The organism is Nonomuraea sp. NPDC050556, from assembly GCF_044457355.1.
Classification (GTDB): domain Bacteria; phylum Actinomycetota; class Actinomycetes; order Streptosporangiales; family Streptosporangiaceae; genus Nonomuraea.
Map to the genome: position 1 here is coordinate 56,056 of NZ_JBITGU010000004.1, position 54,507 is coordinate 110,562.

General features: G+C 69.7%; 57 protein-coding genes (1 of these 57 only partly in view). 38 read left to right on the forward strand and 19 right to left on the reverse strand.

Translation table 11 applies throughout. The annotated features are described in order from the left end of the window. Nucleotides 1-334 carry the 5' end (the start) of an aldehyde dehydrogenase family protein gene (locus ACIBG8_RS37270; protein WP_397347894.1) on the reverse strand. 1,070 nt of this gene lie to the left of the window's left edge, so 334 of the gene's 1,404 nt are visible here — the first part of the coding sequence; its start codon is at nt 332-334; the stop codon falls past the left edge of the window. A 221-nt stretch (nt 335-555) separates the two neighbouring features. After that, complete coding sequence (locus ACIBG8_RS37275) at nt 556-1,176, reverse strand: DsbA family protein (protein ID WP_397347895.1); 621 nt, start codon at nt 1,174-1,176, stop codon at nt 556-558. A gap of 57 nt (nt 1,177-1,233) precedes the next feature. Between ACIBG8_RS37275 and pepN the strand changes: the two genes are divergently transcribed. The 6 genes from pepN (at nt 1,234) to ACIBG8_RS37305 (ending at nt 7,534) form a co-directional block, all read left to right on the forward strand. Continuing rightward, the gene (pepN, locus tag ACIBG8_RS37280; protein ID WP_397347896.1) at nt 1,234-3,780 is read left to right on the forward strand and encodes an aminopeptidase N; all 2,547 of its coding nucleotides are present in this window, start codon (nt 1,234-1,236) and stop codon (nt 3,778-3,780) included. A 143-nt stretch (nt 3,781-3,923) separates the two neighbouring features. Continuing rightward, nucleotides 3,924-4,196, forward strand: a complete 273-nt coding sequence (locus ACIBG8_RS37285) for a hypothetical protein (protein ID WP_397347897.1) — start codon at nt 3,924-3,926, stop codon at nt 4,194-4,196. Continuing rightward, nucleotides 4,193-5,617: a C2 family cysteine protease gene (locus ACIBG8_RS37290; RefSeq protein ID WP_397347898.1), complete on the forward strand. Its 1,425-nt coding sequence runs from the start codon at nt 4,193-4,195 to the stop codon at nt 5,615-5,617. Before ACIBG8_RS37285 ends, ACIBG8_RS37290 begins: the two co-directional genes overlap by 4 nt. Nucleotides 5,618-5,622: 5 nt before the next feature. Then, nucleotides 5,623-5,853, forward strand: a complete 231-nt coding sequence (locus tag ACIBG8_RS37295; RefSeq protein WP_397347899.1) for a DUF6406 domain-containing protein — start codon at nt 5,623-5,625, stop codon at nt 5,851-5,853. Then, nucleotides 5,850-6,194 carry a DUF6406 domain-containing protein gene (locus ACIBG8_RS37300; protein WP_397347900.1) on the forward strand — a complete coding sequence of 115 codons (345 nt, stop codon included), beginning with the start codon at nt 5,850-5,852 and terminating at the stop codon, nt 6,192-6,194. Before ACIBG8_RS37295 ends, ACIBG8_RS37300 begins: the two co-directional genes overlap by 4 nt. A 44-nt stretch (nt 6,195-6,238) precedes the next feature. Then, on the forward strand, nt 6,239-7,534 hold the full coding sequence (locus tag ACIBG8_RS37305) for a serine/threonine-protein kinase (protein ID WP_397347901.1): 1,296 nt from the start codon (nt 6,239-6,241) through the stop codon (nt 7,532-7,534). Here the strand turns inward: ACIBG8_RS37305 and ACIBG8_RS37310 are convergent. Next, nucleotides 7,531-8,085, reverse strand: coding sequence for a DNRLRE domain-containing protein (locus ACIBG8_RS37310; protein WP_397347903.1), 555 nt, complete (start codon nt 8,083-8,085; stop codon nt 7,531-7,533). The two genes, ACIBG8_RS37305 and ACIBG8_RS37310, sit on opposite strands and share 4 nt — an antisense overlap. A gap of 67 nt (nt 8,086-8,152) precedes the next feature. Between ACIBG8_RS37310 and ACIBG8_RS37315 the strand changes: the two genes are divergently transcribed. Continuing rightward, nucleotides 8,153-9,100, forward strand: coding sequence for a hypothetical protein (locus tag ACIBG8_RS37315; protein WP_397347904.1), 948 nt, complete (start codon nt 8,153-8,155; stop codon nt 9,098-9,100). Here ACIBG8_RS37315 and ACIBG8_RS37320 read toward each other — a convergent pair. Further along, nucleotides 9,086-9,799, reverse strand: coding sequence for a winged helix-turn-helix domain-containing protein (locus ACIBG8_RS37320; protein ID WP_397347906.1), 714 nt, complete (start codon nt 9,797-9,799; stop codon nt 9,086-9,088). The genes ACIBG8_RS37315 and ACIBG8_RS37320 overlap by 15 nt on opposite strands. Before the next feature lie 151 nt (nt 9,800-9,950). Here ACIBG8_RS37320 and ACIBG8_RS37325 point away from each other — a divergent pair, with 151 nt between their 5' ends. The 10 genes from ACIBG8_RS37325 to ACIBG8_RS37370 all read left to right on the forward strand — a co-directional run bounded on the left by ACIBG8_RS37325 (nt 9,951) and on the right by ACIBG8_RS37370 (nt 20,079). Continuing rightward, a complete protein-coding gene (locus ACIBG8_RS37325; protein WP_397347907.1) occupies nt 9,951-11,102 on the forward strand; it encodes a tetratricopeptide repeat protein in 1,152 nt (383 codons plus the stop codon). After that, the gene (locus tag ACIBG8_RS37330; RefSeq protein WP_397347908.1) at nt 11,103-12,596 is read left to right on the forward strand and encodes an Hsp70 family protein; all 1,494 of its coding nucleotides are present in this window, start codon (nt 11,103-11,105) and stop codon (nt 12,594-12,596) included. Continuing rightward, a complete protein-coding gene (grpE, locus tag ACIBG8_RS37335) occupies nt 12,593-13,021 on the forward strand; it encodes a nucleotide exchange factor GrpE (RefSeq protein WP_397347909.1) in 429 nt (142 codons plus the stop codon). The genes ACIBG8_RS37330 and grpE overlap by 4 nt, the downstream gene beginning before the upstream one ends. A 67-nt stretch (nt 13,022-13,088) precedes the next feature. Continuing rightward, nucleotides 13,089-15,761: an FtsK/SpoIIIE domain-containing protein gene (locus ACIBG8_RS37340; protein ID WP_397347910.1), complete on the forward strand. Its 2,673-nt coding sequence runs from the start codon at nt 13,089-13,091 to the stop codon at nt 15,759-15,761. After that, nucleotides 15,761-16,261, forward strand: a complete 501-nt coding sequence (locus ACIBG8_RS37345; RefSeq protein ID WP_397347911.1) for a hypothetical protein — start codon at nt 15,761-15,763, stop codon at nt 16,259-16,261. Before ACIBG8_RS37340 ends, ACIBG8_RS37345 begins: the two co-directional genes overlap by 1 nt. After that, on the forward strand, nt 16,262-16,522 hold the full coding sequence (locus tag ACIBG8_RS37350; RefSeq protein WP_397347912.1) for a hypothetical protein: 261 nt from the start codon (nt 16,262-16,264) through the stop codon (nt 16,520-16,522). A 1-nt stretch (nt 16,523) separates the two neighbouring features. Further along, nucleotides 16,524-16,838, forward strand: a complete 315-nt coding sequence (locus tag ACIBG8_RS37355) for a hypothetical protein (RefSeq protein WP_397347913.1) — start codon at nt 16,524-16,526, stop codon at nt 16,836-16,838. A gap of 1 nt (nt 16,839) precedes the next feature. After that, nucleotides 16,840-18,339, forward strand: a complete 1,500-nt coding sequence (locus ACIBG8_RS37360; protein WP_397347914.1) for a serine/threonine protein kinase — start codon at nt 16,840-16,842, stop codon at nt 18,337-18,339. Beyond that, nucleotides 18,329-19,024 carry a protein phosphatase 2C domain-containing protein gene (locus tag ACIBG8_RS37365; protein WP_397347915.1) on the forward strand — a complete coding sequence of 232 codons (696 nt, stop codon included), beginning with the start codon at nt 18,329-18,331 and terminating at the stop codon, nt 19,022-19,024. The genes ACIBG8_RS37360 and ACIBG8_RS37365 overlap by 11 nt, the downstream gene beginning before the upstream one ends. A gap of 101 nt (nt 19,025-19,125) precedes the next feature. Next, complete coding sequence (locus tag ACIBG8_RS37370) at nt 19,126-20,079, forward strand: LuxR C-terminal-related transcriptional regulator (protein ID WP_397347916.1); 954 nt, start codon at nt 19,126-19,128, stop codon at nt 20,077-20,079. Here the strand turns inward: ACIBG8_RS37370 and ACIBG8_RS37375 are convergent. Then, a complete protein-coding gene (locus ACIBG8_RS37375; RefSeq protein WP_397347917.1) occupies nt 20,076-20,438 on the reverse strand; it encodes a DUF5130 family protein in 363 nt (120 codons plus the stop codon). The genes ACIBG8_RS37370 and ACIBG8_RS37375 overlap by 4 nt on opposite strands. Nucleotides 20,439-20,445: 7 nt before the next feature. Next, nucleotides 20,446-20,736: a hypothetical protein gene (locus tag ACIBG8_RS37380; RefSeq protein ID WP_397347918.1), complete on the reverse strand. Its 291-nt coding sequence runs from the start codon at nt 20,734-20,736 to the stop codon at nt 20,446-20,448. Between the two features lie 59 nt (nt 20,737-20,795). Between ACIBG8_RS37380 and ACIBG8_RS37385 the strand changes: the two genes are divergently transcribed. Continuing rightward, nucleotides 20,796-22,265 (forward strand): serine/threonine-protein kinase, encoded by a 1,470-nt coding sequence (locus ACIBG8_RS37385; protein WP_397347919.1) that lies wholly within the window; start codon nt 20,796-20,798, stop codon nt 22,263-22,265. Here ACIBG8_RS37385 and ACIBG8_RS37390 read toward each other — a convergent pair. After that, nucleotides 22,262-22,975 (reverse strand): winged helix-turn-helix domain-containing protein, encoded by a 714-nt coding sequence (locus ACIBG8_RS37390; RefSeq protein ID WP_397347920.1) that lies wholly within the window; start codon nt 22,973-22,975, stop codon nt 22,262-22,264. The genes ACIBG8_RS37385 and ACIBG8_RS37390 overlap by 4 nt on opposite strands. 54 nt (nt 22,976-23,029) lie before the next feature. Next, nucleotides 23,030-24,436, reverse strand: coding sequence for an amidase (locus tag ACIBG8_RS37395; protein ID WP_397347921.1), 1,407 nt, complete (start codon nt 24,434-24,436; stop codon nt 23,030-23,032). 279 nt (nt 24,437-24,715) lie between these two features. On the opposite strand from ACIBG8_RS37395, the gene ACIBG8_RS37400 reads away from it, so the two are divergent. From ACIBG8_RS37400 to ACIBG8_RS37420, 5 genes are all read left to right on the forward strand, one after another. Beyond that, nucleotides 24,716-25,405 (forward strand): nuclease-related domain-containing protein, encoded by a 690-nt coding sequence (locus ACIBG8_RS37400; RefSeq protein WP_397347922.1) that lies wholly within the window; start codon nt 24,716-24,718, stop codon nt 25,403-25,405. A 33-nt stretch (nt 25,406-25,438) separates the two neighbouring features. Next, complete coding sequence (locus ACIBG8_RS37405; protein WP_397347923.1) at nt 25,439-25,789, forward strand: hypothetical protein; 351 nt, start codon at nt 25,439-25,441, stop codon at nt 25,787-25,789. A gap of 40 nt (nt 25,790-25,829) precedes the next feature. Beyond that, the gene (gene ilvD, locus ACIBG8_RS37410; protein ID WP_397347924.1) at nt 25,830-27,665 is read left to right on the forward strand and encodes a dihydroxy-acid dehydratase; all 1,836 of its coding nucleotides are present in this window, start codon (nt 25,830-25,832) and stop codon (nt 27,663-27,665) included. Nucleotides 27,666-27,835: 170 nt separating this feature from the next. Next, nucleotides 27,836-28,318, forward strand: a complete 483-nt coding sequence (locus tag ACIBG8_RS37415) for a WYL domain-containing protein (protein ID WP_397347925.1) — start codon at nt 27,836-27,838, stop codon at nt 28,316-28,318. Between the two features lie 864 nt (nt 28,319-29,182). Further along, a complete protein-coding gene (locus tag ACIBG8_RS37420) occupies nt 29,183-29,887 on the forward strand; it encodes a serine hydrolase (RefSeq protein ID WP_397347926.1) in 705 nt (234 codons plus the stop codon). A 204-nt stretch (nt 29,888-30,091) separates the two neighbouring features. On the opposite strand, the gene ACIBG8_RS37425 is transcribed toward ACIBG8_RS37420, so the two are convergent. From ACIBG8_RS37425 to ACIBG8_RS37435, 3 genes are read right to left on the reverse strand one after another with little or no spacing between them, the layout of a single operon-like run. Then, a complete protein-coding gene (locus ACIBG8_RS37425) occupies nt 30,092-30,301 on the reverse strand; it encodes a zinc ribbon domain-containing protein (protein ID WP_397347927.1) in 210 nt (69 codons plus the stop codon). Nucleotides 30,302-30,314: 13 nt separating this feature from the next. Then, a complete protein-coding gene (locus ACIBG8_RS37430; protein ID WP_397347928.1) occupies nt 30,315-31,118 on the reverse strand; it encodes a GNAT family N-acetyltransferase in 804 nt (267 codons plus the stop codon). 50 nt (nt 31,119-31,168) lie between these two features. Continuing rightward, nucleotides 31,169-31,675, reverse strand: a complete 507-nt coding sequence (locus ACIBG8_RS37435) for an HNH endonuclease (RefSeq protein WP_397347929.1) — start codon at nt 31,673-31,675, stop codon at nt 31,169-31,171. Between the two features lie 305 nt (nt 31,676-31,980). Between ACIBG8_RS37435 and ACIBG8_RS37440 the strand changes: the two genes are divergently transcribed. The 4 genes from ACIBG8_RS37440 (at nt 31,981) to ACIBG8_RS37455 (ending at nt 36,341) form a co-directional block, all read left to right on the forward strand. Beyond that, nucleotides 31,981-32,727 carry a hypothetical protein gene (locus tag ACIBG8_RS37440; RefSeq protein WP_397347930.1) on the forward strand — a complete coding sequence of 249 codons (747 nt, stop codon included), beginning with the start codon at nt 31,981-31,983 and terminating at the stop codon, nt 32,725-32,727. A 10-nt stretch (nt 32,728-32,737) separates the two neighbouring features. Beyond that, nucleotides 32,738-34,786 carry a prolyl oligopeptidase family protein gene (locus ACIBG8_RS37445; RefSeq protein WP_397347931.1) on the forward strand — a complete coding sequence of 683 codons (2,049 nt, stop codon included), beginning with the start codon at nt 32,738-32,740 and terminating at the stop codon, nt 34,784-34,786. Between the two features lie 410 nt (nt 34,787-35,196). Next, nucleotides 35,197-35,994 (forward strand): helix-turn-helix domain-containing protein, encoded by a 798-nt coding sequence (locus tag ACIBG8_RS37450; protein WP_397347932.1) that lies wholly within the window; start codon nt 35,197-35,199, stop codon nt 35,992-35,994. Further along, the gene (locus ACIBG8_RS37455; protein WP_397347933.1) at nt 35,991-36,341 is read left to right on the forward strand and encodes a VOC family protein; all 351 of its coding nucleotides are present in this window, start codon (nt 35,991-35,993) and stop codon (nt 36,339-36,341) included. The genes ACIBG8_RS37450 and ACIBG8_RS37455 overlap by 4 nt, the downstream gene beginning before the upstream one ends. On the opposite strand, the gene ACIBG8_RS37460 is transcribed toward ACIBG8_RS37455, so the two are convergent. Next, on the reverse strand, nt 36,329-37,246 hold the full coding sequence (locus tag ACIBG8_RS37460) for a hypothetical protein (protein ID WP_397347934.1): 918 nt from the start codon (nt 37,244-37,246) through the stop codon (nt 36,329-36,331). The genes ACIBG8_RS37455 and ACIBG8_RS37460 overlap by 13 nt on opposite strands. Before the next feature lie 110 nt (nt 37,247-37,356). Here ACIBG8_RS37460 and ACIBG8_RS37465 point away from each other — a divergent pair, with 110 nt between their 5' ends. From ACIBG8_RS37465 to efeB, 5 genes are all read left to right on the forward strand, one after another. Next, nucleotides 37,357-37,881 (forward strand): winged helix-turn-helix domain-containing protein, encoded by a 525-nt coding sequence (locus tag ACIBG8_RS37465; RefSeq protein WP_397347935.1) that lies wholly within the window; start codon nt 37,357-37,359, stop codon nt 37,879-37,881. After that, entirely contained in the window at nt 37,878-39,062 is a 1,185-nt protein-coding gene (locus ACIBG8_RS37470; protein ID WP_397347936.1) for an MFS transporter, read from the forward strand. The genes ACIBG8_RS37465 and ACIBG8_RS37470 overlap by 4 nt, the downstream gene beginning before the upstream one ends. A 92-nt stretch (nt 39,063-39,154) precedes the next feature. Beyond that, a complete protein-coding gene (gene efeU, locus ACIBG8_RS37475; RefSeq protein ID WP_397347937.1) occupies nt 39,155-39,985 on the forward strand; it encodes an iron uptake transporter permease EfeU in 831 nt (276 codons plus the stop codon). 12 nt (nt 39,986-39,997) lie between these two features. Beyond that, nucleotides 39,998-41,137: an iron uptake system protein EfeO gene (gene efeO / locus ACIBG8_RS37480; RefSeq protein ID WP_397347938.1), complete on the forward strand. Its 1,140-nt coding sequence runs from the start codon at nt 39,998-40,000 to the stop codon at nt 41,135-41,137. A 7-nt stretch (nt 41,138-41,144) separates the two neighbouring features. Then, a complete protein-coding gene (gene efeB / locus ACIBG8_RS37485; protein WP_397347939.1) occupies nt 41,145-42,368 on the forward strand; it encodes an iron uptake transporter deferrochelatase/peroxidase subunit in 1,224 nt (407 codons plus the stop codon). A gap of 293 nt (nt 42,369-42,661) precedes the next feature. On the opposite strand, the gene purU is transcribed toward efeB, so the two are convergent. The 4 genes from purU to ACIBG8_RS37505 are packed head-to-tail and all read right to left on the reverse strand — an operon-like array spanning nt 42,662 to nt 47,890. Beyond that, nucleotides 42,662-43,492, reverse strand: coding sequence for a formyltetrahydrofolate deformylase (gene purU / locus ACIBG8_RS37490; RefSeq protein ID WP_397347940.1), 831 nt, complete (start codon nt 43,490-43,492; stop codon nt 42,662-42,664). Then, nucleotides 43,489-45,846, reverse strand: a complete 2,358-nt coding sequence (locus tag ACIBG8_RS37495; protein WP_397347941.1) for an FAD-dependent oxidoreductase — start codon at nt 45,844-45,846, stop codon at nt 43,489-43,491. Before ACIBG8_RS37495 ends, purU begins: the two co-directional genes overlap by 4 nt. Continuing rightward, nucleotides 45,843-46,787: a LysR family transcriptional regulator gene (locus ACIBG8_RS37500; RefSeq protein WP_397347942.1), complete on the reverse strand. Its 945-nt coding sequence runs from the start codon at nt 46,785-46,787 to the stop codon at nt 45,843-45,845. Before ACIBG8_RS37500 ends, ACIBG8_RS37495 begins: the two co-directional genes overlap by 4 nt. A gap of 5 nt (nt 46,788-46,792) precedes the next feature. After that, complete coding sequence (locus ACIBG8_RS37505; RefSeq protein ID WP_397347943.1) at nt 46,793-47,890, reverse strand: pyridoxal-phosphate-dependent aminotransferase family protein; 1,098 nt, start codon at nt 47,888-47,890, stop codon at nt 46,793-46,795. A gap of 199 nt (nt 47,891-48,089) precedes the next feature. On the opposite strand from ACIBG8_RS37505, the gene ACIBG8_RS37510 reads away from it, so the two are divergent. Together ACIBG8_RS37510 and ACIBG8_RS37515 are read left to right on the forward strand one after the other, a co-directional pair. Further along, nucleotides 48,090-49,031, forward strand: coding sequence for an anion permease (locus tag ACIBG8_RS37510; protein WP_397347944.1), 942 nt, complete (start codon nt 48,090-48,092; stop codon nt 49,029-49,031). Further along, the gene (locus ACIBG8_RS37515; protein ID WP_397347945.1) at nt 49,028-49,663 is read left to right on the forward strand and encodes a DUF47 domain-containing protein; all 636 of its coding nucleotides are present in this window, start codon (nt 49,028-49,030) and stop codon (nt 49,661-49,663) included. Before ACIBG8_RS37510 ends, ACIBG8_RS37515 begins: the two co-directional genes overlap by 4 nt. Here ACIBG8_RS37515 and ACIBG8_RS37520 read toward each other — a convergent pair. Continuing rightward, a complete protein-coding gene (locus ACIBG8_RS37520; RefSeq protein WP_397347946.1) occupies nt 49,660-50,544 on the reverse strand; it encodes an LLM class F420-dependent oxidoreductase in 885 nt (294 codons plus the stop codon). The genes ACIBG8_RS37515 and ACIBG8_RS37520 overlap by 4 nt on opposite strands. 87 nt (nt 50,545-50,631) lie before the next feature. Here ACIBG8_RS37520 and ACIBG8_RS37525 point away from each other — a divergent pair, with 87 nt between their 5' ends. Next, nucleotides 50,632-50,910 (forward strand): ArsR/SmtB family transcription factor, encoded by a 279-nt coding sequence (locus ACIBG8_RS37525; protein WP_397347947.1) that lies wholly within the window; start codon nt 50,632-50,634, stop codon nt 50,908-50,910. Here the strand turns inward: ACIBG8_RS37525 and ACIBG8_RS37530 are convergent. Beyond that, nucleotides 50,900-52,375: an alkaline phosphatase family protein gene (locus ACIBG8_RS37530; RefSeq protein ID WP_397347948.1), complete on the reverse strand. Its 1,476-nt coding sequence runs from the start codon at nt 52,373-52,375 to the stop codon at nt 50,900-50,902. The two genes, ACIBG8_RS37525 and ACIBG8_RS37530, sit on opposite strands and share 11 nt — an antisense overlap. Nucleotides 52,376-52,487: 112 nt before the next feature. On the opposite strand from ACIBG8_RS37530, the gene ACIBG8_RS37535 reads away from it, so the two are divergent. Next, entirely contained in the window at nt 52,488-52,919 is a 432-nt protein-coding gene (locus tag ACIBG8_RS37535; RefSeq protein WP_397347949.1) for an NUDIX hydrolase, read from the forward strand. On the opposite strand, the gene ACIBG8_RS37540 is transcribed toward ACIBG8_RS37535, so the two are convergent. After that, the gene (locus ACIBG8_RS37540) at nt 52,835-53,185 is read right to left on the reverse strand and encodes a hypothetical protein (protein ID WP_397347950.1); all 351 of its coding nucleotides are present in this window, start codon (nt 53,183-53,185) and stop codon (nt 52,835-52,837) included. The genes ACIBG8_RS37535 and ACIBG8_RS37540 overlap by 85 nt on opposite strands. 163 nt (nt 53,186-53,348) lie before the next feature. Between ACIBG8_RS37540 and ACIBG8_RS37545 the strand changes: the two genes are divergently transcribed. After that, nucleotides 53,349-54,167 (forward strand): Scr1 family TA system antitoxin-like transcriptional regulator, encoded by an 819-nt coding sequence (locus ACIBG8_RS37545; RefSeq protein ID WP_397347951.1) that lies wholly within the window; start codon nt 53,349-53,351, stop codon nt 54,165-54,167. Continuing rightward, nucleotides 54,164-54,400 carry a DUF397 domain-containing protein gene (locus ACIBG8_RS37550; RefSeq protein WP_397347952.1) on the forward strand — a complete coding sequence of 79 codons (237 nt, stop codon included), beginning with the start codon at nt 54,164-54,166 and terminating at the stop codon, nt 54,398-54,400. The genes ACIBG8_RS37545 and ACIBG8_RS37550 overlap by 4 nt, the downstream gene beginning before the upstream one ends. Nucleotides 54,401-54,507: the final 107 nt, after the last annotated feature.

The following is a 54,507-nucleotide window of genomic DNA, read 5'->3' on the forward strand; positions in this document are numbered from 1 at the left end:
CGTAGGAGGACAGCACACCTGCGGGCATCAGCGTCTGGACCTTGAGCGCGAAGCCGTACGGTGACCCCATGTCGGTCGCGATCACCCGCGCGATGTCGGCGGACCGCTCCTGGATCAGGGCCGCTGCGGCGGCGAGGAGCTTGGCGCGTTCGGCCGGAGCCGTACGCGACCAGGAGGGGAATGCGGCGCGCGCCGCGCGGACGGCCACCTCGACATCGTCGGGGGCGCCTGCGGGCACCCTGTCGATCACCTCTTCCGTGGCCGGGTTGACGACCTCGATGGCCTCGCCTGAAGCCGAGGAGACCCACGCCCCGCCAATATAGAGTTGCCGCATAGCCCCCATCCTTGCGCGCCGGCCGTCACATTGCGAGGGCGCGGCGCATGACACGAAGGGCCTGTTCCACGGCCCGCACGTCGCTCACCGGTCTCCTTCTTCCAGCAGGGTACGGCGAAGCGCCCCGGTAAGTGGAAGATGTTCGAGATCCCGAAATACTGTGAGAATTCTGAGGAGAACGGCAGGGTTGTCGGTCGCTGACACCCCGGATCACGCCCCACTCAGGAGAAGTCAGGATCCTTGGTGCGCGAGCGCTTGAGCTCGAAGAAGGTGTCGACGGAGGTGACCAGGACGACGCCGTCCCAGAGCCTGCCCGCGTCCTCGCCCCGAGGGATGGAGGTGATGACCGGGCCGAAGAAGGCGTTCGCCCCGACGCGGATGACCGGGGTGCCGACCTCCTGCCCGACGAGCGAGATGCCCTCGTGGTGCGACTCGCGCACCGCGTCGTCGTACTCCTCCGACTCCATGGCGTCGGCCAGCGCCGGGTCGAGCCCGGCAGCCTCCAGCGCCTCGATCACGGTCTCGCGCAGCCTGCCGAGCCGCTTGATCATGCGGCCGTTGTGCAGCCGGGTGCCGAGCTCGGTGTAGAGCGGCCCGACCACGTCGTCGCCGTACTTCGCCTGGGCGGCGGCGACCACCCTGACCGGCTCGATCGCGCGGGTGATCTGCTCGCGGTACGCCTCGGAGACCTCCTTGCCCTCGTTGAGGACGTTGAGGCTCATGATGTGCCACCGGGGCTCGATGTCACGAACCTTCTCGACTTCGAGCAGCCATCGTGACGTCATCCATGCATAAGGGCAGAAAGGATCGAACCAGAGGTCCACAGGAGTCTTACTCGTCATGTGAGGCCATAACCTGATGATGTAGCAGGCCTATTCCAAGAACGACAGGAGCGGAAGTTGGCTGGCAACCTGACCCGGGATGAAGCGCGCGAGCGGGCCCGGCTGTTGAAGGTCTCCTCCTACGAGGTGGCGCTCGACCTGACGGAGGGCGCGGAGCGCTTCGAGAGCGTGACGACCGTCCGCTTCACCAGCGCGCAGCCGGGCGCCTCCACCTTCATCGACCTGCACGGCGCGCACCTTCGCCAGGTCACTCTCAACGGCACCGACCTCGACCTCGCGACGTACGACGCCGAGCAGGGGCGGTTCCCCCTCGACGGTCTCGCGGAGTCCAACGAGCTGCTGATCGACGCCGATCTCACCTACATGCGCACGGGTGAGGGCCTGCACCGGTTCGTCGACCCGGTGGACCAGAAGGTCTACCTGCACAGCCAGTTCGAGACCGCGGACGCGCACCGCATGTACGCCTGTTTCGACCAGCCCGACCTCAAGGCCACCTTCCAGCTCACGGTGCTGGCGCCGGCCGACTGGGAGGTCGTCTCCAACGCGGCGCCCAGCAATGTCCAGGACCTGGAGGAGCACCAGGGCCGCCACGGCGTGCTGCAGGCGGCCAAGCGCTGGGAGTTCCCGGCGACCGCGGTGATCTCGACGTACATCACCGCGCTGGTGGCCGGGCCGTACTTCAAGGTGACCTCCGAGCACGACGGCATCCCGCTCGGGATCTACTGCCGCGCCTCGCTGGGCGAGTTCCTCGACTCCGACAACATCTTCGAGGTCACCAGGCAGGGCTTCGACTTCTTCCACCGGGTGTTCGGGGTCCGCTACCCGTTCGGGAAGTACGACCAGCTCTTCGTGCCCGAGTTCAACGCGGGCGCGATGGAGAACGCCGGGTGCGTGACGTTCCTGGAGGACTACGTCTTCAGGTCCCGCGTCACCGACGCGGTGGTCGAGCGGCGCGCCGAGACGATCCTGCACGAGATGGCGCACATGTGGTTCGGTGACCTGGTCACCATGCGCTGGTGGGACGACCTGTGGCTGAACGAGTCGTTCGCCACCTACATGTCGGTGCTGTGCCAGGCCGAGGCGACCCGCTGGGGCCAGGGCGCGTGGACGACGTTCGCCAACGTCGAGAAGTCGTGGGCCTACCGCCAGGACCAGCTGCCCAGCACGCACCCGATCGCCGCCGACATCGTCGACATGCAGGCGGTCGAGGTCAACTTCGACGGCATCACCTACGCCAAGGGCGCCAGCGTCCTGAAGCAGCTGGTGGCCTACGTCGGCCTGGACAACTTCCTGGCCGGGGTGCGCGACTACTTCGGCGAGCACGCCTGGGGCAACACCGAGCTGAAGGACCTGCTCGGCGCCCTGGAGCGGACCAGCGGCCGCGACCTGTCGACCTGGTCGAAGGAGTGGCTGGAGACCTCCTGGGTCAACACGCTTCGTCCAGAAATTTCCGTAGAAGACGGCAAATTTACTGACTTCGCGGTCCTGCAGGAGGCCCCCGCCGACTACCCGACCCTGCGCTCGCACCGCATCGCGATCGGCCTCTACAAGGACGGCGTGCGGGTCAAGCGGGTCGAGCTCGACGTGGTCGGCCCGCGTACGTCGGTGCCCGAGCTGGTCGGCGCCGAGCAGCCCGACCTGGTGCTGCTCAACGACGACGACCTCACCTACGCCAAGGTCCGCCTCGACGAGCAGTCGCTGAAGTGGCTGGTCGGCGGCGGCATCTCCACCTTCGAGGGGTCGCTGCCGCGCGCCCTGTGCTGGTCGGCGGCCTGGGACATGACGCGCGACGGCGAGATGTCGACGCGCGACTACGTCAGGCTCGTGGTGTCGGGCATCGGCACGGTCAAGGACCTCACGGTCCTGCAGACCGTGCTGCGCCAGGCGCGCATGGCGGTGCAGCAGTTCGCCGACCCGGCGTGGCGGCCCGAGGGCACGGCCCTGCTGGCCTCGTCGCTGCGCGACCTGCTCGGTACGGCGGAAGCCGGTTCCGACCACCAGCTAGCCTACCTCAACGCGTTCGCGCCGGTGGCCACCTCTGCGGCGGACCTCGACGTCCTGGCGGGCATCCTGGACGGCACCGCCGTACCCGAGGGGCTGGCCGTGGACGCCGACCTGCGCTGGACGCTCATCCAGGCGCTGGTCTCGGGCGGCAGGCTGGGCGCCGACGACGTCGACGCCGAGCTTCGGCGCGACGCCACGGCGTCGGGCGAGCGGATGGCTGCGCTGTGCAAGGCGGCCGTCCCGACGGCCGAGGGCAAGGCGGCGGCCTGGGCGGCGATCACCGGCGGGCAGCTGGCCAACGCCGTCTTCCGCGCCACGATCGGCGGGTTCCAGGACCCGAACCACCCCGAGCTGCTCGTGCCGTACCGGGACAAGTTCCTGGCCGAGGTGGGTCGCGTCTACAAGGAGTGGACGTTCGACATGGCGCAGAGCTTCGCGGTGGGCTGCTACCCGGCGCTCGTCATCGAGCAGGCCACGGTCGACGCCACGACGGAGTTCCTGAAGGACGGCGAGGTGCCGCAGGCGCTGCGCAGGATGATCCTGGAGGGCGCCGACGGCGTCAGCCGGGCGCTGCGCAACCGGGCTAAGGACGCCTCCTAACACAGATGGCGCTTACGGGTCAAATGATCCGTAAGCGCCATCTTGCTCCGTTATGCTGCCCGACTGTGGCAGATCCGGACGAAATCGAAGCTCGCCGCAAAGCGGGTGAACTCAAGTCGCAAGAGCAGTCGGTTCGTGAGCGTGTGCGCACTCTGCGTGAGTGCTGCGTCGCCGCGACGAAGCTGTCGCAGAACCTGGCCGCCCTCATGGACCCGGCCGTGAAGACCGCGACCTCCAAGGACCTGTGGACCGGGCCCTTCGCGTCGCAGTCGACCAGGCAGCTCTTCACGGCGCACAAGGACCTCGGCCGCATGGCCGGCGACCTGCAGGCCGACAGGGACCGCTGGTCCAAGGAGGCCGACCGGCTCGAATCGGAGGCCGACGGCCTGCGCAAGGAACGAGGCAAGTACGAATGAGCCCCGATCCCACCTACCGCGGCTTCGACATCCCGCGCCTGCGCCAGTTCACCAACGACCTCAAGGCCACGGGCACCGCGTCCCAGACCCTGCACAGGGCGCTCGGCGATCTCCTGGACACCGCGGGCAAGGCGTTGCAGAAGCCCGCCACCCAGAGCCCCGCCCTCGTCCAGGCCCTGATGCCCGACATGCCGTTCTTCGGCACCACGGGCCTTCCCGGCAGGCTCAACGACGAGCTCGGCGGCCTCGGCGACTCGATCAAGCGCAGGTCCGACCACCTGGAGAAGATCATCCCGCTGGAGCTGGCCGGCTACCCGGTCAACGACAAGGTGATCTTCTCCGACGAGCGGCCGCCCGACCCCAAGAAGGTCGAGGAGGCGCTCAAGAAGCTCGCCGAGCTCAAGGACCTCGACGCGGGCATGAACGGCAACCGCGACGACCTGCGCAAGATCAAGGGCCTGCTGAACGGCCTCACCCAGGCCGAGCTGGACGCCTTCATGCGCAAGGTCCCCGCCGACGACCTCAAGAGGTACGGCGAGGCCATCAAGTGCCAGGACGACTCCGGCTGGACCCCGTTCGACCACAACGGCCTGCCTGACGAGGAGTGGGCCGACCACATCAACCTGCTGATGTCGCGGGTCAGCCCCGACCAGCTCAAGAAGTTCACCGACGCCTTCCCCGGCGCCCAGCCGCCCTTCGACGTGGCCGAGGACGACCAGCACCGCGGCGTGCCGCCGGGCGACATCACCTGGGGCGTGCCGAACCTGCCGCTGTTCAAGGACGGGGTGAGCGTCTCCGACGTCTCGCAGGGCGCGGTCGGCGACTGCTGGTTCATCGCCAACCTGGGCGCCATGGCCCAGAAGGACCCGGGCTTCCTGCAGTCGGGCATCAAGCAGAACCCCAACGGCACGATCTCGGTGCGCCTGTTCGACAAGAAGGGCAACGAGCACTGGGTCACCGTCACCCCGGACCTGCCGCTCGACCAGAACGGCAACCCGCGCGGCGCCAACGGCAACGGCGAGCTGTGGCCCGCCTACTACGAGAAGGCGTTCGCCCAGTTCTACAACGACGACGGCGACGGCAAACAGGGCAGCTACGCCGCGATCGTCGGCGACGACCCGGCCAAGGGCGCCAGGTTCCTCACCGGAGCCGACGCGGACTCCGACGACCCGGACTTCGACGACCTGAAGGACGACTTCAACTCCGGGAAGGTCGTGACCGTAACCACCCCGGACAAGGTCAAGATCCCCGACCACCTCAAGAAGGCGTTCGTCACCAACCACGTCTTCTTCGTGGAGCGGTTCGAGGGCGACAAGGTGGTGCTGCGGAACCCGTGGGGCGACGGCACCGACCGCCTCGTGGTGACCAAGGACGAGTTCGAGGACCTCTTCGACGGCCAGACCTCCTACTCCAAGAAGTGATGAGCATGAGACTGCGCAGGGGAATGCCCCACTGGCTGGACAACGCCACCCGCGAGCGCGGGCTGGCGGTCATGAGCTTCGAGGACGGCGGCAAGGCCGTCGTGGCCCAGCTGTCGCGCGACGGCAACACCGCCCACACGGTGGCCGTCGGCGACAGCTTCGAGGCGGACGGCGTGACGTGGCGGGTGACGGAGGTCGCCGACGGCGACTCCGTGACGCTGGAGGAGGTCCGATGAGGCGCCTGGCCGCCGCGCTGGCGCTCGCCCTGGCCCTCACGGCGGCGTGCGGCAGCTCGGGACCGGTGAAGAGCACGGTGGCCGCGCCTGCGGACGCCAAGCACATCAGCCTCGACCGGGGCCAGCCGCACTGGCTCGACAACGCCACCAGGAAACGCTCGCTGGCCATCATGAGCTTCGAGGAGAACCCGGTGAAGGTCGTCATCGGCTTCCTCGACCAGGGCAAGACCACCACCCACACGCTGGGCCTGGACGAGACGCTCGACGTGGACGGCGTCACCTACCGGGTGAGCGAGATCAACCCGGCGGAGGACGGGTACGTGGTCCTGACATCTAAATAAGTGTTCGCCATGTGACGCAGCGTCGCGATTGTTAACCTCCTGTGGTGATCAGCGCGGGGACCACGCTCAACGACCGCTACCTGCTGACGGCCCGGATCGGCGGGGGCGGGATGGGCGAGGTGTGGCGCGCCGACGACTCGGTCCTGGGCCGGGTCGTCGCGGTCAAGGTGCTGATGCCCGCGCTGACCGACCGGCCCACGTTCGCCAAGCGGTTCCAGAACGAGGCCAGGGCGATGGCGACGCTGCGCCACCCCGGGGTGGTCGACGTCTACGACTACGGCTCGTGCCAGGTGGGCGAGCGCCGGGTCAGCTTCCTGGTGATGGAGTACGTCGACGGCGAGTCGCTCGACCGGCTGCTCACCAGGGCCGCGCTGACCCCCGAGGCGACGATGCGGCTGGTCGCGGAGGTGGCGGACGCGCTGGCCGCCGCGCACGAGCAGGGGATCGTGCACCGCGACGTCAAGCCGGCCAACCTGATGATCAGGGCGGACGGGCGGGTGTCGCTGACCGACTTCGGCATCGCCCACTCGGTCTCGGCCGGCCAGCTCACCGCTACGGGCACGATGTTGTGCTCGGCCGGCTACTGCGCCCCTGAACAGGCCACGGCGAGCGACGTCACCCCGGCCGTGGACGTCTACGCGCTGGGCGTGGTGGCCTACGAGTGCCTGACCGGCCGCCTGCCGTACGACGGCGACACCCCGGTGCAGATCATCTTCAAGCACCTCAACGCCCCGCTGCCGCCGCTGCCGCGCGACGTGCCGCCGGCGCCGCGCCACGTGGTGGCCAGGGCGATGGAGAAGACCCCCGACCGGCGCTGGCCCTCGGCGTCCGCGATGGCGGCGGCGGCGCGCGAGGCGGCCGAGCGGCCGGGGGCCGAGCCGCGGCGCCGCCGGGGCATGACGGTCACGCTGGCGATCAGCGCAGCGCTGCTGGCGACGGTGGTGCTGTCCACGCCGATGCTCATGCAGCAGCGCGCCCAGCAGCTCCCGGTGCGCGACCGGGTGGTGCCCGTCGAGGTGCTGCTGCCGACCGGCCAGCCGTCGTCGGGGGCGCCGGAGCGGCAGCAGGGCAAGCCGCTGCCGGTCAGGGCCACGCCGACGCCGCGGGTGACGGTCAGCGGCGGCGTCACGGTCACGATCACGCCCACCGCGCCGCCGCCCAAACCCACGCCGACGGCCACCCCTACCGCGACCCCGACGCCGACCCCCACGGTCACGCGGACGCCCGATCCGGAGCCGACGTCAGAGCCGTCGGTGTCGGCGTCGCCTGAACCGACGGTGGAGCCGACCGTGGAGCCGTCGGGCACGGTGGAGCCGGTCAGGCAGCAGGAGTCCGGCTAGTCGTCCTCGAAGGCGACCTCGAGCACCGGGCCGTGCTCCTCGTCCTCCGACGAGGCGAACCGCTTCCAGCCCATCTTGTCCTCCTCGTCGCCCGCCTTCAGCGCGAGCGAGCCGAGCTTGGCCTTGGCGTCCGCCCACGACTGGGCCAGCTCGCTCACGTCCGCCTCCACCCAGCCGTCGGCGCAGTCGCCGTAGCCGAGCGTCTGCGTCGAGGCGGCGTAGAGGGTCGTCATGGCGGGCCCCGGCCAGCGCGTCTTGCTGGTGGCCGGTTCCGCGCCCCACACCTCCCAGGTGCGCGCCTCGCACGACCACGAGTGGTGGTTCCACAGCTTGAGTACGGCGGAGCCGATCTGCCTGCCGGACAGCTCGCTCGTGTCGAAGGTGAGGAACGACCTGGCCGCGTTGTCGCCGTTGAAGCCGAGCTTCAGCTCGTCGTCGGCCGACTGGTCGTCCTTGTAGTTTTCCTGGACGAAGACATCGAAGACCGGACTGAGCTCGACTTCGCTACCAAGCGGTGCCAGGAGCGACAAGGCGGTCAATATCATCAACATGCGCTGAGCGTATGCAGCTGGTCACCCTCGACATGCGTACTTTCCCTGGGCGTGAAAGAGTGATCACGTGGAAACGACTCGTGATCTGCTCATCGCGCTGGCCAGGCGATACGCCTTCGCCGACCTCGGGGCGCTCGCGGCCGACCAGGAGGTTGCCGACGTCTGCGAGTTCGGCCAGCGGCTGCTCTCGCTCGACGCCGAGGACTTCGCGGTGGAGGCGAAGGCCGTGCCGTCCGATCTGAAGCGCAGGGCGCGCGCGTGCCACATGCCGCAGACGCCGCGCGAGCAGCCGCGTGGGGCGCTGGAGTCGCTGCGGCCGGCCTACGCGTTGCTGCTGGAGGTCATCGCGATCAGGTGGTTCAGGCGCGAGCTGAGCCCGATGATCGCCGCGGTGCACATCGCCAGCGAGTACCTTCCGTTGCTGGCGTTCGAGCCGCAGCTCGGGCACGCGGGCGACCCGGCGCGGTGGCCGGACGGGCTGAGCGCGACGGGCAGCAGGTTCGGGGTGATCGGCGACCGGGAGTGCGACCACACCAAGTCGGAGCAGTCGGCGACCAACCGCACGCTGCGGGTGGCGCAGGAGCCGCCGGAGGGGTGGCGCGCGTATTTCGACCGGCAGCACAGCCAGCTCGCGGGGGCGATGGCGGTGTGCGTGGCGACCTGCCGCAACCCGTGCACGGCGATGGACTGGATCCCGGAGGAGCCGCGCGCCGACCTCGGCGTGCGGGCGAGGACGGCGCTGGCGTTCGCCGAGACCCCGCTGGTACGGCTCCGCCATGCTGCGCCGGTGGGGCACGGCTTCGGCGTCCCGTCCCCGGAGGAGGTCCTGGAGGCCTGGGAACGCAGCAGATCAGCCCTGGACAAGAACCCGATCGGAGCAGCGGCTTTGACGGAGGACGGCTTCCCCCTGCCAGGCCTCGCCGCCCTCTTCTCGGCAGTGGCGACCGTACCCCTGGAACCATCGACGTTGCTGGCCGACGTCAGCGCCCACGTGGCTGGCCTACTCGACAGGTAGCAAGGTGAGGTGGGCGTCGGTCACCAGGTTGAACTGGAGGGCGTGCTTGACGATGGAGCGCAACTTCCATTCGACGCCCGCGCCCTGGCCTGGGGGTTGGAGTTGGAATTTCACCGCCGCCAGGTAGTCCACGTGGTAGTTCACCGCCGTGCGGCTCAGGCCGAAGACGCCGAGACGCTGCTGCACCTCCGGCACCGTCGGGATGAGGTCGCACGACGGGTCGCGGAGCTGCGGCTCGCACAGCGCCACCAGCACCAGGAAATGCTTCGCCGCCGGGTCGAGCGGATACGGCAGCGTCGTGCTCCCCTGCGACAACGGGTGGTCGTCGTGCACCGTGCCCAACCTCCGCTTGAGCGGCGCAAGCACCAGAAAGGTGAGCTGGTCCTGTCTCCCCGGCACCCGAACTCTGGCGGTCTCGAAAGGGATGGGCGCGTCCATCGTCCCTGGCGACAGCCGTACGAAACCAGCCCCCTCCAGGTTCTCCACCACGTAGGCGTACTTCTTGCTCAGGTTGGAGATCTCCCAGTAGTCCCTGATCGCCCGTAACACCCCCGCCTTGCGCGAGACGGCCGGGTCGACTAGGGGAATGTCGACGGGAAGGTCGGGCGTGCCCCTGCCGAACGTGACGGACTCCCCCGGTCGCAGGTGCCTCGTCTCCACCTCGGTGCTTCCCTGGAAGTCCCGCTGAATCGTGATCACTTCCACTCCGACCCCCTCGTGACAGGAAAGGGATCATAGAGCGCCCTGCAGGGTTATAGAACGTCATGTTCCTGCCATTGGCCAGATCGGCACTGGTGCGCGTGTCCCGGGCTTCGGAGCATTGAGGCCCCCAGTCCTGGAGACACACGAAATGGACGATCTCTACGCGATCGTCGGCGTGAACCGGAACGACCCTCCGGACGCGATCGACAAGAAGATCAAGCAGGAGCTGCGCACCTGGCAGAAGCGCACCAACAGCCCCGACCTGACCAAGCGCCAGGAGGCGGAGAAGCGGGTCGAGCTGCTCACCCAGGCGCGCGAGATCCTCATGGATCCCGCCAAGCGGGCCGCATACACCCAGCGCCTCGACGCGTGGCTGGCCTCGGGCGCCGCCCAGCAGCAGCCGCAGATGACCGCCGCCGGCGGCAACTGGCTGGAGCAGGCGCGCACCTACCTGGGCCGCGGCGACTACAACTCCGTCGTCTACGCCGCCCGCGAGGCGCGCAACACCCTCGGCGCCTCAGCCGAGGTGTGGAGCCTGCTGGCCCGCGGCAACGCCGGGCTCGGCAACCTGCGCGACGCCCTGTACGAGGCGCAGCAGGCGGCCACGCTCGACCCTGGCAACCCCGAGCACCGCTTCGACCTGGCCTCGATCTACGAGGACCTGGAGCAGTGGGACCAGGCGCTGGCCACCTACCAGCAGGTCAGCCAGCTCACCGGCGGCTCGGAGGAGGCCGACCTGGGCATGGCCAGCGTCTACTCGGCCACCGGCCGCTTCGACCAGGCCATCCCGGTGCTGGAGCGCGTCCACCAGCACGGCTCGGACAAGCAGATGGCCGCCTACTACCTGTCCGACGTGCTGCTGGCGCACGCCGAGGCGATCCCGGCGGCGCAGAACGGCGACAGCTACTCGATCACCAGCTACGACGAGATCCTGCGGATCAACGAGATCATCGCGCGGGTCAAGACGCTGAGCGACCACCCGGACATCGTGCAGCAGGTGGTGAAGCTGGAGACCTATCTGGCCCAGATGGAGGTCAAGACGCTGTTCGGCACCACCGGCTGGCGCATGACCAAGATGGTGATCATCTGGTCGGTGATCGCGCTGGTGATCTTCGGGATCGGCTCCAGCGGCGGCGCGGCGATGGGGATGCTCTTCCTCCTCATCGGCGTGGGGGTCCTGATCGGCCGGATCGCCTTGGCGATGCGGAAGTACTACCTCCCGCAGTGGCAGATCAACGCCTACATCCACCACCGCGAGATGGCCCAGAACCAGTACAACTACACCAACTACGGACGATAGATGGCAGTCATCGGCATCGACCTCGGCACCACCTACTCGGCCGTGGCCGTCATGCGGGGCGCCGCCCCCGAGATCCTGGAGAACCGCGAGGGCGAACGGCTCACGCCGTCCGTCGTGGTCTTCGAGGACGGCTCCCCGCTGGTGGGCGTCGAGGCCAAGAACCTGGCGGCCGTGCTGCCCGACGACTACGTGGAGTTCGTCAAGCGCAAGATGGGCGACGCCAGCCCGGCGCACGTCGACGGCTCGGGCAAGGAGTACCGGCCGGAGGAGATCTCGGCGCTGATACTCAAGCGCCTGGCCGCCGACGCCTCGATGCAGCTCGGCGAGGAGGTGCGCGACGTCGTCATCACCGTGCCCGCCTACTTCGACGACGCCCGTCGTACCGCGACGAGGGACGCAGGCGAGATCGCCGGGCTGAACGTGATCAGGCTCATCAACGAGCCCACGGCCGCCGGGATCGCCTACGGGATGAACCGGGGGCAGAGCGGCACCTTCCTCGTCTTCGACCTGGGCGGCGGCACGTTCGACGTCACGGTGATGCGGGTGCGCGGCAGCGAGTTCGACATCGTGGCCACCGGCGGCGACCGCAACCTGGGCGGCTTCGACTTCGACAACAAGCTCATGGCGCACGTCGCGGCCAAGGTCGAGGAGCAGGGCGGGCCCGACCTGTACGACTCGGGCAAGGCGGAGGCCGACCTGCGCGCCCAGTGCGAGTCGGCCAAGCGCCGCCTGACCAGCGCGGCCAAGACGGTGGTCAGGGTGGGCACCCTCCAGGTGCCGGTCACCAGGGAGGAGTTCGAACAGCTCACGGCGGCGCTGCTCAGCCGTACCGAGGTGACGGTCGAGGAGGTCATGGAGGAGGCGGAGCTCACCTGGAATCAGATCGACCGCATCCTGCTCGTCGGCGGCTCGACCAGGATGCCGATGGTGAGCGGCATGGTGCAGCGCATGTCCGGCCGGATGCCCGACATCGGCATCAACCCGGACGAGGCGGTCGCCATGGGCGCGGCGATCTTCGCGGACTCCGAGAACGCCAAGGTCAACGGCGCCATCCCGGCCATCGCGGTGAGCGTGAGCGACGTGACGTCGCAGAGCCTGGGCACGACGGCGCACGAGATCGGCACGAACATCAAGCGCAACATCGTGATGATCTCGAAGAACAGCAAGATCCCGTGCAGCGCGGTCGACTACTTCGTCACCACGATCCCGGACCAGCGCCAGGTCGAGTTCGACGTCACCGAGGGCGACGACGAGGACCTGCAGTACGTCACCGTCCTGCACGAGACGCTGCTGAACCTGCCGCCCGGGCTGCCGGACAAGGCGGAGCTGCGGGTGGTGATGTCCTACGACATCGACGGCATGGTGCACGCGGAGATGTTCCTGGAGGCCACCGGCCAGTCGCTCGGCACCATCGAGCTGGAACGCCCCAACAACCTGGGCGCCAACGCGGTCGACGAGATGCGCAAGGCCATGCGTGACCTGGAGATCCTATGACGGACGAGGAGAAGCTGGACTACCTGATCAACCTGTTCACCCGGCGGCTGACCGACGACAAGGACAAGCGGCGGCTGATCGAGGAGCAGGAGGTACGGCTGCGCCAGGCGGAGGGCGGGCTCTTCCGCGACCTCCAGCTCCCGCTGGTGCGCGGGATCGCGGCGGTGATCGACAGGCTCGACAAGTACGAGGGCGCCGACCCTGGCTTCGTGCAGGGAGTGCGTGACGAGCTGCTCGAACTGCTGGAGCTCAACGGCATCAGGGAGGTGCCCACCGACCAGGGCTTCGACCGCGCCCAGCACGAGGCGGCAGCCGTACGGGCGGAGGAGGGGGCGGAGCCCGGCTCGATCGTCGAGGTGTGGAACCGCGGCTACGCCCGCGACACGTGGGTGTTCCGGCCCGCCAGAGTCGTGATCGCCCCATGAGAGAGCGCAGCGATCGAATCAATAAACACAGGTCTTTGACACTCATGCTGCCGACGAAGGAGGCCGCATGAGTGTCCAGCACTACGAGTCGGTGATGCGGGGGCTGGTGGCGGCCTACCGCGCGTTCTCCCCCACCGCGCGCAAGCTCGGCGCCGACGCGCAACTGGAGGCGGAGCGGGGCAGGGCGCGCGGCGCGCAGGAGGCGGCGCAGCGGCTCGAATCCGACCGGCACCGCATCCAGGCCGCGGTACGGCGGGCGATGGACGGCGCGCGGGAGGCGGCGACCAGGACGGCGGCGCAGCTCGCCCCCGGGGTGGCCGCGTTGCCGTTCGACGCGGCCGGCTGGGGGTCCATCGGCGCCGCGGCGCCCACGCACCTGCGCGTGGGGGTCTCGGGCGACGTGCCGATCATCGCGCCGCTGCTGCCGACCGCGGGCTGGTACGTGGAGGGGAACGACGCCGCCGCCCTCATTCGCGGGGCCGTCCTGAGGGTGGTGGCTGCCACGCCGGCCAGGCGGGTCAGGGTCGATTCCTACGATCCCCGGCTGACCGGGGCGCTGGGGGTCTTCGGCGAGCTGCGCGAGCGGGCCGCCGAGATCGTCCCTGACTCCCTGACCGGTGCGGCCGATCTGGCCGCCTGCCTCGACGACCTCGTGGGGACCGTCGCGGGCCGGGCGCAGAAGATCGCCCAGACGGGTCACCGGTCGTTCGAGGCGCTGATGGCGGCCGAGCCGAGGCTGCTGGAGGCCTACCGGCTGGTGGTGCTGCTCGACTACCCGCTGGGCGTGGACGAACGGCTGCAGCGCGAGCTGCTGCGGGTGGCCGAGTCGGCCGCCGGGCGCGGGGTCAGCTTCCTCGTGCAGCACAACCCGGCCGTCCAGCCGGAGCGCGAGGTGGACCCGGCGGCGCTGGCCAGGTTGCTGCGTCCGGTGCGGGCGGAGCGCGACCGGATCACGGTCGCCGGGATCGACGGCGTGGCCATCCGGCCGGACGCGCCGCCGGGCAGCCACCTGTTCGCGCAGGTGGCCGAGTCCGTGGGCGCGGCGGCTTCGAGCGCCTCGCTGCCCAAGGTCGCCTTCGCCGACATGCTGCCGCCCAGGCAGGAGTGGTGGACCCCGATCGCCGCCGACGGCGAGCTGAAGGTGGCCGTCGGCGCCGACGGCAGGACTCCCGCTTTCGTACGGCTGCGCAGCGGCAACCCGCCGCTGCCCAACGTCCTCATCGGCGGCTCGGCCGGCCAGGGCAAGTCGAACCTGCTGCTCGTCCTCATTCACGGTCTGGCGGCCCGCTACTCCCCCAAAGACCTCGAGATGCACCTGCTCGACTTCAAGCAGGGGCTGGAGTTCGCCAAGCTGGGCCCGCCGTACTGGCTGCCGCACATCAAGGTGCTCGGCGTCTACAGCGACAGGGAGTTCGGCCTGGCCGTCCTCCGCCACGTGCACGACCAGATGGAGGTGCGCAGCGAGATCTTCAAGCGGGCGGGCAAGGGCAACATCGCCGACCTGACGGAGGCCGAGGGCAGGCCGCCGCGGCTGCTGCTGGTGCTCGACGAGTTCCAGGTGATGCTGGCCGACGACGACGCGATCGCCGACGAGGCCACCGCGCTGCTGGAGAAGCTCGTGCGCATGGGCCGCGCCTACGGCATCCACCTGGTGCTGGCCACCCAGACGATCGAGGGCATCCAGCGCCTGGCCACCAAGCGCGACGCCATCTTCGGCCAGGTGCCCAACCGGGTGGTGCTGAAGACCACGCCTGGCGACTCGCAGACGCTGCTGGCCACGCACAACACCGCAGCGGCCGCGCTGCGCTTCCGCGGCGAGGCGATCCTCAACGAGAACTACGGCGCGCTCGACCACAACAGGACCGCGCTGATCGCGCACGCCCGCGACGAGGAGCTCGAGTCGCTGCGCAAGGAGCTGTGGCACCACGCCCGCGTGTCCGAACCGCCGCGCATCTTCGAGCAGAACGAGGCGGCCTCGCTGACCCGCGCGCTGGCCGGGCCGGTCGAGGCGGACGGCTACTCGGTGCGCGCCTGGGCCGGGATGCCGGTGTCGGTCGCCGAGCGTCCCGCCGCCTTCGACGTACGGCAGGAGCCGGGCGCGGGACTGATCGTGCTGGGCGACGACGCGGCGAGCGCGCTCGGCGTGCTGACCGGCGTGGCGATGTCGATCTCCAAGGGGCGGCCGGGCGACGGGTTCCTGCTGCTCGACCCGATGCCGCCGGAACCCGCGATCGAGCAGGGCATAGCAGCGTTGCGCCAGGCGCTGCGTCCCTCCGTCGCCGGGCGCGAGGAGATCCCCGAGCGGCTGCTGGAGCTGCGCGACGAGGTGCGCAAGCGCAACGGCTCGGAGCCGTGGCTGCACGTGCTGGCGTTCGGCATGCACCGGGCCACCCGGTTGAAGGCGGCGGGCTCCTCCGACAGCTGGCTCAACCTGGGCGCGGAGACCCCGGCCTCGCCGCTCGACGCGCTGCGGGAGATCGTCCAGGAGGGCCCGGCCGTCGGAGTGTTCCTCTACGGCTGGTGGAACAGGCTCAACGTCTGCGCCGACCAGCTCGGCCTCGACCGCTGCCACGTCAACGCGCACCTGTTCCTGCGCCACCCGCTCGACGGGGTGCAGCAGGTGTGCGGCCCGCTCACCGCGTGGTCGTCCAGGCCGCACCGCGGGCTGCTGCGCGACGGCCTGTCCGACGAGCCGCTCCCCACGGTCACCTTCGCGCCGCTGACGCTGGAGGAGGTCTGATGGCCGCCTGGGAGGACTATCTCGACGCACTGGGCGTGCTCGGCAGGGCGGCGGACGCGGGACGGGCCAAGCTCGACAAGCTCGACGAGGAGGTCAAGCGGGCTACGGCGGGCGCCGACAACCGGCTGCGCACCGCCGTACAGGAGAGGCAGCAGCTGGAGCGGCGGCTCACCCAGCTCGACGGGCTCTGCCACAAGGTCATGACCGAGGGCGGCGTGTCCCCCCAGGGCCCAGCCGACGCCTTCGACCTGGGCGCCCCGCGTACGGCACGCGCCGCCCTGGCCACCCTCGACCAGCTCGAACAGGGCCTGCGCGACAGCCTCGCCGCGCTCCAGCAGGCCCGCGCGTCGGTCCCGCGCCCGGCGGCGCCTCCCCCGCCGCCACCGCCTCCACCACCACCCCCTCCTGTGACGGCCCGGACGACCCCGGTGTGGGTGTACGCCGCCATTGGCGCAGCCGTTCTGGCCGTCCTCATCGTCATCCTGATCGGAGTCCTCTAGATGTCCCAGCTCCAGCAGATCAAGCAGCAGCTCCACGTCGTCGCCGAGCAGTCGAGGCAGGCCTCGGGCAGCATCGCCGCGTTCGACGCGAAGTTCTCCCAGGCCGTCTCCCAGGTGCTCGCGCTCATCGGCGGCTCTGCCACGGCGGCCGACCGCCAGATCGTCGCGGTCCTCGGGGAGGCGTCGCGCTCGGTGAAGCAGGCGGCCGCCTCGCTGCAGAGCGCGGCCAAGACCGCCACCGACTACGCCAACCGGGCGTGAGGTGTCCTCGCTCAACGCGGGAGACGATTTCGGCCGGATCGACACCTCCCAGCTCGAGCGGGTGGCCCAGGCCCTGGTGCTGAGCATGCACCAGATGAACACGATCGCCGCCCTCCTGAACGCGCACGCGGCCAGGATCAGGCAGCTCGCCGCCGCGCTCGCCATCGTGTCGGCGGGCGACGCGGGCGCGAGGGTCGTGGTGGCCATGCTCGGCCAGGCGGCAACGCACTGCCAGCAGGCGGCCGACCGGCTCAGGGCCGCCCACGCCGCAGGGACGGCCTGGGCGAGCCAGGCGGTCACCCGCACGGGAGGCTGAGGTGGCCGAGCAACTGCGCCCGGGAGACGCCAGGTACGTGGGCGGCTACCAGATCATGAGCAGGCTGGGCGAGGGCGGCCAGGGCCTGGTCTACCTCGGCAGGTCCCCCGAGGGCGAGCTGGCCGCGATCAAGGTGCTGAAGGCGGGGTGGACGCACGACGAGGAGGCGCGCAGGCGCTTCGCGGGCGAGCTGGAGTCCGCGCGCAAGGTGCCGAGGGCGTGCACGGCGGTCATCCTGGACGCCGACATCGACGGCGACCTGCCGTACATCATCAGCGAGTTCGTCAACGGGCCGTCGCTGGACACGGCGGTCAAGCAGCAGGGGCCGTTCTCCGGGGCGGCGCTGGAACGGCTGGCGATCTTCACGGTGACGGCGCTGGCGGCCATCCACGGCGCGCGCATCGTGCACCGCGACTTCAAGCCCGCCAACGTGCTCATCGGGCCGGACGGGCCGCGGGTGGTGGACTTCGGCATCGCCAGGGCGCTGGAGGTGACCGAGCTGACCAAGCACACGCAGATCGGCACGCCGCCCTACATGCCGCCCGAGCAGTTCGGCATGGGCTCGCTGGGGCCCAAGGCCGACGTGTGGGCGTGGGCGGCGACCATGGTCTTCGCCGCGTGCGGCACCCCGCCGTTCGGCACCGGGCCTGGCTGGGCGGCGCTGGCGCAGCGGATCATGCACGACGAGCCGGAGCTGGGGCCGCTCGACGGGCAGATGCGGCAGCTCGTCGCGCGGTGCCTGGCCAAGGAGTCGGCCAGGCGGCCCACGGTCATGCAGCTGTTCCAGTCGCTGGTCGGCCAGGGTGAGCTGGACGAGATGCCCGCGGCGTTCAACAGGGGCACGACGACCTGGGAGCCGGGCACCAGGGTGCTGCCGTTCTACTTCGTCTGCGACGAGTCGGTCTCGATGAGCGGCGCGCCGCTGGAGGCGGTCAACAGCGGGCTGGAGGCTCTGCGGGCCGAGCTGTCCCGGACGAAGGACGCGGCGGCGCGCACCCGGCTGGGCGTCATCGGGTTCTCCGGCGACGCCGAGACCCGGCTCCCGCTATCCGACCTGGCCGCCCTCGACGCGCTGCCCAAGCTGCGGGCCAGGGGCGGCACGAGGTACGGCCCGGCCTTCGACCTGCTGCGCGAGACCATCGCGCGGGACATCTTCCTCATCAAGGCCAACGGCGGCACCGTCTACCGCCCGATGGTGTTCTTCCTGTCGGACGGCAGGCCGAACGACGAGGGCTGGCAGGCGGCCTACCGGCGGCTCACCTCGCCCAGCTTCGAGTCGAGGCCGAACTTCATCGCGTTCGGGCTCGGCGACTGCAACCTGGAGACGATCCGGCACATCGCGACCTACGGGGCTTTCCAGGCAGACGGTTCCATGTCCGTTGCTTCGGCGTTGAAGGAGGTGGCGTCGTCGATCGCGACCTCGATCGTGAACTCGCGCGAGCAGCTCGTCGTGCCGCAGCAGGTGCCCGGGTTCACCTCGCTGCCGCTCGATGAGATCTGAGCTGCCCGTGCGCGCCGCCTCCCTGCGGGGCGCACGGAACAGGGCGCGCACGGTGTGCTGCCAGGACGCCTACGGGGTGTGGCAGGGGGACGGGCGGCTGGTGGCGTGCGTCGCCGACGGGGTGGGCAGCCAGCCGCAGTCGCACCTGGGGGCGCGGGAGGCGTGCAGGCTGCTGGGGGCTCTGCCGTACTGCCTCGACTCGGTCCTGGAGATCAACAGCGCGCTCGTCGACTTCGCCACCTCGCGGGGGATCCCGCCCGTGCACGTGTCGACCACGCTCACGGCCGCGCTGCTCGACCGCGAGACGCTGCGGTGCTCGCTGGTGTGCGTGGGCGACAGCCCGGTCTGGCTGCTGCGCGCCGGGCGCTGGCATCCCCTGCTGGGTTCCAGGGAGCCGGGTACGGTCACCGACGCGCTGCCGTCGCCCGCGCCTCGGGCCACGACGGCCGACCTGCTGCTGGAACCCCAGGATTTGCTGGTGCTGTGCACGGACGGGTTCGGCGACGTTCTCCGCGAGTCAGGTCCTGCCGCCTGGCTCGCCGAGCGATGGAGGAACCCGCCCGGATGGCCGGGTTTCCACGCCGACCTGCGGATCGCTCCCGAGCACGTGGACGACAGGAGCGCGGTGTGCGTCTGGATCGACCCTGGAACCCTCCAGGCTGACGGGGCTCCTCCCGGCCCCTAGAAAGGGACTTGTCAGGAAGTCCACTTCACACACGGGAGGCAGACATGTTCTGGTTTGAAGACGGCGTGGGCTGGGGCTAGAAAGCACCGGAGGAGGGTCAGATGGCGGTTAACAGCCTGGCGGGATTGGTGACTCCGCCGGCACAGGCGCTTTACGACCGGCTGTGCGCTGAAGGCGCGCTGAGACTGGGCGCGAGCGTCGACGGGGACGCGCCGGAGACCCTCGAACTGCTCCATCTGGGTGTCGCCTTCCGCGGAGGCGAAGGCGACACCCTGCTCCGCCCGGTCGGCACGGCAGCCGCGCTGCGGCTGCTGATCGACCGGGAGCACGCCGAGCTCGCCAGCCGCCAGCAGAAGCTGGCAGCCGGCTGGCGCGGCCTGGTGGCCAGGCTCGGCGTGCACGGGGACCAGGCGGAACCCGCCCTCATCCCCGGAGTCCAGGTCATCCCGACGATGGCCGAGGCCGCCGCCAAGGCGGTCGAACTGTACGCGGCGGGCAGCCGGCTCGTGCGGGCGACGTTCACGATCTCCTTCGAGACCGAGCCCACCCCCCACCGGCTGCTCCTGCCGCCGCCCGCCGCGCTGGAGGCCGGCGCGCGCTACCTGGGCCTGTACGACGCGGCCTACAACAACGTGCCGTGGGGGCGGCAGCTCATGAGCGACTCGGCCGTGGCCGGTGAGACCGTTCGGATGCGCAAGGCGGTGCCGACCAAGATGATCCTCGTGGACGACGCCACCGCGCTGCTGGCCGCCACCTCGACCGGGCTGCCCGCGCTGCTGGTCAGCTCGCCGGAGCTGCTCGGGCTGCTGGCCGACTGGTTCGACCTGATGTGGCACGAGTCGGTGGGCGTCGAGGGTGAGGACATCCCGCTGACCAAGGCGCAGCGCAGGGTCGTGCTGCAGCTCGCGACCGGCAAGACCGACGAGCAGATCGCCACCGAGAGCGGGGTCAGCGTGCGGACCGTGCGCAGGCACATCGCGGTCGCGATGCGCTCGCTCGGCGCCGAGACCCGGTTCGCCGCCGGGGTCGCCGCAGCCCGCAGAGGCTGGCTCTAACGCCTCGCCGTGGCCTGGTCGGCGAGCGCCCCGATGCCGTAGAGCAGGCCACCGACCAGGTCTCCGACGCTGAAGGCAGTCGCCATGGACATCGCGGTCAACCTGCAGGCGCTGTCGGGCAGCCTGCGCCGCGCCGTCTCGCCCGTCACGATCTCCAGCGCCCTGCCCGTCGTGTCGACGAGCACCACGACGGCGTTCTCCGCCTCCTCGCCGAGCGCGGCGTGCAGCTTCTCGGCGAAGTGGCGACGGCCGCCGTCCGGCTGGCCGAGGAAGACGCCGAACCGCATGCCGCTGCGGCGCTCGGCGGTCAGGAGGGCCTGGCGCAGGTCGTCGGCCTGGGCGGAGGTCAAGGTGCGCATCGCCGTCTCACCATCCTGCCGAGGCGCCGCCGACGCGCCTGCCTGGCTCCGCCGTACGGGCTGCCGCTGTCCAGTCGAGCTCGGGCACCTGGCCCCAGTGGGCCACCCGGTCGGTGAGGACCAGGCCGGAGGTGCTGACGCCCTGTTCGCTCCGGGAGGGGCCGCCGATCCAGACGGCGGCGGACTCCTGCCTGCGGGTCGCCGCCCGTCCTGGGACGAGAACGACGAGGCTGATCAGCACGAACAGGGCCACGGACGTGCCGATGAGAAAGCCGAGAATCTCCAGCGCGCTGTCCACACCAAGAACGTAATCCCGGTTCGCCCGCCCGACCAGACCCGACAGTCATAATGACCTTCGTGGAAACTCCGGCCGCCATCGGCAGATACCCGATCGAGCGGTCCCTGGGCGCCGGGGCGTTCGCCAGGGTGTGGCTCGGGCACGACGACCGGCTCGACTCCTACGTGGCCATCAAGGTGCTCGCGGACAACTGGGCGGCGGAGAGCGAGGTGCGCGAGCGCTTCCTCAAGGAGGCCAGGCTGCTGCGTCGGGCGGACTCGCAGCGGATCGTGCAGGTGCACGACATCGGGGAACTCCCCGACGGCCGCCCCTACTTCGTCATGACTTATGCGGACATGGGGACTCTGTCTGGTCTGCTCGTGGACGGGCCTCTTCCCGTCGCGGAGGCGCTGGAGCTCATCGGCGAGGTGGCCGAGGGGGTCGAGGTGCTGCACCGGCTGGGGATCGTGCACCGCGACATCAAGCCGTCGAACGTGCTGTTCCGCTCGACGCCCGGTGGGGGGAGGCGGCTGATGGTGGCCGACCTCGGGGTGGCCAGGTCGCTCGCCGACGCCACCAGCCACACGATCGCGGCCGGGTCGCCGGGGTACATGGCGCCGGAGCAGATGCGGCTGGACGGCGCGCCGGACGAGCGGGCGGACGTGCACGGGCTGGGCGCGATGGCCTATCACCTGCTGACGGGGCAGGTTCCCGCGCAGGGTGCGGTACGGCTGGCGCCGCACGCGTTGCGCGCCGGGGTGCCTGGGGCGGTGAGCGCGGCCGTCATGAAGGCGATCGACCCGGATCCGTCGCGGCGGTGGCAGAGCGTCTCCGCCTTCGTCACCGCCCTGAACGAACCCTCCGTCGCCTCCGATCTGGGCACACCCTCCGCTCCAGGCGCATCTTCCGGCCCTGACGCGTCCTCCTCGTCTGGTGCGTCGCCTTTCGTGGGCCGCCGGAAGGCGTTGTTGACGGGCGGCGCGGCCCTCGTGGTCGCCGGTGCGGCCGTCGCGGGAGTGCTCGCTCTGCGGCCGACCGGCGGCTCCAGCAGCACGCCAGACCCCGCGCCATCCGCCACCAGCACGGGCGCCCTCCTGTTGCGCGATCACCCCGACATCCCCCGCCAATACCGCGAGATGATCATCCAGGCAGGACGGCGATGCCAGCTCAAGGGCCTGTCCCCCGCGCTGATCGCCGCGATGCTCAAGGTGGAGAGCGGCTTCGACCCCCACCTGTCCGACCCCGACAAGGACGAGTACGGCATAGCCCGCTGGACCCCCCGCGTCCTGCGCGTCTGGCAGCCCGACGGCGTCAACCGCCCGGAGCCCAAACCCGAGGCGATCACCCCTGAGCTGTCGATCCCCGCCATGGGCGTCTTCCTCTGCAACCTCGGCCCCAACATCGAGGACCTCCCCGGCGACCCGGCGGAGAAGCTCGTCGCCCTCTACCGCAGCGGCGTGCAGCCGATGAAGGCCGCCAACGGCATCCCGGCCCAGTGGAAGACCCACATCGCCCAGGTCATGAAATATCGCAGCGAATACCAGCCCTAAGGCAGGAGCCGCAGGTCGGCGTCCGTCACCAGGTTGAACCGCAGGGCCAGGTTGATCAGCGCCACCCGCTGCCAGTCCGCCTTGCCCACGTCGTCGGCCTGCTTGACCCGCAGCTTGGTCCTGGCCAGGTAGTCGATGTGGAAGTTCACCCCGCTCCTGGTCAGGTCGAACCCGTGGAGGCGCTCGATCAGCTGCGGGACGGTCGGCACCACCGTGCTGGACGGGTCGCGCAGGCGCGCCTCGCAGAGGGCGACGAGGATGAGGAAGTACTTGGCCGACCTGTCCATCGGGTAGACGGCCATCGTCGTCACCCCCTCGGCGGAGGCCTGGAGCTGCGTGCCGTATGCGGAGCTGAGGAGCTCGCTCCGATACACGTGCTCTGGGGCGAAGACGAGGAACCCGGTGGTGCCGTGCTCGGCGGGGAGGATCACCCGGGAGAACTCGAACGGCACGGGCATGCCGATGCGGCGCGGCGGCACCTTGACGAACTCACCGCCACCTTCGGGGTTCTCTACCACGTAGGTGCGGTCGGCGCTGAGGTTGCTGATCAGCCAGTAGTCACCGACCGCCTCGATGCTCCCCGCCAGCCGTGAGACGGCCCGATCCGACACCACAACATCAACCTCGGAACCCCGCCCGAACGTGGCACTCTCGCCGGGCCGCAGCTCCGCCATCACCGTCGCGTCCGCCTGGATCAGAACCGTTCGCACGCCCCTCGTTCTACGCGCCCACCCACCCCACTGGCTACCTGTAAGCCTGCAGGTTCACCACATCGCGGGTCGGCGGTCGCCCCAGAAGCCGCCTCGGGAGGCCTCCAGCTGGGCGGATACCGAGATGAGGGTCGCCTCGTCACCCACTCGACCCGCCAGCATGACGCCGATGGGCAGGCCGTCGGCGTTCCAGTGGAGGGGGAGGTTGACGGCGGGCTGGCCGCTCACGTTGTAGATCGCCGGGAACGCCGCGAAATGCTTCATGCGCTCGAAGGTCAGCTCAGGGTCGTCGCCCTCCTCGAACCACCCGACCGGCCGCGGCGGCTCGGTGACCGTGGGCGTCAGCACCGCGTCGTACTCGTTGGTGACCAGCAGCGCCAGCCGCGTGGCCAGCTGCAACGACGCCTGCGCCTGCAGGAACGACGGCGCCGACGTCGCGAACCCGCGCTCACGCAGCCAGGCGGTGAGCGGACGCAACCGGTCCGCCCGGTCGTCCGCCACCGGATGCATGCACGCGAACGCGTACCAGAGCGTCACGAACTGCGGCACCACGTCCGGCCCGAACGGCGGGTCGATGTCGACGATCTCGTGCCCCAGCGCCGCCAGCGCCTTGCTCGCCTCCTCGTAGGCCGCCGTCACGTCCGGGTGCAGGACGGTGTCCGGCACGACCGGCCGCGAGTAGCGCGCGATGCGCAGCCGTCCAGGCTCACGGCTCGCGTGTTCCAGGAACGTCCCCTCGTACGGCGGAGCCGCGTAGAGGTCGCCGGGATTGTTGTGCGCCATCACGTCGAGCAACGCGGCGGCGTCGGCCACCGTACGGGCGAGCGGCCCGTTGGCCGACATGCCCGCGAGGTCGGGAATGATCGGCGCGAAGCTGATCCGCCCCCTGGTGGGCTTGATGCCGAACAGCCCGCACACGCTGGCCGGGATCCTGATCGACCCGGCGCCGTCGCTCCCCTGCGCCGCCGGGGCCAGCCCTGCCGCCACGGCGGCCGCTGCTCCGCCGCTCGACCCGCCGGCCGACCTGGTCAGGTCCCAGGGGGTGCGGCTGGGCGGCGACACGTACGTCTCGGTGTAGCAGGGCAGGCCGAACTCGGGGGTGGCGGTCTTGCCGAGCATGATCGTGCCCGCGTCGCGCAGCCGTTCGACCACGGTGTCGTCCACCGGGGCGACGAACCCGTCGTAGGTGGCGGAGCCGAAGTGGATCGGCACGTCCTTGACGAGGTTCAGATCCTTGATCGGGATCGGCACGCCGTACAGCGGGCCCTCGGGAGTTCCGGCGGCGAGGAGGCGTGCCTGCTCGATAGCTTTTTGTGCCGTCACGGTGACATAGGCGCCGATCTGCCCGTCGAGCCGTTCAATACGGTCGAGGTAGTGCTCGGTGATCTCAACTGGTGAGATTTCCCGGCGCCGGACGCCTTCCGCCTGCTCAATCGCGGTGAGATCATGTATTTGCGCCACGCAACCGCACAGTAGTCTCAGTTGTCTAGAGAGGAAAGGAATAGATACCCGGAAATCGGGCGGGCTATCCGTTGACGTGGGCCATAAAACTATGGACAGGTCAAGACTAGGCACTCCTCCGCGGCTCGGGCTACCGTGAGTTACGTGGACTCCAGCCCGCAGCGAGAAGACAGTCACGGTGCGTCACCTATCTGGGTGAGCGAACGGCCTGACGAGGAGCGACCCGCGGCGAAGCCGTCGGCGCCCACGTCTACCTACGCGCCTGTCGAACGAGCGTCTATGCGCACCCTGCTCCAGCAACCCCGGTTCCGCCGCCTGCGAAACCGCGCCATCGTGGCGCTGCTCGTGGGTGTGGCCGCGGGGTTCCTCGTGGGTGACTGGCGGCTCGGCGTCACGGCCGGAGTGATCGCCGCCATCGCGGACACCGTCTACCGCGCCAGATCCACCTCGACCGTGCCCGCGTGGCGCCGCTCGTCGGTGGCGGAGCGCCGGACCGAGGCGCAGCTGAAGAAGCTGGAACGCAGCGGTTACCGCACCCTGCACGCCAGGGCGATTCCCGGCAGCGAGGCGCAGATCGACCACCTGGTCATCGGCCCGACCGGCGTCTACGCGGTCGACTCGGAGAAGTGGGACAAGCGGCTGCCCGTGCGGGTCCAGATGGGCAAGAAGCTCTTCCACGGCCCGTTCGACATGAAGCCGCGGCTCACCGAGGCCCGCTGGGAGGCGACGCAGGCCAGCGAGCTGATCAGCAAGGCCTACGGGCGCGAGGTCACCGTGGTGCCCTCCTTGGCCATCTACGGCCCGCCGGTGCCCTGGAAGATCATGACCATCCGCGACGTGGACGTCTACGAAGGCGGCCGTGCCCGCAAGTGGATCACCAAGCGCGAGCGGGCGCTGACCGACGCCGAGATCGACCGGCTCTACGACATCGCCGCCCAGGTCCTCCCCGCGCGGTACGGCGACGCATAGCGGATCTATATCGCCTGCCTCTAGCGTCCTTCTGTGGCGCGAACCAGCCAGGTGGTCGTCGGAGTCCTGCTCGCCGTCCCCACGGTGGTCAACGTGGCGGGCGGCCTGCGCTGGGTCCTGACGCCGTCGCTGCCCGCTCCCCTGCTCGACGCGCTCGCGCGGGCGGGGTTGCTCGACGCGTGGCTGCTGCTCGACCTCCTGACCGCGCTGGGCGTCGTCGCCGCGCTGTTCTTCGTCCGCCGCCTCCCGCTGGCCGCCGTCTCCCTGACCTGCCTGGCGGCCGCTCTCACCGGGCCGCCGACGCTGCCTCTCTGGTACGGCGTCGCCTATGCCGTTGCCTACGCGTCCGCTTCGTGGACATGCGTCTCAACTGCCGGGCGATAGCCGTACCATGGACAGACTCGCTAGCGATGGGAGAAACACCATGCCCGCCCTCAGGTCTCGTACGGTTACTCACGGCAGGAACATGGCCGGAGCCCGGGCGCTGCTCCGGGCGACTGGTGTAGCCGGAAGCGACTTCGGCAAACCGATCATCGCGGTGGCCAACAGCTTCACCCAGTTCGTCCCCGGGCACGTGCATCTGCGCGACGTCGGCGACGTGGTGTCCGCCGCGATCCGCGAGGCCGGGGCGATCCCGCGCGAGTTCAACACGATCGCGGTCGACGACGGCATCGCGATGGGCCACGGCGGCATGCTCTACTCGCTGCCCAGCCGCGAGCTGATCGCCGACGCGGTGGAGTACATGGTCGAGGCGCACTGCGCCGACGCGATGATCTGCATCTCCAACTGCGACAAGATCACGCCGGGCATGCTGCTCGCCGCGATGCGGCTCAACATCCCGACCGTCTTCGTCTCCGGCGGGCCCATGGAGGCCGGCAAGATCCCGGGCAAGAAGCTCGACCTCATCGACCCGATGATCGCCTCGGCTGACGACTCGGTGTCCGACGAGGAGCTGCTGGCCCTGGAGGAGAACGCCTGCCCGACCTGCGGCTCCTGCTCCGGCATGTTCACCGCCAACTCGATGAACTGCCTCGCCGAGGCGATCGGCCTGGCGCTGCCGGGCAACGGCACCATCCTGGCCACGCACGGCGACCGCAAGAAGCTCTACCAGGACGCGGGCCGCCAGCTCGTCGAGATCACCAAGCGCTACTACTTCGAGGACGACGAGTCGGTCCTGCCGCTCAACATCGCCACCCGCGAGGCGTTCGAGAACGCCATGACGCTGGACGTCGCGATGGGCGGCTCGACGAACACGATCCTGCACATCCTGGCCGCCGCCCGCGAGGCCGGAGTCGACTTCGGGCTCAAGGAGATCAACGAGATCTCGCTGCGGGTGCCGTGCCTGTGCAAGGTGGCTCCCGCCACGGACAAGTACCACATCGAGGACGTCCACCGGGCCGGCGGCATCCCCGCCATCCTGGGCGAGCTCGACCGCGCCGGGCTGCTGCACCGCGACGTGGCCACGGTCAACGGGCGCTTCTCCGACATGCTGGCCTCCTGGGACCCGGTCTCGCCGGCCGTGCTGCCCGAGGCGACCGCGCTCTGGCACGCCGCTCCCGGCAACGTCCGCACGGTCAAGCCGTACTCGCAGAACAACCGGTTCGACTCCCTCGACCTCGACCGGGCCGAGGGGTGCATCCGCGACCGCGAGCACGCCTACACCGCCGACGGCGGCCTGGCCGTCCTCTACGGCAACATCTCGCGCGACGGCGCGGTCGTGAAGACGGCCGGCGTCGACGAGTCCATCTGGAAGTTCAGCGGCCCTGCCGTGGTGTTCGAGTCGCAGGACGACGCGGTCGAGGGCATCCTCAACAACCGGGTCAAGGCGGGCGACGTGGTCGTGATCCGCTACGAGGGCCCCAAGGGCGGGCCCGGCATGCAGGAGATGCTCTACCCGACCTCGTTCCTCAAGGGCAAGGGCCTGGGCAAGGTGTGCGCGCTGGTCACCGACGGGCGCTTCTCCGGCGGCACGTCCGGGCTGTCCATCGGCCACGCCTCGCCGGAGGCGGCTGAGGGCGGGGCGATCGCGCTGGTCGAGGACGGCGACCTCATCGAGATCGACATCCCCAACCGGTTGCTGGAGCTGCGGGTGCCGGAGGAGGAGCTGGCGGTGCGGCGCGAGAAGCTGCTCGCCGACCTGGGCGGCTACCGTCCGCGCGACCGGCAGCGGCCGGTGAGCGTGGCGCTGCAGGCTTATGCGGCGATGACGACGTCGGCGTCCACGGGCGCCTCCCGGGACCTGACCCAGCTCTCCCGCTGACGACCGCGCCTGGTCGCCTTGGAGCTCCTGACAGAACGAACCCCCACCTCTCTTTCCCCGTGAGGGGAGGTCGTTCCGTCAGGAGCTCTTAATGAGTTCCTGGCCCCGTTAGGGGCGCTGGGCCGTACAGGTTTTCGAAAAATGTCGGTGCTGACACGTATTCTGTGGGTATGGCTACTCTCGTGAAGCCCTCCACTCGACCGCTGACGACCGCCGAGATCGCCGCCCTCGCCCTCTCACTGGCGCACCTGGGAGCGGGCCCGCAGGCCATCACCGCCAGGCGCGGCCTGCGCCACACGTTCGAGCACCTGGAGATCGACGACGAGGTCGTCGCCACGACGCTCGCCACGCTGACCGAACCGCTGGCCGTGGACGTCGCGTCCAGGGCCCGCGTGATCGCCGACGCCATCACCAGCCGGCTCATGATCCGCCTGCACTACCGGGACGCCGGGGGGAACGTCACCATCCGCGACGTGGAGCCGGTGACGTGCCTGGTGCACCGGGAGTACTGGTATTTGGTAGGGGTTTGCCGGATGCGACGGGCGATCCGGGCGTTCCGCTTCGACCGCGTCATAGCCGTCGAACCCACCCTCACCCCGTCCCGCCCCCACCTCGCCGACCGCTTCCTCCCCTTCCAACGCCGCGCAGCCTGACCATCCGACGGCCTCCACCCTCGCCTGACGGCCTCCTCCCTTTCCGACGCCGCGCAACTAGACCATCCGACCGCTTCTCCCCCTCCAACGGCGCGCGGCCTGACCAGCTGGCGGTCAGGCCTCACCTGGAGCGTCGGCCCGCCCCCTCCCGAGGCCACTCTCGGGAGAGGGCGGATCCCCTGGCTAGGGACCGTCCGTCCGTCGGTCCCTGCCGCTGGTGGTACGTCGCGGCGTCGTGTGACGCCGCCCTAGACGCGGTGCCCGCCCGTCCACCCACGGGCCGCCACCGCCGCCCCCGGGTCGCCCGCCCGCGCCCGGGGGCACCCGCCTTTTCGCGAAGCCCTTTCACGGCGACGACCCTTCTTTCTGTACGGACAACACGTTGGGCCGCGATGCCGGGGTTGGGGAATCGTGGGGAGGCGTTGACCTTGATCGGGGCGGGTCGTTGACGCGGCGGGTGACAGGCTGCGCGACATGTGCCCTTTGTCGATCTCGCGTTCCGTTCTCGCGCTCGCTGCGCTGCTGGTGACGGGGTGTGCGCAGACCCGACCTCTCACCGCTGAGATGAGCCCGGCGACCGCTGCGGGCGTTCGTCCCTCTGCGGGTGTGCAGGGTTCCGTGGCGGCGGGGTTTGTCGGTGGTGCGCAGGCTGTTGGTCAGCAAACCGTCGGACAGCGGGCGGGCAGCTCGCTGGGAGCTGGGACGGCCGGAGCAGCCGGAGCCGCCGGGGCCGCCGGGGCCGCCGGGGCCGCCGGGGCCGCTGGGGAGGGTAGCCGGTCGGGCGAAGGGCGGGCGGTCGGGGTCCGGGAGGCTGGGCGTCTGGCCTCCGGGTTTGGGGAAGCCGGGCGGCGGTTGGATCGGGTGTTGGGGCGGTATCTGGGCGATCGGCCTGGGCGGGCTGAGGTGGCGGTGCTCGACCGTACGGAGAACGTCCGCTACGCCTTCCGGGACCGTGATCCGTTCCTTCTGGCCAGTGTTGCCAAGGTGGACATCCTGCTGGCACTTCTCCTCAAGACCCAGCGGGAACATCGCGGGCTGTCCGGGCACGAGCGGTCCCTGGCCAATCGCATGATCCGCTACAGCGACAACCAGTGCGCGCACGAGCTCTACACCGCGATCGGCGGCAAGTACGGTCTCACGCGGACCCTGCGCAGGCTGAACGTGGATGACACCTGGCCGGGGTCGGGGCTGTACTGGGGTGCGACCCGCAGCACGCCCACCGACCAGGTGCGGGTGCTCGACCTGCTCACCGGCGTCGACGGGCCGGTCGACGCGGCCAACCGGCGTTACGCGTTGCGCCTGATGTCGACGGTCACGCGCGACCAGGCGTGGGGGGTGAGCGCGGCTGGTGACGGTGGGCGGGTGGCGTTGAAGAACGGGTGGATTCCGGCGCGGGTGCATGGTGGGCTGTGGACGATCAACAGCGTGGGGCGGCTGTCGGTGGCGGGCCACGACCTGCTGATCGCCGTCCTTTCCGAGCGCAGCCCCTCGATGGGGTCGGGCATCAGGACGGTGGAACAGGTGGCCCGGCTGACCGTCAAGGCCTTCACGACGAACACCGACCGCTAGACGCATGGGGGTCGCGGCCGCATCCCTCTCACAGCCCGTCGCCGAAAGAGCGACGCGGGCACAGCAGTGGTGACCGCCCAAGCGCGGGGTGGCCCAAGCGCTGGGCGTCACAGGGCTGGCCTGGGAGCTGGGGGCGTCGCGGGGTGGCCCGGGGGCTCGGTGGGTGGTGCCCAGGCTGGCTCTGCCGTACCCGAAGGAAGGCAGTTAGCCGCAGCAGCCTCCGCCGCAGCAACCACCACCGCCGCCGCCACCCGACGGGGAAGGGGCGGCGCCGGTCATAGCGACCGTGGAGAGGAGCTTGACGGTGTCGTCGTGTCCGGCCGGGCACAGCGCCGGGTCGGCGGAGGCCGACATCGGGCGGGTCAGCTCGAACGTGGATCCGCAGGAGCGGCAGCGGAAGTCGTAGCGCGGCATGCCACCAGAGTACTCAGCCGTCGAAGCTCACACTCGCGTAGTCGGCGACCGGTTCGTACCCGATGGACTGGTAGATGGCGTTGCTCGTCGGGTTCGAGAGGTCGGTGAACAGGACCTTCCGCTCTGCGCGATCGCTCTGCGAGGCGAAGGCGGTGACGGCAGCGCCGAAGCCGCGCCTGCGGCACGACGGCGGGGTGTAGACAGGGCCGATCCTGCACACTCCCCCTACGGAGACCGACACGGCGGCCAGGGAGACCGGCGCCCCGTCGTGCTCCCAGAGCACGAAGTCCCCCAGCCCCAACCGCCGCTCCACCTGCGGCACCACGTCCGTGGGCGGTAGCCCGGCGTCCTCCTGGAACCCCTGGTACCACGACACCAGCAGCCCGAACTCCTCCGCCCGAGCCACCCGTCCATGCCCAGGCACAGCAGGCACCCGCAACTCCCGCAACTCGTAGAGCCGCTCGGAACGGATGTGCGCCACGTCGGAGGGCCAGTGCGCCACGAACTCCTCGACCTGGTGCAACGGCCCGCCAACAGCCGGGATGTCACGCCCGTGCGCGTGCAGCGACTCGATCAGCGGCGTCACCGCTTCGAGGGGCATCCGCGCCATGCCGAGCTGGTGGGGCGGCGTGCGGAACACCGCGCCGCGCACCTGGCCGTCGGCTGTCCACCAGCCGAAGTAGGCGCCAGGCATGTCCATCCCGGTCCTGACCCCGGTCAGGACCGTCAGCGCGACCGTGTTGGCCACGGGGTCGGCCAGCAGGAACGGCCAGGCGTTCGCGGCGAACGCCTCGACGTCCTCGGTGAAGGTCCACATGGGGGAGATCATGCCAGGTGGCCGCCGCCCGTCGGCGGCGGCCACCCCGGTCAGGCGGCGGCTTCCAGATAGGGAGCCCACTGGGGATCACCGAGGAACTGCGCCCCGATCAGCCTCCAGTGCGCGCCCCGAGGCACCGCCGGGGCGACGGTGAGCTTCCACCCCAGCTCCTCAAGGAACTTGTCGGCCTTCCTGTGGTTGCACTGCATGCACGAGGCGACGCAGTTCTCCCACGTGTGGGGGCCGCCCCTGGACCTGGGGATCACATGGTCGATCGTCTCGGCCCGAAGCCCGCAGTAGGCGCAGCGGTAGTCGTCACGGCGCATGAGCGCCGCGCGGGTCAGGGGGATGCGAGAGCGGTAGGGGATGCGGACATATCGTCTGAGCCTGATCACCGAGGGGACGTCGAGCGTACGGCTGGCGGAGCGGAGGACCGCTCCTCTGCCGTCGCGGTGGACGACGTCGGCCTTCTCCCGCAGCACGAGGATCACCGCGCGGTGCAGGGAGAGGGTGGTCAGGGGTTCGTAGGTGGCGTTGAGCAGGAGTACTTGGCGCATCAGGGGTTTCCCCTCTGATGCTGTATTTGCGGCCCCTCCTGGGACCCGGACGCTTCCGTCATGAGGACCTCCGCCGGACGGCCCGACGGATGGTCACCACGGCACCGTCCTTCACCAAGTCTGGCGTGACATGCGTGGTCCCCGCCACCCCATAACCTCCAGCCGGAATGAACCAGAGGGACGCACGGTGTGTTTTATGCCCGCTTCACCAGCGCTTTACGCCTGCCCCGAGGAAGTGATCACTCGGCGCTGGGTGTAGTTTGTGGGAGTTTGTCTCATTTACAACACCTTTATGGAGTTATCTCGTGCGTCGTTCGTTTGCCGCGTCCGCCCTTCTGCTCGCCGCCCTCACCACTGCCTGCGGTACGCAGCAGCACACGGCAACAACCGCCAAGCTCACCGACCCCAACGTGATCGGCACCGCCGTACAGAAGAAGCTGCAGGAGTCCGGCAGCGTCCACATGAACCTGACGATGACGACGCAGGGCGCGGAGCCGGTCAAGGCGACCATGGCGATGGAATACCCGGACAGGATCGACCTGCGCATCGTCGGCAAGTCGCACGCCCTCCTGGCCGGGGAGTCCGCCTACCTGGAGGTCGCCCCGGGGACGAAGGGCGTCGAGCCAGGCAAGATGTGGGTCAAGCTCCCCGCGGAAACGGCCGCCGCCTTCGCCCAGCTCTCCCAGGCGTCCGCGCAGACCGCCGACCTCGCCAAGTCCGCCAAGATCACCTCCACCAGCGAGGACGCGCTCGGCACCCACTACGCGATGAGCGTCGACATGGAGAAGGTGCTCGGCGGCGACTTCCTGCAGAAGCTCGTGCAGCAGCAGACCGCCGGGAACGAGCAGGCAGCCGCAGCGCTCAAGACGGCGCTGGAGCAGCAGCTCAAGGGCAAGACCGCGACGCTGGACATGTGGCTCGACAAGACCGGGGCCCCGGTCAAGAGCGTGATGGACGTGGCGGGCGTCACGAAGACGGAGATGACCTTCGCCGGTTGGGGCGAGGTTCGCACCATCAAGGCGCCCTCCGCCGACGAGGTCTCCAAGTCATAGGGTCTAGTCCATGACGCGACAGCCGTACCCGACCGCTCACCGCGACGAGATCGTCGACGACCTGCACGGCACCCAGGTGCCCGACCCCTACCGTTGGCTGGAGGACGCCGACGACGCCGAGACCAAGGGCTGGCTGCTCGCGCAGGAGCAGCTGTTCAAGGGGGAGCTCGGCGAGCAGCGGTTCAAGGACCGCATCGCCGAGCTGCTCAGGTCCGGCTCGGTGGGTGTGCCGGTGTGGCGTGGTCAGCGGCAGTTCTTCTCCAGGCGCACGCCCGACCAGGAGCACGCCGTCTACTACGTCGTGGACGAGGACGGCGAGGAGCGCGCGCTGATCGACCCGATGGCGATCGACCCGTCAGGGCTGACGACGCTCGACGCCGTGCAGCCCGACAAGGAGGGGCGCCTGCTGGCGTACCAGATCTCCGTGGGCGGCGACGAGGAGTCGGTGCTGTACATCCTCGACGTGGCCACCGGGCTGCGGGTCGAGGGGCCGATCGACCGCTGCCGCTACTCCCCCATCGCGTGGCTGCCCGGCGGCGAGGCGTTCTACTACGTGCGCAGGCTGCCGAGCACCGAGGTGCCGGAGAACGAGCGGCAGTACCACCGCCGCGTCTACCTGCACCGCGTCGGCACCTCCACCGAGGAGGATGTGATCATCTTCGGCGAGGGGCTGAAGATGACCAACTACTACGGCGTCTCCGTCTCGCGGGACGGGCGCTGGCTGCAGATCTCGGCCCACGAGGGTACGGCTCCGCGCAACGACCTGTGGGTCGCCGACCTCACCGAGTCGTCGCTCGACTCGCCCGAGCTGGTGACCGTACAGGAAGGGGTGGACGCGCAGACCGGGCTGCAGTTCGGCCGCGACGGCCGCCTCTACGTGCACACCGACAGGGACGCGCCGCGCGGCAGGATCTGCGTGGCCGACCCGGCCGACCCGACTGTGTGGACGGACCTCGTCCCGGAGGACGCCGAGGCGGTGCTCTCCAGCTACGCGATCCTCGACGACCTGGACGCCCCGGTCATGCTGGTCGGCTGGACGCGGCACGCGATCAGCGAGATCTCGGTGCACGACCTGGCGACCGGCGAGCGGACCGGCTCGGTGCCTACGCCGGGGCTGGGCACGATCGGCGGCATCTCGGAGCGTCCCGAGGGCGGGTTCGAGGCGTGGTTCGGCTATACCGACAACACGACGCCGCCGACGATCCAGCGTTACAACGCGCGCACCGGGGAGACGACGTTGTGGGCGGCCTCTCCGGGGGCCGTGGACGTGCCGGAGGTCAAGACCTCCCAGGTCGTCTACACCTCCAAGGACGGCACCGAGGTCCGGATGCTGATCATCGAGCCGGTGGACCGCGAGGGTCCGCGGCCGACGATTCTCAACGGCTATGGCGGTTTCGGGATCTCGATGACGCCGGGTTACTCCGCTTCCGTGCTCACCTGGGTGGAGGCGGGCGGCGTGTATGCGATCGCCAGCCTGCGCGGGGGCGGCGAGGAGGGCGAGGAGTGGCACCGCGCGGGGATGCTCGGGCACAAGCAGAACGTGTTCGACGACTTCCACGCGGCGGCCGAGCACCTGGTCGCTACCGGTGTGACGACGTCCGGGCAGCTGGCGATCTCGGGTGGGTCGAACGGCGGGCTCCTGGTGGGCGCGGCGCTGACGCAGCGGCCGGAGCTTTATGCGGCGGTGGCCTGCTCGGCGCCGCTCCTGGACATGATCAGGTACGAGCTGTTCGGTCTGGGGGCGACGTGGAACGTGGAGTACGGCTCGGCCGAGGTGGCCGAGGAGTTCGCGTGGCTGGCGGCTTATTCGCCGTATCACCACGTCCGTGAGGGTGTGGACTACCCGGCGACGATGTTCACCGTCTTCCAGTCGGACAGCCGGGTGCACCCGTTGCACGCGTGGAAGATGTGCGCGGCGCTGCAGCACGCCACGGGCGGGGAGCGGCCGATCGTGCTGCGCAACGAGACCGAGGTCGGGCACGGCGCCCGCTCCATCAGCCGCACCGTCGACCTCGCCGCCGACCAGCTCACCTTCCTCGCCAGGCACACTGGCCTCTAGAAGGGGTACGGCACAGCCGAGGGACGGCCACCCGCCGACGTGGGTGGCCGTCCGTGCGTCATTGGCACGCGGTCTGACGTGGTCCCCGCCGTTACATCGGTGCGTCGGGCGGCTTGTCGGTGCCGATGCCTATAGTCGAGGGGGTGGACAGCGGCCTGTGGATGGTCGAGGCGGAGACCGGCTACGCGATCTCAGTGGATCGGCTCGTAGGAGTGAACAGCTTCATCCACGTGCGGACTTTCACGCCATCCGGATCTTCTACGAAGCCACCGTCACCGGCGGAGAGCTGCGCCACCAGGCGGCCTGGGTCCCCTTGGCGGAGCTGAAGAGGCTGGATCGCTCCGAGGTGGTCGACAGCGGTCTCGCGCTGTATCAGGAGCGGCCGAGGACCGGGCACCTATAGTCGAGGGGTGGACAGCGGCCTGTGGATGGTCGAGGCGGCGCCCAGTGCGGCGCTGCGGCCCTATGTCACGCGGCTGGTCGCCTACCGCGAGGGCTACGACGCCCCGCTTGAGCGCACCGAGTACCCCTGGACGGGCGTGGTCCTGGTCTTCGGCTTCGGGGCCGCGCTGGAGTGCGCGGGTGTGCAGGTCACCTCGTTCGCCGCAGGCCTGTCCGACCGCCCCACGCACACGCGGATCCGGGCGCTCACCCAGGGCGTCGAGGTGTTCCTCACCCCCTTCGGCGCCAGGCGCCTGCTCGGGATGCCGATGAGCGAGGTCGCCAACCGCATCGTCCCCGTGGACGACCTGTTCGGCCGCTGGGGCGGCGCGGCGGTCGCCAGGCTCGCCGAGCAGCCCACCTGGCGCGAGCAGGTGCGGCTGGTCGACCGCCTGCTCATGGAACGCATCCACGACGCCCCCGAGCTGGGCCCGCAGGTGCCGTGGGCGTGGGCAAGGCTGCTGGAGTCCGGCGGCGCGGTGAGCGTCGCCTCGCTCGCCGACGCGCTCGGCTGGAGTCATCGGCATCTGGTGGCGCGCTTCCACGACCAGGTGGGCCTGTCGCCCAAGGCCGTGGCGCGCGTGGTCCGCTTCAACCGCGCCCTGTCGCTGCTGACGCCCGAGGTGTCGCTGGCCGAGCTGGCCGCCGAGTGCGGCTTCTACGACCAGGCGCACATGAACAGGGAGTTCCGCGCCCTGTCCGGCACCACGCCCGGTCAGATTCGTCCAATCGCTCCCTACCTGGACGGCGCGACAATCGACGCATGACCAGAACCGTTTACGCACTTGCCCGCTACCAGGACTGCGGTGCCGCTGTCGACTTCCTGACGTCGGCGTTCGGGTTCAAGGCGCACGAGGTGTCCAAGAACGACGAGGGCGTCGTCGTCCACGCCGAGCTCTTCGCCGGCGACGACATGATCATGATCGGCTCCGGCGAGCCAGGCGGTCCGGGCATCTACGTCGCCGTCGACGACCCGGACGCCCACCACGACCGCGTCAAGGAGGCGGGGGCCGATATCACGATGGAGCTGGTGGACCAGCCGTACGGGTCGCGGGAGTACGGCTGCAAGGACCCGGGCGGCAACTCCTGGTTCTTCGGCACCTACCGCCCCTGAACCGCACAGACAGGGCGGGTACGGCGGGCATAGGAGCGGGCGCCGACCAGCAGCCCGGCCCCGAGCCCGCCGAACGCCAGCCCGCCGAACTCCACCATCCAGAACCACCCCGTCGTCACCAGCCCGCCGACCACGAGCGCCGTGCCGTACAGGAAGAGCGTGAAGCCGGCGAGCCACGCGGGGATGAGGGGCAGCAGGCGAGGCACCCGCCGTCGTAGAAGCGGGAAGACCATGCCCCAGCGGTGGGTCAGCCCGAGGATGAGGAAGCAGGCGAGCAGCGCCGCAAGCACGGTGAAGTCGATGCCGACCGCCGCAAGGCCCCGCGTCGTGCCGGACCCTCCTGCGTTGAGCTCGTGCCATCGCGCGGCCGTCATGCCGAGCGCGTCGCCGCCGAGGGTCCAGATGGTCTTGGTGACGGCCCAGGGGAGGATTCCGCACATCGCCACGTAGACGACCACACGGGTCCGCGGGGAAGCGGGCGTGGCGGGCGGGTGGAGGAAGGGGGCATCCCACGGAGGCGGGTGCCCCTCACCGCATCGGGGGCACCGGCCGCGGCGACGCCGTACGACAGTGGCGGCGACGAGCAGCCCGGCGCCCGCGATGTTCATCAGCAGGAGGATCAGGCTGACCGCGCCGCTTCCATCGCCGCCCAGGAGCGCGACGAACTCGATCGGAGCGCCGAACGTCGCGACGACGAACACCGGGGTCACCACGGGAATCAACCGGGTGAGCGCGGCCAGCGCCGCGAGCGCCAGCGCCACCTGCGCCCACGCGGGCATGGTGAAGCGGAAGGCGAACGGCACCGCCGTACCGGTGAGCAGCCAGAAAGCGTGAACGGCCGCGTAGGCCACGGCCCAAACCGCGACCACCCGGTGGATCCAAGCAGGCCATGTACGAAATTTCACGGAATCAAAGATCGCCGGACAGGACCTCCCGCCGCCTCCCCCGCCAGAGCCAGATCCAGTTGCCAAAGAACCCTTTGACATATCCAGAATGCCAAAGATATCTTTGACACATGGAGATCACCGATCCGCGGGCGATGCGCGCTCTCGCGCACCCCCTGCGGCTTGACCTGATGGACCTGCTCGTCCGCATCGGCCCGGCCACCGCCGCCGTCTGCGCGCGACACCTGAACACCTCCCAGGCGTCCTGCTCCTTCCACCTGCGCCAGCTCGCCAAGTACGGCTACGTGGCCGAGGCCGAGAGCGAGGACCAGCGCGAGCGCCCCTGGAAGGTCGTCGACAAGCGGCAGAACATTTCAGCCGAGACCGGCGGCGTCGCGGCGACCGAGCTGTCGCGGGTGTTCGTCGAGCGCGAGGCGGCCAGGCTGATCGGCTGGACGACCGAGGGCCGCGGTCGGGCGAGCGAGGAGTGGCGCGGCGCCAGCTTCCTCCACGGCATCACCGCCGAGCTCACCCCTCAGGAGCTCGACGAGGTCGGCAAGCAGCTCATGGCCGTCATGGCCCCCTACATCGACCGCACCCCAGCACCGGACGGCGCCTCGTTCGTCCGCGTCCTACTGACCGGGATCCCCACGTGAACGCCCTGCGCAACCCCCTCTTCCGCCGCCTGCTCGCCGGCGACGCCGTCTCCAGCTTCGGCGACAGCGCCCTCTACCTGTCGCTCGGCATCTGGGCCAAGGAGCTGACCGGCTCAGACTCGGCCGCCGGGCTCGTCTTCCTCTGCCTGGCGCTGCCCGGCCTGTTCTCGCCGCTCTACGGCCACGTGGTCGACCGGGTCAGGCGCAAGCCGCTGATCATCGCGATGTACGCCCTGATGGGGGTGACCGTACTCGCGCTCCTGCTGGTCAGGACCGCCGACCAGCTGTGGATCATCTACGCGGTCGCCCTGGCGTACGGGGTCACGTTCTCCGTGCCCGCCTACGGCGGGCTGCTCAAGGACCTGTTGCCGTCGGACGAGGCGGCGAGCGCCCGAGCCACCCTGATCACGGTACGGCAGGGCGTCAGGATCGCCTCCCCGGTGATCGGCGCGGGCATCTACGCCGGGCTCGGCGGCGGCGCGCTCGCCGTGATCGACGCGGCGACCTTCGCGGTCGCGATCGGCTTCCTGCTCACCATGAAGATCACCGAGTCCGCCCCCGAGCCAGCGGAGCGCAACGCCATGACCGCCGGGTTCCGCTACCTGTGGAGCGTGCGGCTGCTGGTCAGGCTGACGATCGCGGAGACGCTGTTCATGGCGACCGTCGGGCTGATGGACACGGCCGTCTTCGCCGCCATCGAGCACGGGCTCAGCCTGCCCGCCTCCTTCTTCGGCGTGCTCACCACCGTTCAGGGCGCGGGTTCCGTGGTGGGCGGGCTCGTCGCCGGATACCTGGTCAAGCGGCTCGGCGAGGCGCGCGGCTCCGCGCTCGGCTACGCCGCCTTCGCGCTGGGCGCCTTCGCCTTCCTGGCGCCGTCCGCCGTCCTCTTCCTGATCGGCGCGGTGATCTACGGCGCGGCCATCCCGATCTTCAGCGTCGCCCTGGGCACGGCCCAGCACCTCTACGTGCCCGCCAGGCTCCAAGGCAGGGTCGGCGCCGCGATCGGGATGCTCACCAACGGCACCCAGTCGCTCTCCATCGCCGCGGGAGCCGCGCTGGCCATGAGCTACCAGATCTCCTACGCCCTGATCGTGGTGGCCAGCCTGGGTGCCGCGGTCGCCGTCACCGCAGGCCGGGTGCCGGTTCCGAAGATCATCCCGTCGATCGCCGACGCCCAGTAAGGAATGTCACTCTGGCGACGGATGGCACAACGTCTTGCATTAGGTAAGGTTCTCCTGCCCTAATTTAGGTAAGCCTTTCCTAGTGTTCAGGAGTGACGGTGTTCGCCAGCTACCTCATCGGACTGCGCGAAGGTCTCGAGGCGACGCTCGTCGTCTCCGTCCTCGTCGCCTTCCTGGTCAAGAGTGACCGGAGGGACAAGCTCCCCCACGTCTGGACGGGCGTCCTCGGGGCGATCGCGCTGTCCATCGGGTTCGGCGCCGTCCTGACCTTCACCGCGGCCAACCTCGGGCACACCGGCCAGGAGCTCTTCGACGCCATCACCTCACTGCTCGCGGTCGTCTTCGTCACCTGGATGATCTTCTGGATGCGCAAGGCGGCCCGCGCGCTCTCCAAGGACCTGCGCGGCAAGCTGACCAACGCGCTGGAGATGGGGTCGCTGGCCGTCGTCGTCATGGCCTTCCTCGCCGTGGCCCGCGAGGGGCTGGAGACGGCGCTGCTGTTCTTCGCCTCCGTGCAGGGCGCGACCGCCACCGCGCAGCCGCTGATCGGCATCAGCCTCGGCCTGATCACCTCGGTGGCGATCGGCTACGGCCTCTACAAGTCGGCCGTGCGGATCAACCTCACCAAGTTCTTCATGTGGACCGGGCTGCTGCTGATCCTCGTCGCGGCGGGCATCTTCAAGTACGGCGTGCACGACCTGCAGGAGGCCAACATCCTGCCGGGACTGACCAACTACGCCTTCGACATCAGCGCCGTCCTGCCCGCCGACTCGTGGTACGGCGCGCTGCTGTCCGGGATGCTCAACATCACCCCGCAGCCGAGCGTGCTCGAAGCCCTCGCCTGGGTCCTCTACCTCGTGCCCACCCTCTTCTTCTTCCTGCGACCCGCGCGTACGCAGCTCACCCCCGCACCCGCGGCCTGAACAGGAGCTTCCATGTCTGCCTCCATCCGTCTCACCATCGGCGCGCTCGCCCTGGCCGGACTCACCGCCTGCGCGGCGGAGACGCCAGCCGCCACGAACGGCTCCGCCGTACCCGCCAAGCCCGGCAAGATCGCGGTGGCCGCCAGCGACACCGACTGCAAGGTGGCCGTCACCGAGGTCGCGGCGGGGACCAGCACCTTCGCCATCACCAACGGCGGCAGCAAGGTCACCGAGTTCTACGTCTACGCCGCGGGTGACCGGGTCATGGCCGAGGTGGAGAACATCGTGCCCGGCCTGACCCGCGAGGTGATCGCCGAGCTGCCCGCCGGGGCGTACGAGACCGCCTGCAAGCCGGGCATGGTCGGCAAGGGCATACGCAACGCCCTCAAGGTGACCGGCGAGCACAAGGCGCTCACCGCCGATGCCAAGCTGGCGGACGCGACCGCCAGCTACAAGCGGTACATCAAGACGCAGAGCGACACCCTCCTGGTCAAGACGCAGGAGTTCGTCGACGCCGTCAAGGCCGGGAAGATCGACAAGGCCAAGGAGCTCTTCCCGGTCGCGCGCACCTACTGGGAGCGCATCGAGCCCGTCGCGGAGATCTTCGGCGACCTCGACCCGGCGATCGACGCCCGCGAGGCGGACCTGGCGGCCGGTGAGGAGTGGACCGGGTTCCACAAGATCGAGAAGGACCTCTGGATCACCAAGGACATCAGCAAGGACGGCCCCGTCGCCGACAAGCTGATCGCCGACGTGAAGACCATCGTCGAGAAGTCGAACGCGGCCGAGCTGACCCCGCTGAACCTGGCCAACGGTGCCAAGGAACTGCTCGACGAGGTCGCCACCGGGAAGATCACCGGTGAGGAGGACATCTGGTCGCACACCGACCTGTGGGACTTCGCCGCGAACGTCCAGGGCTCCAAGGCCGCCGTCCAGGCGCTGCGCCCCGTGCTTGAGGAGCGCGCGCCCGACCTGGTCAAGACGCTGGACGAGAAGTTCGCCGCCGCCGAGACCGAGCTGGGCACGCACCAGAAGGGCGACGGCTGGAAGTTCCACAACGAGCTGTCCAAGGCCGAGCTGAAGAAGCTGTCCGACGTGATCAACGCGTTGGCCGAGCCGATCAGCAAGATCGCACCGATCGTCGCGAAGTAGGAGCGCCATGAGCATCAGCCGGAGGAAGATGTTCGGCCTCGGCGCAGCCGGGGTCGCGGCGGTGGGCGCGGGCGCGCTCGCCACCCGCTCGCTGCTGGAGGAGCCGCAGGCCGCGCACGCGGCCTCCACGTCCGACCCGTTCCCGTTCTACGGCGAGCACCAGGCGGGCATCGTCACGCCCGCCCAGGACCGGCTGCACTTCGTGGCCTTCGACGTGACGACGACCCGCAGGGAGGAGCTGGTCACGCTCCTCCAGGACTGGACGGCCGCGGCGGCCCGGCTCACGCAGGGGCGCGAGGCCGGGTCCTTCGGCGCCGTCGGCGGGTCTCCCGAGGCGCCGCCGGACGACACGGGTGAGGCGCTGGGGCTGCCCGCCTCGGGGCTGACGCTCACGATCGGCTTCGGGCCGTCGCTCTTCGACGACCGCTTCGGGCTGGCGTCGAAGCGGCCCGCCGCTCTCGCCGATCTACCGAAATTTCCGGGAGAGCAGCTGATTCCGGAAATTTCGGGTGGGGACATCTGCGTGCAGGCGTGCGCGCACGACCCGCAGGTCGCGGTGCACGCGATCCGTAACCTCGCTCGGATCGGGTTCGGGAAGGTGTCGGTGCGCTGGTCGCAGCTCGGCTTCGGCCGTACGTCGTCGACGTCGCGGGCGCAGGTGACGCCGCGGAACCTCATGGGGTTCAAGGACGGGACGAACAACCTGAAGCTGGAGGACGCGGCGCTGCTGCGCGACCACCTGTGGGCGTCTTCCACCGACGGGGCCGCGTGGATGGCCGGTGGCAGTTACGTGGTGACGCGCAAGATCCGCATGATGGTGGAGACGTGGGACCGTACGTCTTTGCGCGAGCAGGAGGACATCTTCGGGCGCAACAAGGGCGAGGGGGCTCCGGTCGGGAAGAAGGCGGAGTTCGACCCGGTCGACCTGGGTGCGATGAAGGCTGACGCCCATGTACGGCTGGCGCACCCCACGACCAACGGGAACGCCCACCTTTTGCGGCGCGGGTACAACTTCGTGGACGGCTCGTCCGACCTCGGCCGTCTGGACGCGGGGCTGTTCTTCATCGCCTACCAGCGTGATCCGCGCAAGCAGTTCGTGCCGGTGCAGATGAACCTGGCGAAGCACGACTCGCTGAACGAGTACATCAAGCACGTGTCCAGCGGCGTCTTCGCCTGCCCCGCGGGCGTCCGTGATGCCGGCGACTACTGGGGCCGCGCCCTCTTCACCTGACCTTCCCTTAAGACACAACCCCAAAAGACAACCACCCAAGAGTGCGCAGCGCGGGCCCTTGAGGGGCGCGGGCCCTTCCGGGCGCGGGGGCTTCCAGGCGCGGGGGCTTCCAGGCGCGGGGGCTTCCAGGCGCGGGGGCTTCCAGGCGCGGGGGCTTCCAGGCGCGGGGGCTTCCGGGTGCCCGGGCTTCCGGGTGCCCGGGCTTCCGGGTGCCCGGGCTTAAAAGGAGAGGACCACCCACTCAGGGGTGGTCCTTCCGGGAGGGTCGTCTTCCGAGGGGTGGTTGTAGGGGGTCAGCGTGGGAAGACGATGGTCTTGTGGCCGTCGAGCACCACGCGCTGCTCGGCGTGCCACTTCACCGCCCTCGCCAGAGTGACCGCCTCCACGTCGCGGCCCAGGGCCACCAGGTCCTCAGGGGAGTGGCTGTGGTTCACCCGGGCCACCTCCTGCTCGATGATCGGCCCCTCATCCAGGTCCGACGTCACATAGTGTGCCGTGGCCCCGATGAGCTTCACCCCCCGCGCATGCGCCTGGTGATAAGGCTTGGCGCCCTTGAAAGACGGCAGGAACGAGTGGTGGATGTTGATCGCCCGCCCGGCGAGCTTCTCGCACAGGTCCTCAGACAACACCTGCATGTAACGAGCCAGCACCACCAGATCAACCTGATAGTGCTCGACCAGCGTCAGGATGTCCGCCTCCTGCTTGGGCTTGGTCTCGGGCGTGACCGGCAGGTGGTGGTAGTCGATCCCGTACGACTGCGTCAGCGGCCGAAGGTCAGGATGGTTGGACGCCACCGCGACGATCTCGATGTCCAGCGCCCCCGACCTGACCCGGTAGAGCAGGTCGTTGAGGCAGTGGTCGAACTTGCTCACCATGATGAGCACCTGCGGCTTGACCGACACGGCCCGCAGCTTGAAGTCCATCCCGAAGTCCGGCGCCAGCGCGGCGAACGCCGTGGTCAGATCCAGCTCGGAGGTGAACTGCACCCGCATGTAGAACCGCTGGTCGCCGAACTGCTGGCTCTCGGTGATGTTGCACCCGTTCTCGGCCAGCAGGCCGGAGACGGCGGCCACCACACCGGGACGGTCGGGGCAGGAAAGGGTCAGGACGTACTCAGCGGTCATGCCTTCACTCTCGCGGAGGTGGGATCGTAGGGCGCCTTGAGGCTGATCTGGGCAGAGTACAGGTCACCTGCGACATCCACGTCAGCCTTCCCGATGGAGGCGTCGGCGACGAAGCCCAACGCGACCGCGCGCCCCAGGGTGGGGCTGTAGGCCGCCGAGGTGACATACCCGACGGGTACGCCGTCGGCGAGCAGTGACTCGCCTCCCCAGAGCTGCACGTCCTGGTCGTCGAGCACGATCGACACCACCCGGCGGGCGGGCGTTTCGAGCGCCTTGTCCTGCCCGCGGAAGGGGATCCCCTTCTTGCAGGTGAACCGCAGCCCAGCCTCCGCCGGAGTGACCTCAGGGCCGAGCTCGCGACTCCAGGCGCGGTAGCCCTTCTCGATCCGCATCGCCTCGATGGCGTAGTACCCCGCCTGGGCGATACCGGTCCCGAGCAGCGTCTCGTAGACGGTGACAGCGAACTCGGCAGGCACATAGAGCTCCCAGCCCAGCTCGCCCACGTAGGTCACCCGGGTCGCCCGGACCGTCGCGTAGCCGAGGTCGACCAAGCGGGAGGTGCCGAAGTCGAATGACGAAAAGTCCGCCTTAGACACGGATTGCAGGATATTTCGTGAAGAAGGTCCCATGACGCCGAAGACAGCGTAAGCGCCGGTCACGTCCACGAGGACGGCGTGGCGGGAGCCGATGCCCCTGGAAATGTAGTCGAAGTCCCGCGTCGTCTGCGCCGACCCCGTCACGATCAGGTACTCGTCCTGCGCGACGCGGGTCACCGTAAGGTCCGACTCGTAACCGCCCTGGTCGTTGAGCAACCCCGTGTAGACGACCCGCCCAGGCTCCACGTCCACGTCGGCGGTGCAGAGCCACTGCAGCACCTCGGCCGCGTCCCGCCCCTTGAGGGTGAACTTGGAGAACGACGTCTGGTCGAAGACAGCGGCATGCGTACGGCACGCCTCCACCTCGGCGTTCACCGCCGGCTGCCACTCAGGACGCCCGAAGGTGTACGGCGCGGCCGTACCGAAGTAGTTGACCCGCTCCCAGCCCATCTTCGACCCGAAGCACGCGCCGGCCGAGGCGAGCAGGTGGTGCACCGGCGAGCGCCGCAACGGCCGCGCCGTCTCCAGCTCCCTGTTCGGCCACGACATCGCGTAGTGCAGCCCCAGCGTCTCGGTGACGCGGTCGCGCAGCCAGGTGTCGTTGCCCGCCCACCGGGCGAAGCGCCGCAGGTCGGCGGGCCACAGGTCGCTCGTCGGCGACCCGTTCACGATCCACTCGGCAAGTGCCCTGCCCGCGCCGCCGGCAGAGGCGATGCCGGCCGAGTTGAAACCGGCGCCGACGAAGTAGCCGCCCACCTCGGGCGCCTCCCCCAGCAGGAACATGTTGTCCGGCGTGAACGACTCCGGCCCGTTGTAGAACATCCGCACGCCGGTCGTCTCCAGCGCGGGCACCCGGTGGATCGCGTTCTCCATGATGATCGCGAACTGGTCCCAGTCCTCGTCGAGCAGCTGGAACTCGAACGGGTGCGGGATGCCGTCCATCGCCCACGGCTTGGCGTCCGGCTCGAACCCGCCGACGACCAGGCCGCCGACCTCCTCCTTGAAGTAGGCGTAGCCGTCCGGGTCCCGCATGACCGGCAGGTCGGGCTTCACGCCGTCGATCTGCTCGGTGACGACGTAGAAGTGCTCGGCCGAGTGCAGCGGCACGGTCACGCCCGCCTGCCGTCCCAGCTCCTTGGCCCACTGTCCCGCGCAGTTGACCAGCACGTCGCACTCGATCGTGCCCTGGTCGGTCACCACACCGCGCACGCGGCCCTCGCGCACGATCGTGTCGAGGACGCGGACGCGCTCGAAGACCTGCACGCCCCTGCGCTGGGCGCCGCGGGCGAGGGCCTGGGTGAGGTCGGACGGGTTGGCCTTGCCGTCGCCGGGCAGCCACACGCCGCCGACGACGTCGTCGACCTGCATGACCGGCCACAGCTCCTGCGCCTCGCGCGCCGAGATGACCTCGGCGGTGATGCCGTAGTTGCGCGCCTGAGCGGCCGTCCTCTTCAACTGGGTCATGCGGGAAGGGGTGCGGGCGACGCTGACGCTGCCGCACTGCTTCCACCCGGTGCCGAAGCCGGTCTCCGCCTCGAGCCGGGCGTAGAGGTCGGTGCTGTACTGGATCAGCTTCGTCATGCTCTCGGTGCTGCGCAGCTGGCCGACCAGCCCGGCCGCGTGCCAGGTGGTGCCGCACGAGAGCTGGCCCTGCTCCAGGACGACGACGTCGGTCCAGCCCAGCTCGGCCAGGTGGTAGGCCACGCTGCAACCGACGATGCCGCCACCGACGATGACGACCTGCGCCCGATCCTTCAAGAAATGCTCCTCAAGCGATTGATGCCCGGCCAGCTGCGCACGTTGCGGAGCATGGCGATGAAAGCCTGTTCTGCTGGGCCGAGCAGCCGGTCGCGGCGGTGGGCCAGCACGATCGGGCGCGGCTTCGGCGCCGGGGTCACCTCGACCGCCGACAGCCGCCCGTCGGCGAGTTCCTGCTCGACGCAGTGCTCGGAGACCAGCGAGATGCCCAGCCCGGCCGCGACGGCCTGCTTGATCGTCTCGGGGCCCCAGATCTCGGTGCTGCCCTCCAGGCCCCAGTCCTCCATGGCCTGTTCCTGGAGTTCGCGCGTGGAGGAGCCCGGCTCCCTGATGAGGAAGGGCTCCCCGGCCAGTTCCGACGGCTCCGCCGTATACGTAGTTGAGGAGCCTGCGACGATACCGGCGTCCGCGAGCCTGTGGCCCGGCTGGGTGATGACGACGAGCCGGTCCTCGAGGATCGGTTCGCTCACGAGCTGCGCGGCTGAAGGCTGACCGGCCAGTACGGCGACGCCGATGTCGCCGTCGACCAGGCCGCGCTCGACCGCCTGGCCGTTGCCGACCTGGATGCCGATCTCGATGCCCGGGTGGCGGTCGCGGAAGGCAGCCAGCAGCGGCGGCAGCAGGTACGTGCCGACCGTGGTGGTTCCTCCCGCGACCAGCTTGCCGGTCTGCAGGCCGGAGACCTGGCGGATCGCCGCGACGGCCTCGTCGGCCAGCAGGAACACGCGCTTGGCGTACTCCAGCATGACCTCGCCCTCGGGCGTCAGCCTGATCCTGGCGCCGCTGCGGTCGATCAGGGTGGTGCGAAGGGACTGCTCAAGCTGCCTGACCTGGTGCGACACCGACGGCTGGCTCAGGTAGAGCTTCTGTGCCGCCGCCGAGAAGCCGCCGCACTCCACCACCGTCATGAAGATCCAGAGCCTGTGCAGGTTGAGCTGCATCGCGATTAACCCCTAGCTGCCTCAATGGACTCCCGAAGAGCTTCTTCGAGCTCCTCGAGCCGGTGCCAGGGGATCTCCCCCATCGTGCAGATGCGGAAGAAATCTTTGGACAATTGCCCCTGACCGGCATAAATAACATAGCCGCGCTTCTTCAGCTCATCGTGAAGGGCGTCGTACGTCACGTTGTCCGGCAGGTGAAGCATCGTCACCGTGTTGGACCTGAACGGTTCATCAACGAGGATCTTCAGCCCGAGCCGCTCGAACTGCCCGCGCACCAGAGCGGCCCGCTCGCGGTACAGCTTGGTCCTGGCCGCGAACCCGCCCGCCTCCTCGTACTCCTTGATCGCCTCGTCCAGGGCATAACAGACCTGTACGGCAGGCGTGAACGGCACGTCGCCCTTGCGCTGGCCCTTGAGGTAGCTGGCCGCGTTCAGGTAGAGGCTGCGCTCCGGCACCTCCTGGATGCGCTCGATCGACGCCTCCGAGCACAGGATGAACGACATGCCCGGCTGCCCGTGCAGCCCCTTGTTGGCGGTGCCGCACACGACGTCCGCCTTGACCTCGCTCAGGTCCTGGTCCTCGATCGCGGTGCCGGAGATGGCGTCGATGAGGAACAGCGCCCTGCCGTGGACGATCTCGCCGATCTCCTTGATCGGGTTGATCAGGCCGGTGGTGGTCTCGTGGTGGATGCAGATGACGGCGTCGATGTCGTCGTGCTCGTCCAGTGCCGCCTGTACGGCCCCCGGGTCAGCGGGGACCGTCCAGTCGCTCTTGATCTCGTAGAAGGGGATGCCGTTGGCCTTGGCGATCCTGATCATCCGGTCGCCGTAAACGCCGTTGTTCACGACGAGCACCGCACGCCCTTCGCGTACGGAGCTGATGACCGCCATCTCCATGGCCGCGGTGCCGGACCCCGTCACCAGCAGTGCCTCGTGCGTGTCGCCGAGGTTCAGGCAGCGGGGCAGCGCCTCACGGATCCTGAACAGCAGCTCGGTGAACTCCGGCTCGCGGTGGCACAGGTCGCCTCGGAGCAGGGCGTCCTTGACCCGCTTCGAGGTACACGCCGGTCCGGGATTCAGCAGAATGAGCTCTTGGTCCATCATCCACTCGATCTTGGGTAGTTAATCGGGCGAATTGGACGCTAGTCGCGATTCGGGTGCTCAGGCCAGCCGGGATTTCACTATGAGCCCCATAAGGGGATCCGGGGTTGCCCTCCCCACCTGCGGCTTCTTACGCGGATGATGTGCCCTATAGGGTTTTGCGTCTTGTCCTGTGCGGTTCGTGACAGATGGGATGGGACGGGTGGCGGTAGATGTCGTGCTGATCGTGGTCGCGGGCACGTTCGCAGTCGTGTCCGGGATGAACGACGGCGGGGCGCTGCTCGCGACCGGGCTCAAGCTGCCCAGCGTGCGCCCGGCGACCGGGATCCTCACGCTGGTGGTGCTCGTCGCGTTCGTGCCGCTCGTGTCGCACAAGGTGGCGCTGGCCTTCGTCACCAGGCTGGGGTCCTTCGACGGGCCGGGCGGCAAGCAGGCCATGGCGATCGCGGTGGTCGCGGCGCTGACCGTGGTGACCGTCCTCAGCAACAGGGGCCGCCCCACCAGCCTGACCCTCGCCATCGTCGGCGGGCTCACGGGGGCGGGCCTGGGCTGGGGGCTGCCGGTCTCGTGGGGGTACGTGGCGCTCGTCCTGACCGTCGGATTGTTCTCGCCCCTGGTCGGGGGCGTCGCCGCGTGGTTCGTGACGCGGCTGTTGCTGGCGCTGACCAGCAGCAGGGGCCTGCGCCACTGGCACGTGGCGGGGTTCGCGCTGCAGTGCGTCGCCTATGCGGCCAACGACGGGCAGAAGATGCTCGCCGTCTTCATGATCGCCCTGGGCTTCTCCGGGGCTGCGGCGCCGTACACCCTGCTGGTGGCCGGGCTCTTCGGGGTCGGCGCCCTGTACGGCCTGCCCAAGGCGGGCCGTACCCTCAGCAGGGAGATCATCGCCTCGCGCCCGCTGCACGGGGTCGCGGCCGAGCTGGCCTCCGGGGCCACGGTGACCGCGTGCGCGGCGCTGGGGGTGCCGGTCAGCATGACCCAGTCCATAGCAGGCGGCCTCATCGGCGCAGGGGTCACGACGGGTGGTGGACGAGTGCGCTGGTACGCCGCGGTCAAGATCGTGGTCGCCTGGCTCCTCACCCTCCCGGCCAGCGCCCTGCTCGCCGGTCTGGCTGCCTTCCTCATCAAAGGTGCCTCCACATGATGAAGCGGCTCCGGCGGATCCGTGACCTGATGACCGGGCGCATGGACAGCGCGCTCACCGAAGCGCTCCTCGGCCAGCTGGAGGCCACGAAGGAGGGTGCGTGGCTGGCCATGGCGATGATCGGCGGCGAGGTCGGCAGGACCGGCGCCCACGAGCAGATGCGCGCCATCGAGCACCTGGGCGACGAGGAGCGGCGGCGGCTCGTCGAGGAGCTCAGGAGCGCGCTGGTCACGCCGATCGACCGGGAGGACCTGTTCCGGCTGTCGCGGTCGATCGACGACGTGCTCGACTCGTTGCGCGACTTCGTGCGGGAGTCGCATCTGTACCGGGTGCCGGACCAGATCCGGTTCTCCCCGCTGCTCGACCAGGTGATCGTGGGGATCGACGCGCTGGAGAACGCGGTGCGCGACCTCGCCTCCCGGCCGTCGGCGGTGGTGCAGGACGCGTTGGAGGCGAAGAAGGTCGGGGGTGCGATCAGGCGCATGTACCAGTACGAGATCTCCCGCATCTTCTCCGGCGAGCTCACCGCGGAGGCGATGAAGGAGCGCGAGCTGGTGCGCCGGTTGGAGATCGTCGGCATGGCGATAGGCGAAGCCGCCGACGCCATCGCCGACGGCGCCATGAAGCGTTAGAGGGAGAGGGCCGGGGCGAGGGTGTGGAGGGCGGTGGTCACCTCGGCCAGGGTGCTGCCGCGTGGGGTCAGGGGTTGCAGGGCGACGTGGTCGGCGCCCGCGTCGAGGTGGGCGTGGACGCGCTTGGCGATGGTCTCGGCGTCGCCCCATACGACCAACGCGTCCACCAGGCGGTCGCTGCCGCCGCCCGAGAAGTCGTTGTCCGTGAAGCCGAACTCCCGCCAGTTGTTCACGTAGTTGGGCAACGTCAGGTAGTAGGCCAGGTGCTCGCGGGCGAGACCGCGGGCGCGGACCGGGTCGGGTTCGACGACCACCGCCTGCTCAGGCACCAGCAGCTTGTCCGGGCCGATGATCTCCCGGGCCAATCCGGTGTGCTCCACCGGCACCAGATAGGGGTGCACCCCGTCCGCCCGGTCGCGGGCCAGCTCCAGCATCCTGGGGCGCAACGCCGCCAGCAGCCGCGGAGCGGGACGCTCAGGCCGCGGCAGGTCGACCTCAGCGCTGTCCATGTCGTCCAGATACGTGCGCATCGCCGACAGCGGCTTGGCGTAGTCGTGTCCCCGGCTCGTGACGATCGTCCCGTGGCTCACCCCCAGCCCCAGGATGAACCGGCCGGGGAATGCCTCGGCGAGCGTCGCGGACGCCGCGGCGGTGGCCGTCGCGTCCCGTGCCCAGATGTTGGCGATCCCCGTCCCGACCGCGATCCGCTCCGTCGCGGCCAGCATCACGGCCGCGCCGGCGTAAGGGTCCTTGGTGCCCGGCGCCTCGCTCAGCCACAGCGTGCCGTACCCGAGGTTCTCGATCTCCACCGCCGCCGCGCGGACCTCGCGGGCGGGGGCCCGGGTGAACAGACCGTGCCACACCCCGATGCGCCCATCCATGGAAGCCTCCTTCGACTAAGATGTTCGATCGAGATGGAACAATACCCTGAAGTTCGATCGCCGTCGAACATAAAGCACGCGTCGCCCATGGAGGTGTCGCTCCAGGCCGCGCTCGACGCGCTCGCCGATCCCGTACGGCGGCGCATCGTGCGCGACCTGGCGGAGGTGCCTGACTGGTCACTGCCCTGCGGCAGCTTCAACCACCTCCAGGTGGCCAAGTCGACGCTCAGCCATCACTTCTCCGTGCTGCGCAACGTCGGCCTGCTGGAGCAGCGCGACGAGGGGACCAGGCGGCTCAACCGCCTGCGCCGTCCCGAGTTCGACGAGCGCTTCCCCGGCCTGCTGGCGCTGGTGCTCAGGGAGTGACGCGCAGGTCGTCGATCGCCCAGTACCAGTTGTTGGTGGCGTCGAAATACCTGAACTTCACCGTCATCGACGAAGCCCCGGCGGGCACGGCCACCGGCACCGCCTCCACCTTGGCGATCGCCTCGGCCGTGTAGTTCTTGACGACCGCGTACGGCCCGCCGTCGAAGGACACGAGCACCTGCGCCTTCTGCGTGCCGTCCGGCCGGTAGTGCGTGGCGTAGGTGATCGTCGCCGACGTACGCCCGGCAACGCCGAACGCCGGCGAGGTCAGCGACGTGTCGTACGGCCCGGCCCCGTGCGAGCGGTCGTCCCACTCGTCGGAGTCCGCGACCGCGAACGTCCCCCTGCTGCGCACGTTGAGCTCGCGCCACTGGTCCCGCTGCGCCCGCGACCAGAACTCGTCGGTGGTGAACGACCACCCGCGCCACTCCTCCACACCTCCTGACGGCAGCGCGGAGTTGTTCACCGACCATCCCGCGGGCGGCGTGTGGGTGAAACCGAGCACCCCGGCCGGAATGCCGGTCTCGTTGACACGTCCGGACAGCGGCAGCGCGTCGAAGGGGTCACCCGCGCGCGTGCCCACGAACCGGCTGTCCAGCCCCGCCGGGACGGGCAGCTTGAGCTGGGTGAACACGGTCGCCGTGACGTCGACGAGCCGCGTGTCGCGCGGCGTGGCCCCGGCGGCGATCCCCGGGCCCGACGCCAGCACGAACGTCCGCCGCTCCTCGATCGTGGACCCGCCGTGCCCGCCCGCGTCGGTGTGCCCGTGGTCGGTGGCGACGATGACCGTCCAGCGCTCGCTCGCGTAGGTGGGCCTGGCGCGGACCGCCGCGAGGAGCCGCCCGATCTGCGCGTCCGAGGCCTTGATCGCGTCGAGGTAGCCCTTCGAGGCGGCCCCGCTGTTGTGCCCGGCGATGTCGATGTTGCCCAGGTAGACGAAGGACGCGTCCGGGTTCTGGTCGCGCAGCACCGGCTCTGCCGCCTGGGTGACCCGCTCGTCCTCGGCGGGGAAGCCGTTGGTGTCGCCGTCGAACACGACCCGGTTGTCGATCGCGGGGCCGAAGGTGCCGTAGTCGCTCAGCGCCTTCCAGTCGAAGGCCGCGAAGGTGTTCATGGCGGGGTTGACGGCCTCGATCCTGCTGAGGAAGTCGGGGTAGAGGTCGTAGCGCCGGCCGGTGAAGGAGTTGTCCTTGACGCCGTGCCTGTCGGGCCACACGCCGGTGGCGATGGTCGACCAGCCGGGCCCGCTGGAGGTGGCCGCCATGGGGTTGGCGTAGAGCAGGCTGGTGCCGAACGTGCCGGTGGCGATGAGCGCGTCGAGGTTGGGGGCGTCGGCCGGGGCGATGCGGTCGTAACGCAGGCCGTCCAGACCGATGACGAGCACCTTGTCGACGGAGGCGTCAGCATGAACGGGCGTCGGGAAGAACACGATCAGAGCGGCTAAGAGCATGAGCCATCGGGGCATCTGCGAGCTCCTCGCTGGGGGGTGGAATGATCCGCGTTGAGGATCTCCGCCAGGAGCGGGCGCGAGAAGACCGTCTTTCCGATGAGCGGCATCAAGGAATGAGGGGGCCCAAATGGCTGTACGGCCTGCTGCCAGGATCGTGTGCCTGGACGCCGAGGGCCGGGTGCTGCTCATGCACTGGCGCGACCACGTCAGCGGCCGGCGGCTGTGGGAACCGCCGGGTGGAGGGATCGATCCCGGCGAGACTTCCCTGGAGGCGGCCAGACGTGAGCTGGCCGAGGAGACCGGCCTGCCCGGCTCTGCCGTACAGGATCGGTTCGTGCGGGTGGAGCGTGACTTCGTGTGGCTCGGTGTCCGCTACACGTCGACCGAGTCGTTCTATGTGGCCCGGTTCGAGGAGAGCCGGCCCGTTGCCGATCCTGGCGAGCTCACGGAGGAGGAGCGCCATACCTATCTGGGTTATGCCTGGTTCGCCCCGGACGACTTGCCCGGTGACGTGGTCGAGCCGCCCGAGCTGCTCGACGTCATCGCCCGCCTGACGTAGTCGGCCGTCTCGTCCACCTCCATGAAGTGGGCGGACCTGCCGTCCTCAAGCTGCACGTGATAGCCGTTCTCGACGCGGACCCGCACCGAGCCGGCGATCAGCAGCGGCCCGACGCGCTCCAGCGGGTCGTAGCGGTTGGCCGCGAGCGTCAGCCGTACATGCCGCACCAGCAGGCTGCGCTGGCCGTCGGATGTGAGCCGTTGCTGCACCCATTCGAGCTGCTGGATCTGCTGCGCTTCTACCTGTTGCGTATACCCGGCACGCATAAGCACCACATGTCCCTAAGTCGGTGAGAATTCCCCTGTCATGACCCCAGCCTGCACTCAAGTGACTACTCTATGTACGTAAACCGGTGGCACATGGGGAGTGTGTGACTACCGGGTCCGTTTGTAGAACCGTGTAGAACCGGAGTAGGAACCGGAGCGCGCCATGCCCCCAGCACGTGAGCTCGACCCCGCCTCTAGCCCACTGGCGTTCTTCGGCGCTGAACTCCGCGAGCACCGCACCCGTGCGGGGCTCTCCCAGGACCAGCTCGCCGAGAAGCTGAGCTACTCGCTCTCCCTCGTGTGCGCGGTCGAGCTGGCCAAGCGCACTCCCTCGCGTGACTTCGCCGAGCGCGCGGACGACGTGCTCGAGACGGGCGGCGAGCTGTCCAGGTTGTGGCCGCTGGTCCGCCAGTCGGCCTACCCGGCCTGGTTCCGCCCGTGGCTCGACATCGAACAGACCGCACGCACCCTGCAGACATGGCAGCCTCTGCTGGTACCCGGCCTGCTGCAGACGGAGGAGTACGCGCGCGAGATCTTCCGCAGGGAACCCGCCGCCACGGCGGAACAGGCGGAGGAAGCCGTGACGGCACGAATGACGAGGCAGGCGATCCTCCACCGTCCCGACCCGCCCATGTACTGGGTGGTGCTGGACGAGTGGGTGGTCCGCAGGCCGGTCGGCTCCGCCGCGACGACGCGCGCCCAGTTGCGCGCGTTGCAGGAGTCAGCCGAGTTGCCGAACGTCACCATCCAGATCGTCCCCATGGACGCCCAGGCCGTGCCTGGGCTGACGGGGGCGTTCGTCATCGCGAAGGTACCCGGCGAGCCAGACCTCGTTTACCTGGAATCAGCCGGAGAAGGGTACGTCACGGATCGGCCGCAGGACGTGGAGTCCATCGCCCGGCGGTACGACGTGATCCGGTCACTCGCCTTACCGGTTCAGTCAAGTCTAGATTTGCTGCAAAAGATGGAGGCAACCATATGAACGACATCCAGTGGCGGAAAGCCCGTCGTAGCGGAGGCAACGGCGGAGACTGCGTCGAAGTGGCCGTCCTCGACGCGCCCGGGGACGTCGCCACCCACAAAGCCGACCAGGACCGGCTCTTCGTCCTGCGTGACTCCAAGGACCCGGAAGGGGCCCGGCTGTTCTTCACACCGGCCGAGTGGGAGGCCTTCCTCCTCGGCATGAAGGACGGCGAGTTCGACGACCTGTCCTGATCAACCACGCCGTGGGGGGGCCGCGGGGGGGGGGGGCCCCGCCCCGCGGCCGCCCCCCCCCCCCGCCGGGCGCGCCCGCGCCACCCCCCCCCCCCCCCCCCCACGGC

Bases quoted from the DNA above. Each gene is read 5' to 3' on its own strand.
- ACIBG8_RS37500 (WP_397347942.1), bottom strand. From the start codon at position 46,787: ATGCAGCTCAACCTGCACAGGCTCTGGATCTTCATGACGGTGGTGGAG.
- ACIBG8_RS37310 (WP_397347903.1), bottom strand. From the start codon at position 8,085: ATGTTGATGATATTGACCGCCTTGTCGCTCCTGGCACCGCTTGGTAGC.
- ACIBG8_RS37370 (WP_397347916.1), top strand. From the start codon at position 19,126: ATGGCGGTTAACAGCCTGGCGGGATTGGTGACTCCGCCGGCACAGGCG.
- ACIBG8_RS37365 (WP_397347915.1), top strand. From the start codon at position 18,329: ATGAGATCTGAGCTGCCCGTGCGCGCCGCCTCCCTGCGGGGCGCACGG.
- ACIBG8_RS37400 (WP_397347922.1), top strand. From the start codon at position 24,716: ATGCGCACCCTGCTCCAGCAACCCCGGTTCCGCCGCCTGCGAAACCGC.
- ACIBG8_RS37275 (WP_397347895.1), bottom strand. From the start codon at position 1,176: ATGACGAGTAAGACTCCTGTGGACCTCTGGTTCGATCCTTTCTGCCCT.
- ACIBG8_RS37525 (WP_397347947.1), top strand. From the start codon at position 50,632: ATGGAGGTGTCGCTCCAGGCCGCGCTCGACGCGCTCGCCGATCCCGTA.
- ACIBG8_RS37375 (WP_397347917.1), bottom strand. From the start codon at position 20,438: ATGCGCACCTTGACCTCCGCCCAGGCCGACGACCTGCGCCAGGCCCTC.
- ACIBG8_RS37540 (WP_397347950.1), bottom strand. From the start codon at position 53,185: ATGCGTGCCGGGTATACGCAACAGGTAGAAGCGCAGCAGATCCAGCAG.
- ACIBG8_RS37295 (WP_397347899.1), top strand. From the start codon at position 5,623: ATGAGACTGCGCAGGGGAATGCCCCACTGGCTGGACAACGCCACCCGC.
- ACIBG8_RS37330 (WP_397347908.1), top strand. From the start codon at position 11,103: ATGGCAGTCATCGGCATCGACCTCGGCACCACCTACTCGGCCGTGGCC.
- ACIBG8_RS37300 (WP_397347900.1), top strand. From the start codon at position 5,850: ATGAGGCGCCTGGCCGCCGCGCTGGCGCTCGCCCTGGCCCTCACGGCG.
- ACIBG8_RS37445 (WP_397347931.1), top strand. From the start codon at position 32,738: ATGACGCGACAGCCGTACCCGACCGCTCACCGCGACGAGATCGTCGAC.
- ACIBG8_RS37530 (WP_397347948.1), bottom strand. From the start codon at position 52,375: ATGCCCCGATGGCTCATGCTCTTAGCCGCTCTGATCGTGTTCTTCCCG.
- ACIBG8_RS37505 (WP_397347943.1), bottom strand. From the start codon at position 47,890: ATGATGGACCAAGAGCTCATTCTGCTGAATCCCGGACCGGCGTGTACC.
- ilvD (WP_397347924.1), top strand. From the start codon at position 25,830: ATGCCCGCCCTCAGGTCTCGTACGGTTACTCACGGCAGGAACATGGCC.
- ACIBG8_RS37350 (WP_397347912.1), top strand. From the start codon at position 16,262: ATGTCCCAGCTCCAGCAGATCAAGCAGCAGCTCCACGTCGTCGCCGAG.
- efeB (WP_397347939.1), top strand. From the start codon at position 41,145: ATGAGCATCAGCCGGAGGAAGATGTTCGGCCTCGGCGCAGCCGGGGTC.
- ACIBG8_RS37535 (WP_397347949.1), top strand. From the start codon at position 52,488: ATGGCTGTACGGCCTGCTGCCAGGATCGTGTGCCTGGACGCCGAGGGC.
- ACIBG8_RS37550 (WP_397347952.1), top strand. From the start codon at position 54,164: ATGAACGACATCCAGTGGCGGAAAGCCCGTCGTAGCGGAGGCAACGGC.
- ACIBG8_RS37545 (WP_397347951.1), top strand. From the start codon at position 53,349: ATGCCCCCAGCACGTGAGCTCGACCCCGCCTCTAGCCCACTGGCGTTC.
- ACIBG8_RS37415 (WP_397347925.1), top strand. From the start codon at position 27,836: ATGGCTACTCTCGTGAAGCCCTCCACTCGACCGCTGACGACCGCCGAG.
- ACIBG8_RS37290 (WP_397347898.1), top strand. From the start codon at position 4,193: ATGAGCCCCGATCCCACCTACCGCGGCTTCGACATCCCGCGCCTGCGC.
- ACIBG8_RS37325 (WP_397347907.1), top strand. From the start codon at position 9,951: ATGGACGATCTCTACGCGATCGTCGGCGTGAACCGGAACGACCCTCCG.
- ACIBG8_RS37520 (WP_397347946.1), bottom strand. From the start codon at position 50,544: ATGGATGGGCGCATCGGGGTGTGGCACGGTCTGTTCACCCGGGCCCCC.
- ACIBG8_RS37425 (WP_397347927.1), bottom strand. From the start codon at position 30,301: ATGCCGCGCTACGACTTCCGCTGCCGCTCCTGCGGATCCACGTTCGAG.
- ACIBG8_RS37340 (WP_397347910.1), top strand. From the start codon at position 13,089: ATGAGTGTCCAGCACTACGAGTCGGTGATGCGGGGGCTGGTGGCGGCC.
- ACIBG8_RS37435 (WP_397347929.1), bottom strand. From the start codon at position 31,675: ATGCGCCAAGTACTCCTGCTCAACGCCACCTACGAACCCCTGACCACC.
- efeO (WP_397347938.1), top strand. From the start codon at position 39,998: ATGTCTGCCTCCATCCGTCTCACCATCGGCGCGCTCGCCCTGGCCGGA.
- ACIBG8_RS37465 (WP_397347935.1), top strand. From the start codon at position 37,357: ATGGAGATCACCGATCCGCGGGCGATGCGCGCTCTCGCGCACCCCCTG.
- ACIBG8_RS37430 (WP_397347928.1), bottom strand. From the start codon at position 31,118: ATGTGGACCTTCACCGAGGACGTCGAGGCGTTCGCCGCGAACGCCTGG.
- purU (WP_397347940.1), bottom strand. From the start codon at position 43,492: ATGACCGCTGAGTACGTCCTGACCCTTTCCTGCCCCGACCGTCCCGGT.
- grpE (WP_397347909.1), top strand. From the start codon at position 12,593: ATGACGGACGAGGAGAAGCTGGACTACCTGATCAACCTGTTCACCCGG.
- ACIBG8_RS37455 (WP_397347933.1), top strand. From the start codon at position 35,991: ATGACCAGAACCGTTTACGCACTTGCCCGCTACCAGGACTGCGGTGCC.
- ACIBG8_RS37515 (WP_397347945.1), top strand. From the start codon at position 49,028: ATGATGAAGCGGCTCCGGCGGATCCGTGACCTGATGACCGGGCGCATG.
- ACIBG8_RS37345 (WP_397347911.1), top strand. From the start codon at position 15,761: ATGGCCGCCTGGGAGGACTATCTCGACGCACTGGGCGTGCTCGGCAGG.